Raw genomic sequence first — 57671 nt, 5'->3', positions numbered from 1 at the left:
GGGAATGACCGTCAACCCTGCGCGATGTAGGCCTCGAGCTGCTCCTGGCTCTGCTCGAGCTGCTCGATCCGGGACTTGACCACGTCGCCGATGCTGACGATGCCGGCGAGGCGGCCGTCTTCGAGCACGGGCACGTGCCGGATCCGGCGTTCGGTCATCAGCACGCTCAGCTCGTCGACCGAGTCGTCGGGACCGGCGCTGGCCACCAGTTTCGTCATGATGTCCGCGACCGGACCGTCGAGGACCGTCGGGCCGTGGTCGTTGAGCCGGCGCACGACGTCGCGTTCGGACACGATCCCCGCGATGGCGCCTTCGGGTGTCACCACCACCATGGCACCGACGTTGTGGCGGGCGAGCCCGGCGAGCAGTTCGGTCACCGTGGTCCCCGGAGCCACCGTGGCGACAGCGGCGCCTTTGGTCCGGAGCAGATCCGAGATCCGCATGGTGTTCCCCTCTCCTCGTCGAGTTGGGTCACACCAGGTTAGGGCCCGGGTGCCGAGTGCGAAAGTCCGGCGAGCCGCGTTCACCCGTGGTATGGAGTGCTCACCCCAGCCGCTCGGCCAGGCCTTCCAGCGCGGCGCGAATACCGGCTGCGTAGTCGTCCTCGCCCAGCGCGTCGAGCTTTTCTCGGGCCGCCGCGAGATGCCGGCGCGCGGCGTCGAGGTCGCCGAGCTTGCGGTAGTCCTCACCGAGGTTGAGGTGCAGCGACGGGTAGAAGCCGCGCACGGCGAGCGTCGAGTGGTACTGCTGCGCGCGTTCGTCGGTGAGGGAGTCGGCGGCGGCGAGGGCACGGAGGTCCCACTCCAGCTCTTCGGCGGGCTCGTCGCAGACGTCGGCGAGGTGGTGGGCCAGCGCGCAGCGGTGCAGCGGGTCGCCGTCCTCGCCGATCTCCTGCCACAGCGCGAGGAACGTCTCGCGCGCGCCCGCGCGGTCGCCCGCGATGTGCTTGCGCAGGCCCGCGTCGATCGCCACCATCACGTCGTCGGTCATCGCACTCCCTCGTCGAACACCCGGCGCAGCCGGGCCAGTCCCGGTTCGATGGCCTCGGCCGCGATCGCACCGTAGCCGAACAGCAATCCGTGGCAGGGCCGGGTCATCGAGAAGTCGCCGAGGGACATCAGGCGCACGCCGGCGTCGCGCGCGGAGCGGGCCACCAGCCGCAGATCGCGGTCGGCCGAAGCGCCCAGATGCAGCCCGGCGGCCGCGGGGACCGGGTCGAGCACGTCGCCGAACTCGCTGCGCAGACCGTCGACGAGCAGGTCGTGGCGTGCGCGGTAGATCTTGCGCATCCGCCGGATGTGGCGCGCGAAGCCGCCTTCGTCGATGAAGTCGGCCAGCACGGCCTGTTCGAGCGCGGGCGTGTGCCAGTCGGCGAGGTACTTCGCCTTCGCGAGCGCGCCGACGAGGGATGGCGGTGCGGCCAGGAACCCGACCCGCAACGCCGGTGAGAGCACCTTCGACATCGAGCCCACGTACACCACGCGGCCGCGGGAATCCAGGCTGTGCAATGGTTCCAGCGGGCGTCCGGTGTAGCGGAACTCGCTGTCGTAGTCGTCCTCGATGATCACCGCACCCGTGCGCTCGGCCCAGTCGAGCAGTTCCTGCCGCCGCGCCAACGACATCGCGACGCCGAGCGGGCACTGGTGCGAAGGCGTCACGTAGACAACCCGCGTGCCGGCCGGGATCGCCTCGACGACGATCCCCTCGGCGTCCACCGGCACGCCCGCGACGCGCATGCCGAGGGTGTCGAGCAGCAATCGCGGCGGCGGGTAGCCGGGATCCTCCACGGCCACGAGGTCGCCGGCCTGCAGCAGGACGCGCGCGACGAGGTCCACGGTCTGCTGGACTCCCGTCGTGACAACGATGTCCTCCGGCCGCACGCGCACGTTGCGCGAGACCCCGAGGTGGCGCGCGAGCCCCTCGCGCAGCCGCGGATCGCCCTGCGGCGCGCCGTACATGAGCAGATCGGCCTGCGACGCGCGCAGCCGCTGCGTCATCAGGCGGCGCCAGGTGTCGAACGGGAACAGCCGCACGTCGGGCACGCCGGCGCGGAAGTCGTACTCCGCCACGGGCCCGAAAGAACGCGGCGGGGCCGGCACCGCCGTCCATTCCGGACGCGGGCGCACCCCGTCCCGTGACGGCTCGGCCGCCGGCTCGGCCGGCCACGGCGCGGCACCCGACCGGACGAACGTGCCCGCGCCGGGGCGGGCGTTGAGGAACCCCTCGGCGGCGAGGCGTTCGTAGGCCGCGCTGACGGTGGTGCGCGAGACGGTGAGCCGCTGGGCCAGCTCGCGCGTCGGCGGCAGGGCGTCGCCGTCGCGGATCCGGCCGTCGAGCACGGCCTCGCGGATCTGGCGGTAGATCTCGTCGCGGTGGCCTCGGCGGCCGGTCAGGTCGATGTGCAGGTCCACGTCGCCAGCCTAGATTGGTCCACCGGAGTTCGGCTGGTTTTGGACCTTCAACTGGTCCGCTGCGGCGGTTAGCGTCCGGGTATGACCACGTTCGAACTCGACCGCCAGTCTCTGCTCGTCCTCGACAAAATCGTGGCCGGAGCCACTGACCAGGACCTTTCCCGGCCCACCCCCTGCGCCGGCTGGACGCTCGCCGACCTGCTGCGTCACCAGGTCAGTGAAAACCACGCCTTCGCCGAAGCCCTGCGCCGCGGCGAGGCAGCCGACTGGGACGCCGGCCGCCTCGGCGAGGACGCGTACGCCTCCTACGCCGCTTCGGTCGACGACTTCCTCGCCGCGTACGGCGAGGAGGGCGCGATGCGCCGCCAGGTGAAGATCCACGAAATCGGCCCGTTCGCCGCCGAGATCGCCGCGGCCATGCACCTCGTCGACACCGTCGTGCACGGCTGGGACCTCGCGAAGACCTTCGGCGTGGCCTACGAGCCCGTGCCCGAAGCGGTGGCCGCCGCCCTCGGTTTCGCCGCCATGGTGCCCACCGACCCGGCCGAACGCGCGGTGAGCGGCGCGTTCGGCGCGCTGGTCGAGGTGCCCGAGGGTGCCGGCGAGCTCGACCGGCTGATCGGGCTGCTCGGCCGTGACCCCGGGTGGAAGCTCAGCTGACCTCGTCGGCCGGCGCCGACCACGTGTTGCAGGAGGCCGTGTTCTGGCCCGTGAACCCGGCCTTCGCCCAGGCCAGCTGGTTCACGCGGCTGCCGTGGTCTTCGCTGTCGTCGGCGCGGCCGTAGTCGGCGACGGCGGCGTTGGCCGTGGCCCGGCTGATCGAGCCGCGCCCCTCCGCGGCGGCGATGAACAGCGCGCCGAAGCAGTTGGCCTGCAGCTCGATGCGCCGCACCAGCGCGAGGTCGGCGGGGCTGTTCTGGTCCGGCGAGCTCATGCGGTCGGCCGCCGCGGTCAGGATGCCGCTCTCGCTCTGCACGTGGTGGCCGTACTCGTGCGCGATGGTCGCGAGGTGGCGCGAGCGGTTCTGGCCGGCGTCCGCGAGCATCCAGTCGGTCGGGGCGTAGATCGTGGTGTCGCCGCCGCAGTAGTAGGCCACGGCCTGGTCCTTCGACGGCGCCGCGCCGCACGCGCTCACCTTCGGCAGCGTCACGGACACGGCGACCTTCACGCTCGGCTCGTCCGCACGGTCGAGGGCCGGGCGCCACGCCTGTTCCAGGCAGCCGGTGAGCGCCTCGTAGAACGCCGACAGCTCGGGCCCAGTGTCCCCCAGCTGCGGCAGCTCGCACGACACCGCGCCGAGCTTGACGCCGTTCGCCAGGATGGGGTTGTTCTCCAGCTCGGGCACCGAGTGGGGGGCGGAGCGGGCTCCGTCGCCCGGTGACGCGTCGGAGCGGTGCACGGAGGTCGGCACGGCGATCGCGTGACCGGACAGCTCGTGCGGGACCACGGCCACGACCCCGGCCGTGGCGACCAGGATCACGAGCGCGATGACTCCGCCGACGACCCCGCCGTAGCGGCGGCGCGGCGGACCATACGAAACCGGTGCCCACGGATTCACGGCGGGTGGCCGGGCCGCCATCGGCGGCGGTGGCGGCGGCCCGGCCGGCTCCCTCGGCGGCACCCCGCCCGCGTTTTCGCTCAACTACGTTCCCCCTGTCACCAGCGCGCTCCAGCATACGGAGCACCCGGCCGGACGGGATCACGAAACGGGAACGCCGGACGGGTGGCCGGAACCCCCGCCCGGCGGCGAGACTGGGGCCATGAGTGTCGAAGATCCGTACCTGTGGCTGGAAGACGTGACCGGCGACGAGGCACTGGACTGGGTCCGCACGCGCAACGCCGAGACGCTGGACGTGCTCACGTCCGGCGAACGCTTCGCCGCGCTGCGGGACGAGGTCCGCGAAGTGCTCGACGCCGGCGGGCGCATCCCCTACGTGACGCGCCGGGGGCCGAAGCTCTACAACTTCTGGCAGGACGCCGAGCACCCGCGCGGGTTGTGGCGGCGCACCACCCTGGAGGAGTACCGCAAGGCCGAGCCCGGCTGGGAGGTGCTGCTCGACGTCGACGCGCTGGCCGAGGCCGAGCACGAGAACTGGGTGTGGAAAGGCGCCGCGGTGCTGCGGCCCGGCCACCGGCTGGGGCTCGTGCAGCTCTCGCGCGGCGGCGCCGACGCGACGGTGGTGCGCGAGTTCGACCTGGACGCGCACGAGTTCGTCGAGGGCGGCTACTTCCTGGCCGAGGCGAAGAACCGCGTCGGCTGGATCGACGAGGACCGCGTGTACGTGGGCACCGACTTCGGGCCGGACACGCTCACCACGTCCGGCTACCCGCGGCTGACGAAGGAGTGGCGCCGCGGCACGCCGCTCGAGTCGGCCGAGCTGGTGTTCGAGGGCAAGCCCGACGACGTCGCCGTGGCCGCGTTCCACGACCCCACCGAGGGCTTCGAGCGCGACTTCGTGCACCGCTCGATCGACTTCTACCGCACCGAGGTGTTCCTGCGGACGCCGTCCGGGCTGGAGAAGCTCGACCTGCCCGACGACGTGGAGCTGTCGGTGGAGCGCGAGTGGCTCTACGTGCAGCCGCGCACGCCGTGGACCGTCGGTGCCACGGTGCACCCGGCCGGCGCGCTGCTGGTGATCGGGTTCGACGCGTTCCTGGCGGGCGAGCGGGACTTCACCGCGCTGTTCACGCCGGACGCGCACACCTCACTGGAGTACTACACGTTCACCCGCAACCACGTGCTGCTCGCGAAGCTGCGGGACGTGAAGACGGAGCTGGTCGCCCTCACGCCCGGCCCCGACGGCTGGACGGAGGCGCCGCTGGGCGGGGCGCCGGAGTTCGGCAGCGCGGACATCGTGGGCACCGACCCGGACGAGAGCGACGAGTACCTCGTGGACTCCTCCAGCTACCTCCAGCCCTCGACCCTGAGCCGGGGCGAGGTGGGCGGCGAGGTCGAGGTGCTCAAGCAGGCGCCCGGGTTCTTCGACGCGGCCGGGATCGAGGTCGCGCAGTACTTCGCAACGTCGGAGGACGGCACGAAGATCCCGTACTTCGTGGTGCGCCCGCCCGGCGCCGAGAACGGCCCGACGCTGCTCAACGGCTACGGCGGCTTCGAGGTGTCGCTGACGCCCGCGTACAGCGGCGTGATCGGCCGCGGCTGGGTCGCGCGCGGCGGCACGTACGTGGTTGCGAACATCCGCGGCGGCGGCGAGTACGGGCCGGAGTGGCACGCGCAGGCCGTGAAGGAAAACCGGCACAAGGTGTACGAGGACTTCTCCGCGGTCGCCCGCGACCTCGTCACCCGCGGCATCACCACGGCCGAGCGGCTCGGCATCCTCGGCGGCAGCAACGGCGGGCTGCTGATGGGCGTGATGCTCACGCGGTACCCGGAGCTGTTCGGCGCCGTCGTCAGCCAGGTGCCACTGCTCGACATGAAGCGCTACCACCTGCTGCTGGCGGGCGCGTCGTGGATGGCCGAGTGGGGCGACCCGGACGTGCCCGAGGAGTGGGAGTACATCGCGAAGTACTCGCCGTACCACAACGTCCACAAGGGACGGACGTACCCGCCGACCCTGTTCGCCACGTCCACAAGGGACGACCGCGTGCACCCGGGCCACGCCCGCAAGATGATGGCGCGGATGCAGGAACAGGGCCACGACGTGCGCTACTACGAGAACATCGAGGGCGGCCACGGCGGCGCGGCGGACAACGCGCAGCTGGCGTTCAAGTGGGCGCTGGTGTTCGAGTTCCTGTGGTCGCGGCTGTCCTGACGTGATGGGGGCGCCTTCACCGGCGCCCCCTTCACCTCCCCACCTTGCGCCAGATCACGACGGCGCCGATCACCAGCACCACCACCGCGCCGAGGCCGATCACGCCTTTGACCAGCAGGTCCATCAGCAGGTGGTGCAGCAGCTCGTCGCCGTTCACCGGTCGTCGAACCGGTTGAGCGCTTCCCTGGCCACACGGCTGCTTCGGCTGGTCCCCCGCTCTTGAAGCACGCGCGCGGCGAACCGCGCGGCCGTCGCCACGTGGTGGCCCTTTCCTTGGCGCCGCAGCGTGACCACCACCGCGAACACCACCAGGCCGAGCACCACCAGCCCGGCCGCGATCAGGCCGAACCGGATCAGCAACAGGTCGAGCACCGTCTCCATCGTCTCCCACCTCGTTTTCTATCACACCTGTGACATAAACATTGGTATCACAGGTGTGATAGAAAGGTCCAGTGCCCAAGGTCATCGACGGTGAACAACGCCGCGCGGACATCGCGGACGCCGTCCTGCGCCTCGCCGCGCGCGACGGCTTGCCGGCCGTGTCGCTGCGCTCGGTGGCCGCGGAGTCCGGCCTGAACATCGGGTCCGTCCGGCATTACTTCGACGGCCAGCGCGACCTCATGCGCTTCGCGATGCGCTCGACGATCGACCGCGTCTCCGCCCGCCTGGAACGCCGCCGCGCCTCGCTGCGACCCCTCTCGGAGCTGACGCCCGACGAGGCGGCCGCACAACTGACCGACTTCCTCGCCGAACTGCTCCCCCTCGATGCCCCCCGCCGCGCCGAAGCCACGGTGCTGGTCGAGTTCCTCGTCGCGGCCCGCGTGGACACCGACCTGACCGAACTGGCTCACGAAGCCCTGGACGGGACTTTGGCGTTGGCCCGCCGGATCGTCTCGGCACTGTCCCTGCCGCCCGCCGCGGCCGACCTGGAGGCCGAGCGGCTGGCCGCTTTGCTGGACGGCCTCACGTTCCGCTCGGCCCTGCACCCGGAGGCCACCCCGCCCGAGGTCTGCCGCGACGTCCTGCGGGCGCACCTCACCTCGCTCAGCGCAGAGTCCGCGGCCGCGCCCTGAACGGCCTCGTCGCGACCGGAGCCGTCCGTCCACCGTGGACATCGGCGACCACTTCTTCGAACCTGCCCAGCACCTCGGCCGCGAACCTCAGACGCGTGACTCCCAGCGTGCGCAACGCCCGCCCGTGATCCATGGTGACGGCCACCAACGCCCCGGCCATCACCACCCGCCACCCGCCGGCGACGAGTTTTCCTTTCACCCCGGGAAAACTCCCTCTGAGCTGATCACACTGGAACGGCACATGCCGCTCCTCATCCGCCAGAATCCGCGCCGCGACCTCCCTCGCGAGGGGATCGCCCGAGTTCTTCAGCGCCTTGTAGTAGCTCAGCGCCACGACTTCGGCGATCAGCAGCACCATCAGTTCCAGCCTCAGCCCCAACGCCCGCCTGAGCCAGACGAACACGGTGTCGGACCAGTGCTTGTGGATCGTCGCACTCCCGGCGGCTTTGAGCAGCTCCGCCAGCAACCGCGCGTGATTCTGCTCCTCGGCAACGAACAATTCCACCGCTTGCCGGTAGCGCGGGTCGGCCTTGGCGATCAGGTTGACCCCGGCCCCCGACTCCCCCACCTGGAACCGCTGCACACTCTTGATCACCGCCGGCTCCAGCTGTGCGCCTCTTCCCCACTCGGGCTCGGGGCGCACACTGCGCCGCTGTGCTTCTTCCCTGAACTCCTTCAGCCACTCCACGCGCCCGATGCTGGCGCACCGATGTGCGCACCCAACGGAGGCCGTGTGGAGATCCTGTGCGGAATCACGCGTGACCAACGGGCTAGTTGTAGTCGACCATGCCGAGGAATGCCCAAAGGCCCAGCCGTGGACCGACTTCGGTGGCCAGCCAGCGCAGGTAATCCGGATGCAGGTCGTCGTCTCCGCTGTCGAGGGCGGCGCGGCGCATCGCGCCGGACCAGTCGTCGCGGTCGAGCACCGTAGGCGTCACGCAACCGCCCGAGTCTGGCCGGAGGCAGTCGGAGGCGATCCGCCGCGGGGCTGTGGATTTGGTCGGCGAGCATCGTGGCGACCGCGAACCGGCGAGCAGTGGGCGGTTGAGTACCGAGGTGTCGAACGTGCTGTTCGAGAACGTCGGCCGCGTGGGCGTACTCCTCGATCCGCGTGCTCATTTCCCCATAATCGGCAAGCACGTGCATCAGCCGACCGGCGTGGTCGATCAGCTCGTCGTCGGCCGCCGGATCCGCGATCGCCTCGTGCAGTGCGGTTTTCACCGCGACCTCGCCGGCGACGTAGCCGTTGAGGAATTCCCCGTTGACGGCCCGTCGCAACAACCACGGCTTCGCGGCCGGATCGTCGAGCCGGCACAGCGCCTCGACCACGTAGACGCGGCCCCATCCCTCGACGCGCTCGGCCAGCCACAGCAGCGCCGTCGTGCCGCCGTCCAGCCGCTCCAGCGCCCGCGCGACGACGGCGGAAATGTATTCGTTGAGGTAGAAGGAGACGGACGTGCTGTGGAAGGAGTCCAGGAGATTGCCGGGTACAGCCGAAGGATCCGCGAAGTGGTCCGCGAGAATCCTTGCCGCGGCTATGCCGACCAGGCTCCTGTCCTCGGGTGGCCTGGGGCGGTTTCGGCCGCGGTGGAGCGCGTCGTCGGGGTAGGGCTCGCCGTCGCGGGGCAACGGTGAACCGGGTGACAACGAGTGCAGCCGCTGCGCATGGTTGAGCAAGGTCTGCCGGGGTCCGAGCGGCATCGGCTCGGGCTGGACCCTCACCGGCGTGCGGAGGTCTCGATTCTTTCGGTCATGGACCGAGCGTGGCAGCGAAACCCTCGGGCGGCAAACCATTACTCCACGAAGCCGGTAGCGGAAAAGCGAAGCGGGGAGCCGGAATCCCGGCTCCCCGCTTCACCACGATCAGCTACAACCCGACGTAGCCCCACACCCTTCACACGCGTAGCACGACCCCGCGGGACGCATCTTCGTGCCGCACGTCATGCACAAAGGCGCGTCGGCGGCTTTGCCCAGGTGGAGTTCCATCAGTTCGGCCGTGGAGTGCGCGTCCGGGGTGGACGGTTCCTGAGCGGGGGCCGAAGGGGCCGACGCCGGGGAGGAGTCGACGCTGGTGCGCAGGGCCTCGAGGTCCATGCCGCCGTAGTTGGATTCCACTTCGGCGGAGCGTTCGTCGGCGGTGAAGATGCCGAGTTGCGAGCGCTTCTCGTAGGGCAGGTAGTCGAGGGCCAGCCGGCGGAACAGGTAGTCCATCACGCTGGTGGCGATGCGGATGTCCGGGTCGTCCGTCATGCCGGCGGGTTCGAAGCGCAGGTTGGAGAACTTCGAGACGTAGAACTCCAGCGGGATGCCGTGCTGGAGGCCGACGGAGATGGACATCGAGAAGGCGTCCATGACGCCCGCCAGCGTCGAGCCCTGCTTGCCGAGCTTGACGAAGATCTCGCCGAGGCCGTCGTCCGGGTAGGAGCCGGCGTGGAGGTAGCCCTCGGCGCCGCCGACGGTGAAGGAGACGGTCTGGCTCGGGCGCTTCTTCGGCAGGCGGCGGCGCACCGGGCGGTACTCCACGACCTTCTCCGGCTCCGGCTCGGCTTCCTTCTTCTTCGCCGTGGACAGCGGCTGGCCGACCTTGCAGTTGTCGCGGTAGATCGCGAGCGCCTTGAGGCCCAGCTTCCAGCCCTGGAAGTAGATCTCCTCGACCTCTTCGACGGTCGCCGTCTCCGGCATGTTCACCGTCTTCGAGATCGCGCCCGACAGGAACGGCTGCACCGCGGCCATCATCCGCACGTGGCCCATCGGCGCGATGGAGCGCTCGCCCACCGCGCAGTCGAACACCTCGTAGTGCTCCGGACGCAGGCCCGGCGCGTCGACGACGTGGCCGTGCTGCGCCACGTACTCGACGATCGCCTCCACCTGCTCGTCCTGGTAGCCCAGCACCTTCAGCGCGCGCGGCACGGTCTGGTTCACGATCTGCATCGACCCGCCGCCGACGAGCTTCTTGAACTTCACCAGCGAGAAGTCCGGCTCGATGCCCGTGGTGTCGCAGTCCATCATGAAGCCGATGGTGCCGGTCGGCGCGAGCACCGAGGCCTGCGCGTTGCGCCAGCCGTGGCGCGTGCCGAGCTCGATGCCGCGCTGCCACTCCTCGGTGGCCAGCGCGCGGACGGCCGCGTCGTTGGAGTGGTACGTGCGGACCAGCTCGTTGGCCGCGGCGTGCTTGCGCATCACGCGCTGGTGCGCCTCGGCATTGCGCGCGTAGCCCTCGTACGCGCCGACGACCTTCGCCATCTCCGCCGAACGCCGGTACGACACCCCGGTCATCAGCGACGTGATCGCGCCGGCGAGCGCGCGGCCGCCTTCGGAGTCGTACGCGTGGCCCAGCGCCATCAGCAGTGCGCCCAGGTTGGCGTACCCGATGCCCAGCTGGCGGAACTTGCGCGTGGTGTCGGCGATCGGCTCGGTCGGGAAGTCGGCGAAGCAGATGGAGATGTCCATCGCCGTGATCACGAACTCCACGGCCTTCGCGAACAGCGGCGCGTCGAACGTGCCGTCCTCCGACACGAACTTCAGCAGGTTCAGCGACGCGAGGTTGCAGCTGGAGTTGTCGAGGTGCATGTACTCGCTGCACGGGTTCGACGCGCTGATGCGGCCGGACTCCGGGCAGGTGTGCCAGTCGTTGATCGTGCCGTCGTACTGCACGCCCGGGTCGGCGCACTCCCACGCGGCCTGCGCCATGGTGCGGAACAGCTTCTTCGCGTCGGTGCGCTCGATGACCTCGCCCGTGAGGCGGGCGCGCAGCCCGAACTCCGTGCCGTTCTCCACGGCCTGCATGAACTCGTCGGACACGCGCACGGAGTTGTTGGCGTTCTGGTACTGCACCGACGCGATGTCCGCGCCGGAGAGGTCCATGTCGAACCCGGCGTCGCGGAGGACCTTGATCTTCTCCTCTTCACGCGCCTTCGTCTGGATGAACTCCTCGATGTCGGGGTGGTCGACGTCGAGCACGACCATCTTCGCCGCGCGCCGCGTGGCGCCGCCGGACTTGATGGTGCCCGCGGACGCGTCGGCGCCGCGCATGAACGAGACCGGGCCGGACGCCGTGCCGCCAGAGGTGAGCAGCTCCTTCGAGGAGCGGATGCGGGAGAGGTTGAGGCCCGCGCCGGAGCCGCCCTTGAAGATCAGGCCCTCCTCGCGGTACCAGTTCAGGATCGACTCCATCGTGTCGTCGACCGACAGGATGAAGCACGCCGAGACCTGCTGCTTCGAGGACGTGCCGACGTTGAACCAGACCGGGGAGTTGAAGCTGAAGACCTGGTGCAGCAGCATCCAGGTGAGCTCGTGCTCGAAGATCTCCAGGTCGCCCGCGCCGGCGAAGTAACCGTGGTCCGCGGCGGCCTTCACGTACGTCTTCACCACGCGGTCGATGAGCTGCTTGAGGCTGCTCTCGCGCTGCGGGGAGCCGACGGCGCCGCGGAAGTACTTGCTGGTGACGATGTTGGTGGCGTTCACCGACCAGAACCCGGGGAACTCGACGCCCCGCTGCTCGAAGTTCACGCTGCCGTCGCGCCAGTTGGTCATCACGACGTCGCGCTGCTCCCACGCGACCTCGTCGTACGGGTGCACGCCTTCGGTCGTGAAGACCCGCTTGACGGACAGACCGCCACTGGCCTTTTTCTTGCTCCGGCCGGCGGCCGCCGCGCCGGTTCCCACGGTTTCGGTCATCGGGTCTCGTCCCTCGCTCCCGCGCGGCGCAGGCGACACTCAGTCATCTCCGGCGCGCTCGCTTCCTTCTTCCGCGGCAGTCCCCGCCATGGCTTCCCGCAGGTCCGCGATCTCCTTCTCGAAGTCCTCGACCGAGGAGAACGAGCGGTAGACGCTGGCGAACCGGAGGTAGGCGACCCCGTCGAGCTCCCGCAAGGGACCGAGGATGGCCAGGCCGACCTCGTGGCTCGGGATCTCCGCCAGACCGGCGGAGCGGATCGACTCCTCCACGCGCTGCGCGAGCTTCTGCAGCGCGTCGTCGTCGACCGGCCGGCCCTGACAGGCCCGCCGCACGCCGTTGACGACCTTGTCCCGGCTGAACTGCTCGGTGACGCCGGACCGCTTGACGACGGCGAGCACCATCGTCTCCGACGTGGTGAAGCGCCGGCCGCACTGGGCGCACGAGCGCCGCCGCCGGATCGCCTGTCCTTCATCCACCTCTCGGGAGTCGACGACCCGAGAGTCCGCATGCCGGCAGAACGGGCACCTCATCCGCCGATCACCTTCCCCTCAACGCCGGCCGAGTCCATCCACGCCGGCCCCTGCCGCCACGCTACGGCCTGGACCACGACCACCCCGCACGGACCCGCGCCTGGTGATCGACTTGTGGACAACCGGTGGGTGAACACCGCCCAGCTGTGGACAACTGGTCTCCAGTCTACCCCTACCTGTGGACCAACTACAGCGGTGTAACTACCAGATGTAGGGGTTGACCATAGATCGCCCGGACGGCCCACGCAAGCGACACAAGCGGGTGAAGAAGGCACCGATTCGGGGTGCGATCGCGCACATCCCGACGGTCACGAACCGAACCCGGCCACCTCCGACGCGACCGGCACGGTGAGCGGCAGACCCGGCACGAGGACGGCGTCGTCGAGGTGGTTGAGCTGTTTGATGCGCTCGACCACGGCGGCCTGGTCCGAGTCGGGGGCGAACCGGGCGGCGATCGCGGTCAGCGTGTCGCCCTGCTGCACGGACACCGACGCCGTGCGCGCGGGCACCGCGCCACCCGGCGTGCCGGACCCGAAAACACCCAGAACGGTGACCACCAGGCAGGCGGCGACGGCGATCGCGGCGAGCCACGGCCACCGCACGGCGGGCCGGCGCGGCTCGGCACACGTGGCCGGCACGACGCGATGCCCCGCGACCACCCGGGCGCGTGTCGGCGGCCGCAGCGGCTCGCCCCGGCGCTCGCGCGTGCCGCGAACGGGTGTCGTGGGACCGATCGGGGGACCCGAGGGAACCCGAGCCGGAGCGGCGGCCTGCCGGGCGGGCCGGAGCGGGCGGACGATCCCGCGGTCTGCCAGAATCGACATGGCGAACCTCCTTCTGACCTGCTGATCGGTTCGATCCGAGCCCGGTCCGGTGCTCTCACCGGCGACAATGCGGTTCAGGTCGAACAGGCGTTCTATCGAACGTCCGTGCGAAGGTCTACCACCCCGCACCGACAAAATCGAGAGGACACGGCGTGTCGATCGAACAGATGTTTGAAATCGTCACGCTCGGTGGGCTAACGTCGGTGACCAGGACATCTGCCGGGCAGATGTCGCCGGCGAGGGCACCCGCGTCCGCGGGAGCCGGCCGGCGCACGCGTTACCCGCGGGCCGCCGGCGAGGCGACCGTGAAACATCTGGGAGGCGACGCCCAGTGGGGAGAGGACACACAGTGGCGAAGGAGAGCAAGGCGGGCACCACGCCCGGTGGCTCGGGCAAGGTGACGGCCCTGCCCGAGGTCTACGACGTGGACGAGACGCTGACTGTGCGGCAACAGCAAGTGCTCGACGTGATCCGCACCTGGGTGGCCCGGTTCGGCTACCCGCCGAGCGTCCGCGAGATCGGCGAGGCCGTGGGGCTCACGTCGACCTCGTCGGTGTCCCACCAGCTGCGGGCGTTGCAGCGCAAGGGATACCTGCGCCGCGACGCGAACCGGCCGCGGGCCGTGGGCGTGCTCTCGACGACGGACGACAACCCGATGGGCATCGACATCGACCAGCAGCCGTCCATGCCGAAGGCGGCGTACGTGCCGCTGGTCGGCCGGATCGCGGCCGGTGGCCCGGTGCTGGCGGAGCAGGCGATCGAGGACGTGTTCCCGCTGCCGCGCGAGATCGTCGGCGAAGGTGAGCTCTTCCTGCTCAGCGTCACCGGCGACTCGATGGTCGACGCCGCCATCACCGACGGCGACTGGGTCGTGGTCCGCCAGCAGCCCGCCGCCGAGAACGGCGACATCGTGGCCGCCATGATCGACGGCGAGGCCACGGTGAAGACGTTCAAGCGCAAGGACGGCCACGTCTGGCTGATGCCGCACAACGAGGCCTACGAACCGATCCCCGGCGACGACGCCACCATCCTCGGCAAGGTCGTCGCGGTCCTCCGGCGCCTCTAGACCAGGAACCCCACCCACGCGGCCGCGGGCCGGCGACGAGGATGCCCGGCCTCGATCGTCCCCGCGCCGCGGGCGGGAGCTTCCCGGTGTCCGGTGTGGACGGTGCCGCGCGGCCCGCCGGGTGCTGAGTGGCCCGTTGAGTGGTCTTGGCTTGTGGTCTCGCCGTGTGTGTGCCACGCCCCGGTCGCCTCCCCGGAGCGGACCTCGGCGGCCAGGACGCAGCCAGCCAGGCCCAGCGACCAGGACTCACCGGCGTGGGTTCACCGCTGAAGCGTGCGGCCGTTCACCCGCGCGAGTTCCGGCGGCCCGGGTGCATCAGCGTGGATTCGCCACCACGGGTTTCCTCAGCGCGAGTCGACCGGAGTCAGCCCGACGGGCCGCGGGGAACGCAGCTGAGCCGACCCGCATTCAGCGGCTCGGACCCACCCGGACGGGCCTCCGCAGCGCGGAGGTCACCGAAGCCGGTTCACCGCCGCAGCGTGCACCCGCTCACCCGCGCGAGTTCGGCGGCGCATGTTCATCAGCGTGGGTTTGCCACTGCGGGTTCTTCAGCGCTCGCCGACCTGAGTCAGCGCGGCAGCGCCCGGCGAACGCAGCCGAGCCGGCTCGCAGCGTCCAGACCCAGCCGGGCAAACCCAGCGAGCGGCCAGAACTCACCGGCGCGGGCGGCGCCGAACCCGGCTCAGCAAAAACCAGCCGATCAGCACCACGACCACCGCGATGCCCACCACCGGCAGCAGTGGCAGGCCGGACGAGTCGTCCGAGCCGCCGGTCGCTCCGGAGGCGGGGGGCTTGGCCGCCTCGCGTTGGGGTGCGGCGGCGCCCGCCACCAGGGCCGTCGCGTTTTTCACCGCGCGGATGGGCTGGCCGACGCCTTCGCTGCCCGACAGCAGGGTGCCGTCGGGTTCGAAGGCGAGGGCTTCGCCCTGCTTCTCGTTCGGCAGGGGGATCCGTACGGGGTTGCGTTTGAGCGCCTCCAGCACGTCGCCGTCCGGGGCGGGGTACAGGTAAGCGTCGGTGTAGGTGCGCAGGGCCACGATGTGGCCGTCGGCGCTGGTGGCGCCGCCCGTGACCAGCACGGAGCCGAAGGCGCCCACCGGGCCGCCCACCGTGTCGGTGTCGTGGATGGTCAGCGAACCGACCTTCTCCAACGCGGTCGGCCCGGGCGTGGCCAAGGGGCCGGTCGGCCGGTAGACGGCCGCGTCGCCCAGCACTTCCTTGGTGATCAGGTACGGCGTGCCCGAGCGGTCGAGCAGCAGGGCCTCGGTGTCGTGCGGCCCGTCGGGGTAGGTCAGGCGGTGCAGCGTCACGCTGCCGCCCGAAGGTTTCATCGCCATGAGCGCCACGGTCGTGCGCTTGTGGCTGTTGTCGCCGGTGTCCGAGAGCCACAGGGTGCCGTCGGCCGCGCGTGCGAGGTCCTCGACGTCGTACGGGTCGGTGCTCGCGGAGAGCACCTTCTGCACCTTGCACGAGTGGTCGAGGACGAAGACCTGCACCTTCGTGCCGCCGTCGTTGATCGCGTACCAGTGCTCGCCGTCGGAGACGAGGCCGGAGAGCTCCCCCAGCCGCGAGTCGGTGACCTTGCACAGCGATGAGGGCGCGGGTGGTGGCGCCGCCGCGGCAGCGGGCACAGCGCCCAGCACCAGCAAACCCGCCGTCACCGCGAGGACGACCCGCACCAGCTCACCTCCGTAGTGTGCGGCCCGGTCCGGCCGCACACTACGGAAGACGTTCAGAGCGCCGAGGAGTTGGTTTCGTACCGGCGCAAAGCCGCCGCGAGGTCCGGGTGGACCCGCACGAGCAGCCGCGTGCCGTCGGCCACGTGCTCCTCCTCGAGCACCTCGCCGTCCGCGTGGGCGCGGGCCACGAGCTCGCCACGCGAGTACGGGACCAGCGCCTCGACCACGACCTGCGGCCGCGGCAGGCGGTCGGCGAGCACCTCGGCCAGCTCCGGGATGCCCGCGCCGGTCCGGGCGGACACCAGCACGGAACCCGCCAGCTGGTGCCGCAGCCGGGCGAGCGTGACCTGGTCGGCCGCGTCGGCCTTGTTGATCACGAGCAGCTCGGGCGGCAGCGGCTCCTTGCGGGTGCGGGTGATCTCGCCGAGCACTTCGCGCACGGCGTTCACCTGCTCCTCGGGCGCCGGGTCGGCTCCGTCGACGACGTGCAGCAGCAGGTCGGCGTCGGCCGCCTCCTCCAGCGTCGAGCGGAACGCGTCCACCAGCTGGTGCGGCAGGTGCCGCACGAACCCGACGGTGTCGGTGAGGGTGAACGTGCGCCCGTCGGCCGTCTGGGCCCGGCGCGTGGTCGGGTCCAGGGTGGCGAACAGCGCGTCCTCCACCAGCACCCCCGCGCCGGTCAGCGCGTTGAGCAGGCTCGACTTGCCGGCGTTGGTGTAGCCGACGATCGCCACGCTGGGCACCTCGTTGGCCACGCGCCGGCCGCGCTTGGTCTCGCGGATCGTGTCCATCGACGCGATCTCGCGGCGCAGCTTCGCCACGCGCTTGTTGATCCGCCGCCGGTCGGTTTCCAGCTTCGTCTCACCGGGACCGCGCAGGCCCACACCGCCGTTGGCGCCACCGGCACGGCCACCGGCCTGCCGGGACAGCGACGCACCCCAACCACGAAGCCGCGGGATGAGGTACTGCAGCTGGGCCAGCTCGACCTGCGCCTTGCCCTCCTTGGAGCGGGCGTGCTGCGCGAAGATGTCGAGGATCAGGGCGGTCCGGTCGATCACCTTGACCTTGACCTTCTCCTCCAGCTGGCGCAGCTGGCCGGGCGAGAGCTCGCCGTCGCAGATCACCGTGTCCGCGCCGGTCGCCACCACCACGTCACGCAGCTCCCGCACCTTGCCGGAGCCGACGTAGGTGGCCGGGTCGGGCTTGGTGCGCCGCTGGACGAGGCCCTCGAGCACCTCGGAACCGGCGGTCTCGGCCAGCCTCGCCAGCTCGGCGAGGGAGGCTTCCGACTGCTCGGCGGTGCCTTCGGTCCACACGCCGACCAGCACGACGCGCTCCAGCCGCAGCTGGCGGTATTCGACCTCGGTGACGTCTGTGAGTTCGGTCGACAGGCCTGCGACGCGGCGGAGCGAGGCGCGGTCCTCGAGCTCCATCTCACCGGTCGACGGGTCGTCGTCGTACAGGTCTTCGTGTGTCAGTTCTGTCATCGTGCCTCCATGCTCCCACGATTCGGCGCGGGAGCCGAGTGATTACCTGCTGGGATAGACGGACAAATAGATCGCGGTCCGGTCGGCGCCGGGCCGGGCGGGCCGTTCACGGAACTCCTCGAGCAGCTGCGTGAGCCGGTCCTTGAACTCGGCGACCTCGGCGGGCGAGACCTGGAACACGAGCCGGCTGGCGTCGACCTCGGCGGGGTCGGCCTCCCCGATCTCGGCGAGGTAGGCCTCGAGCATGGCCTGGCCGACGGACGCGCCGGCCTCGCCGTTGTCGAGCTGCCAGGACAGGCCGGTGGACAGGTACGGGATCTCCTTGGCACCACGAGCACCGCGGCGCTCCTCCTGCGGGGCGAGAAAACCCGTTTCCACCAGGCGCCGCACGTGGTGCAACGTGGTCGCCGGGTCGCGGCCGAGCCGCTCGGCCAGCTCCTTGTTGGTCATGGCCTCGAAGGAGGTCAACCGGATGATGCGCAGGCGTATTCCGGACGCGAGCGCGGCGGCCTCGGCCTCCGTCGAAGGGCGTCGTGGGGTCGGCACCCGCACAGCCTAGGCACGAGTAAGTGATTGACACTTTCCAATCACTCGTCGACACTCGATCGAGTGAACCGGGACTCCCTCTTCTTCCACGCCGACTTCCGGCGGCTCTTCACCGGCGACACGGCGAGCCAGCTCGGCACGTTCGTCGGCATCACGGCGATCCCGCTGCTGGCAGCGGTCACGCTGGCGGCGACGCCGTTCGAGATGGGCCTGCTGACGACGGCCGAGACGCTGGGGTTCCTGCTCATCGGCCTGCCGGCGGGCGTGTGGGTGGACCGGATGCGCAAGCGGCCCGTGATGCTCGCGGCCGACCTCACCCGGGCCCTGCTGATCCTGAGCATCCCGGTCGCGTGGTGGACCGGTGTGCTCACGATGCCGCAGCTGATCGGCGTCGTGCTGTTCGTGGGCATCGGCACGGTGTTCTTCGACGTGTCCTACCAGGCCTACCTGCCCGCGCTCGTGGGCCGCGACCGCCTGCTGGAGGGCAACGCGAAGCTGCAGGGCGTGCAGTCCTCGGCCCAGATCGCCGGGCCGAGCGCGGCGGGTGTGCTGGTGCAGTTCGTGGGCGCGGCCAGCACGGTGCTGGTCACCGGCCTCGGTTACCTCGCCTCCGCACTGTGCCTGTGGCGGATCCGCACGGTCGAGACGCTGCCCGAGAAGACCGGCCACGAACGCCTGCTGCCACAGATGCTCGAGGGCCTGAGGTTCGTGTTCACCGACAAGCCGCTGCGCGCCATCGTCGCGTGCACCGCCACCGCGAACCTCTTCGGCGCCGCCGCGCAGGCCGTGGAGGTGCTGTTCCTGACACGCACGGCCGGGCTGCCACCGGCGGCGGTCGGCGGGCTGCTGGCCGTCGGCGGCATCGGCGGGATCCTCGGCGCACTGTTCTCGGGCCCGATCATCCGCCGCGTCGGGCAGGCGCGGTCGATCTGGCTGCTGCCGATGCTCGTGTGGCCCGGCAACCTGCTCGTGCCGCTGGCGGGACCCGGCTGGCGCGTGCCCCTCGCCGGCTTCGGCCTCGCGCTGGCCGGGTTCGGCGTGATCCTCTACAACGTCGCGCAGGTCTCCTACCGCCAGGCGATCACACCCGACCGCCTGCTCGGCCGGATGAACGCGAGCGTGCGGTTCATCGTGTGGGGCACGATGCCGCTCGGGGGCCTGCTGGGCGGCGCGCTCGGCGAAGGGCTCGGGCTGACCGGTGCCCTGTGGACGGCGGTGATCGGCCAGCTGGCCGCCGCGCTGTGGGTCGTGTGCTCGCCGCTGCGGCGCATGCGTGACCTGCCGGTGGGCGAGAAAGCGGTGGAGGCGCCCGCCTAGAGTTGGTTCATGAACGCATCCCCCCAGCCCAGCCCTCGTGTCCCGGACAAGGTCGGTGTCGACGGTCTGGAGGCCAAGTGGGTAGCGGTATGGGAGCGCGACGGCGTCCACCGCTTCGACCGCACGAAGCCGCGCGAGGCCGTCTACTCGATCGACACCCCGCCGCTCACGGCGAGTGGTTCGCTCCACATCGGCCACGTGTTCTCCTACACGCACACCGACGTCCTCGCGCGCTACCAGCGCATGCGCGGGCGTGAGGTGTTCTACCCGGTCGGCTGGGACGACAACGGCCTGCCCACCGAGCGCCGCGTGCAGAACCACTACGGCGTGCGCTGCGAGCCGGCCCTGCCCTACGACCCGTCGTTCACGCCGCCGGCCAAGCCCGGCAAGGACGTGATCCCGGTGTCGCGCCGCAACTTCGTGGAGCTGTGCCGCACGCTGTCCGAACAGGACGAGAAGGTCTTCGAGGACGTCTGGCGGCGCGTGGGCCTGTCGGTGGACTGGACGCTGGCGTACCAGACCATCGACCCGGCCACCACGGAGATCTCGCAGCGCGCCTTCCTGCGCAACCTCTCCCGAGAGGAGGCCTACCAGGCCGAGGCGCCGACGTTGTGGGACACCACTTTCCGCACCGCCGTCGCGCAGGCCGAGCTGGAGGACCGCGAGCGGCCCGGCGCGTACCACGACCTCGTGTTCCGCACCGGCGAAGGCGCCGAGGTGCTCATCTCCACCACGCGGCCCGAGCTGCTGCCCGCGTGCGTCGCGCTCGTGGCGCACCCGGACGACGAACGCTATCGCGACCTCGTCGGGAAAACGGTGCGCACGCCCGTGTTCGGCGTCGAGGTGCCGGTGCACGCGCACCACCTCGCCGATCCCGAGAAGGGCACCGGCATCGCGATGGTCTGCACCTTCGGCGACACCACCGACGTCACGTGGTGGCGCGCGCTGCGGCTGGAGACGCGCCCGGTGCTCGGGCGCGACGGCCGGTTCCTGCCCGAGCCGCCGCGGGGGGTGCCCGCCGAGGCGTACGCGCCGCTGGCCGGCAAGACCGTCCACACGGGACGCCAGCTGCTCGTCGAGGCGCTGCGGGCCGAGGGGTCGCTGCGCGGTGAGCCGCGGACGATCACGCACGCGGTGAAGTTCTACGAGAAGGGCGACCGGCCGCTCGAGATCGTCACCAGCCGCCAGTGGTACCTCACCAACGGCGGGCGCGACGAGAAGCTGCGCGCGAAGCTGATCGAGCGCGGCGGCGAGCTCAACTGGGTGCCGCCGCACATGGAGGTGCGCTACCGCGCCTGGGCCGAGGGCCTCACGAGCGACTGGCTGGTGAGCCGCCAGCGGTTCTTCGGCGTGCCCATCCCCGTCTGGTACCCCCTCGACGAGCACGGCGAGCCCGACCACGACGCGGTGCTGGTGCCGCCGGATTCGGCCTTGCCCGTGGACCCGACCACCGACGTGCCGCCCGGCTACACCGAGGACCAGCGCGGGAAACCGGGCGGGTTCGCCGGCGAGGTGGACGTGATGGACACGTGGGCCACGTCGTCGCTCACGCCGCAGATCGCCGGGCGCTGGAGCCTCGACGACGACCTGTTCCGCCGCGTCTACCCGTACTCGCTGCGGCCGCAGGCGCACGAGATCATCCGCACCTGGCTGTTCTCCACGGCCGTGCGCTCGGAGCTGGAAGAGCACGTGCTGCCCTGGCGCGACGCGGTGATCTCCGGCTGGGTGCTCGACCCGGACCGCAAGAAGATGTCGAAGTCGAAGGACAACGTCGTCACGCCGGCCGCGCTGCTGGACCAGTTCGGGCCCGACGCCGTGCGCTACTGGGCGGCGAGCGCGCGGCCCGGCGTCGACACGGCCGAGGACCAGGGCCAGATGAAGGTCGGACGCCGGCTGGCCACGAAGCTGCTCAACGTGAGCCGGTTCGTGCTCGGCCTCGGCCTGCCCTCGGCGGACGCGGTGGTGACGGAACCGCTGGACCGGTCAGTGCTCGCCGCGCTCGGGCGCGTGGTCGGCGAGGCGACGGCGGCGTTCGAAGGCCTGGACCAGGCACGGGCGCTGCAGGTGACGGAGACGTTCTTCTGGACCTTCTGCGACGACTACGTCGAGCTGGTCAAGGCTCGCGCGTACGGCGACCGCGGCGAGGCGGCGGCCGACTCGGCGCGCGCGGCGCTGACGACCGCGCTTTCGGTGCTGGTGCGGCTGTTCGCGCCGGTGCTGCCTTACACGGCCGAGGAGGTCTGGTCGTGGTGGCAGGAGGGTTCGGTGCACCGCGCGCCGTGGCCTTCGGCGCCGTCGATCGAGGGTGACCCCGCGCTGCTGCCGCTGGCCGGCTCGGTGATCGCGGCCGTGCGGCGGGCCAAGACGGACGCGAAGGTGTCGATGCGCTCGGCCGTGGAGACGCTCACGGTGAGCGCCTCCGACGACCTGCTGACCGGGTTCGCCGCGGTGTCGGACGACGTGCGCGCGGCCGGGGTGATCTCCGCGGTGACCACTCGTCCCGGTGACGGTGAGCTGGCCGTCGAGGTGACGGTGGGCTGAGCGCTCCCCCAATGTGGCGTTCGGTGCGTTGAGCGCAACCAACGCCACATTGGCTGCGCTCAGCGCAACCAACGCCGCATGGGGGCGCGTTACGCCCCGGCGGCGGCCCACCAGGCTTCGTCGAGCTCGCCGCGCGCGACGATCTCCGCCGGGCCGGTGAGGGTGGCCGCACCGCGTTCGACGGTGACGACCACACGGCCGCCAGGGATGTCCACAGTGGACTCGCCCGTGTCGGTGCCGGCCAGGTGCAGCGCGGCGGCGACCGCGGCCACCGTGCCGGTGCCGCACGAGCGCGTCTCCCCCACGCCCCGCTCGTGGACGCGCATGCGCAGCGCGCCCTGGCCGAGCAGGTTCACGAACTCGAGGTTCACGCCGGTCGGGAACACGTCGTGGTCGAAGTCGGGCTGCTCACGCAGGTCGAGGTCGGCGACGTCGTCGTCGAGCACCGACACCAGGTGCGGGTTGCCGACGTCCACGGCCACGCCCGAGAACGGGCTGCCCGCCACCACCGTGACCGAGGTGCCGGTGATCGTGGCCGGGCCCATGCCGACGGTCACGGAGCGGTCGGGGTGGACCACCACCGGCCGGTCGCCCGCGCGGGTGCCGACGGTGAAGTGGCCGTCGCCCGCCAGGCCGGCGTCGACGAGGTAGCGGGCGAACACGCGCACGCCGTTGCCGCACATCTCGGCGATGGAACCGTCGGCGTTGCGGTAGTCCATGAACCACTCGCCCTCGGACGCCTCACCCGCCGCGTTGGCGCGCACCACGCGCAGCACGCCGTCGGCGCCCAAGCCGCGCCGGCGGTCGCACAGGGCCGCCACGCGCTCCGCCGTGAGGTCGAGGCGGCCGGACGCGTCGGGCAGCAGCACGAAGTCGTTCTGCGTGCCGTGCCCCTTGAGAAACTCGATGCCGCCCATGGGGACAAGATTACTGGGCCAGGGCGTCGAGCACGCGCGCGGCCAGGTCGGGGGAAGCGCCGTCGAACCACCGGATCCGCTTGTCGCGGCGGAACCAGGAGCGCTGCCGCCGGACGAAGCGGCGGGTGGCCTGTGCGGTCGCGGCGGCGGCCGCGGCGAAGTCGCCTTCGCCGTCGAGCTCGGCGAGCACCTGCTGGTAGCCCAGCGCCCGCGACGCCGTTTTGCCGTCGCGCAGGCCGCGGGCTTCGAGCCGCCGCACCTCGTCGACGAGCCCGGCCTCGAACATCCGCTCCACCCGCAGGTCGACGCGCTCGTCGAGCTCGCCGGCGTCGCGGTCGATGCCGATCAGCACCGTGCCGTAGCGCGCGGGGCCGGGCTTGGGCAGGTTCGCGGAGAAGGGCTCTCCGGTCAGCTCCATGACCTCGAGGGCGCGCACGATCCGGCGGGTGTTCGTCGGCAGGATGGCGGCGGCTGCGGCCGGGTCTTGTTCGGTCAGGCGCGCGTAGAGGACCGCCGTGCCGCGTTCGGTCGCTTCTTCGTCGAGCCGGGCCCGGACGCCCGCGTCGGTGCCGGGAAACTTCAGGTCGTCGAGCACAGCCTGCACGTAGAGGCCGGAGCCGCCGGTCAGGACGGGCACGCGGCCGGCGGCGAGGAGGTCTTCGATCACGCGGCGAGCGTCGCGCTGGTAGGCCGCGACGGACGCGGTCTCGGTGACGTCGAGGACATCGAGCAGGTGGTGGGGCACGCCGCGCCGCTCGGCTTCGGTGGCCTTGGCCGTGCCGAGGTCCATGCCGCGGTAGAGCTGGAGCGCGTCGGCGTTCACGACCTCGCCGCCGAGAGCGAGGGCCAGCTCCACGGCCAGCGCCGTCTTCCCGGTGGCCGTGGGACCGACGACAGCGACCGGACGAGGCGGCTGAGCAGGGCTGATCACGCTGGCCGAGGGTACCTGGACGGGGAGGACCGCCGACACGGAGCGTCAAGGAGAAGTAGGATCACTGGCTTCAGGTGGCTCATCCAGTACCACAGCAGGCGCTGAGCTGCTTGAATGCCGCTGGGGCCCCATGCCCCCGGAAGCACCACAGCGTAACCCGGCCCCGCAGCACGCGGGGCGCCCGCACCAGCGGGCGTACAGGCGATAAGGAGCCTGCGATGGCCCAGGAGAACACGTCCAGCGGCACCCCGGCACCGCACCCCGTGCCCCACGCGCCCGGCGGCGCCCAGACCGCACCCCCGGTTCCGGCCGCCGAGCCCAGCCCGTCCACCTGGGGCCGGGTCGACGCCGAGGGCACAGTTTTCGTCTTCACGGCCGACGGCGAACGCGCGGTCGGGGTCTGGCAGGCGGGCACACCCGACGAAGGACTGGTGCACTACGCCCGCCGCTTCGACGACGTGCGCACCGAGGTCGAGCTGCTGGAGACCCGGCTGAGCTCGGGCGTCGGCGACCCGAAGCACGCGCTGTCGAACGCCACGCAGATCCGCGACGGGCTGGCCGAGTCGGCGGTGGTCGGTGACCTCGCCGCGCTGGCCGCGCGCGTCGAGTACGTGATCGCCGCCGCCGAGAAGGCGCTGGGCAAGGTCAAGCAGGAGCGCGAGGAGGCCCGCGCGGCCGCCGTTTCGCGCAAGCAGGAGCTGGCCGAGGAAGCCGAGAAGATCGCCGCCGACTCGACCCAGTGGAAGGTCGCGGGCGACCGGCTGCGCACGATCCTGGACGAGTGGAAGACGGTCAAGGGCGTCGACCGCAAGACCGACGACGAGTTGTGGAAGCGGTTCTCCAAGGCCCGCGAGGCGTTCAACCGCCGCCGCGGCTCGCACTTCGCGGAGCTGGACAAGCAGCGCGCGAGCGCCAAGCACCGCAAGGAAGAGCTCATCGCCGAGGCCGAGTCGCTCGCCGAGTCCGACGACTGGGGCGCCACCGCCGGCCGCTACAAGGAGCTGATGGCCGAGTGGCGCGCCGCGGGCCGCGCGCCCAAGGACAGCGACGAGGCCCTGTGGCAGCGCTTCCGCGCGGCCCAGGACGCCTTCTTCGCCCGCCGCTCGGCCGTGTTCACCGAACGCGACGCCGAGTTCGCCGGCAACGCCGCCCGCAAGGAAGAGCTGCTGGTCGAGGCGGAGAAGATCGACGTCGCCGCCAACCTCGACGCCGCCAAGTCCGCGCTGCGCCGCATCCAGGAACAGTGGGACGAGATCGGCAAGGTCCCCCGCGAACGCATCCGCGAGCTCGACGGCCGCCTCAAGGCCGTCCAGGACGCCGTCAAGTCCGCCGAGGACAGCCGCTGGCGCCGCACCGACCCCGAGGCCCAGGCCCGCGCCGCCCAGTTCCGCGAGCGCGTCGAGCAGTTCGAGTCGCAGGCCGCCAAGGCCCGCGCCGCGGGCGACGAGCGCCGCGCTCGCAAGGCCGACGAGCAGGCGGCTCAGTGGCGCGAGTGGATGGAAGCGGCGGAGGCCGCGGTGGCGGATCGCTGATTGTTTCCGGAGAGGGCCGCTCCTCGGGTTTCGCCCGGGGAGCGGCCTTTTTCGATCGTTCGGGTTGTTGGTGGTCGCGACGGGTGATCAGCTGACAGGCTCGGTACTCGCGGTGGCGTGGGTGGCGCGCGCGAAACACTCGCGGTGGGCTGGCCTGCTCGCTACGCGTGTGGCGTGGGTGCTCGCGTCGGCTGAAGGAATGAAGGGTCCCTTCACGACCGCCCAGGGGGACCCCCGGTTTCCATTCTCTCACTCCGGCACGACAAAAATCGCACCACGAGCAGCGCGACCGGGACCGCCGCGCCGTCGGATCAAGGCGCGGCGAGGCTTCCCCCGGTTCTCAAGCGCGCGAGAAAGCCGTCCGCATCCACATCGTCGCCAGGACGATCGTGGCGATCCACGCGACGATCATGCCGATTCCCGGGCCGCCGCCGGTGGCGCCGTTGGCGTGGGCCGACTGTTGGGACCACACGGACAGCAGGCCGTCCACCGAGGCGAACCAGCCGCCGGCGGCGCAGCACCAGGCGACCCACCAGCGGCGCGTCGCCACGCCCACCGCGCCGGCGAGGACGCCGATGCCCGTGGACGTCGCGGCGAACAGTTGCGGGATGCCGCCGCCGGCGCCCTGCAGCACCTGGTAGCCCGCGTGGTCGCCGACCCAGGGCAGGAACTGCGCCACGAGCAGCACGACGATGAACACGGCGATGTAGAAGCCGCGACGGCCCAGCTCCACCGTGCGAGACGCGCGCGCTCCCGCCTGGTCGATCTGGTCGGTCAGCTCCTCGTCGACCTCGGCCGGCGTTCCTGGCTCGCTCACAGCGCACACCCACTCACCGGGGCCGGCTCGACGGCCGGGGCTCCGAAGCCCGGCAGTCCCAGCGTGACCCCGCTCGTCTTGGGCCGAAGACCCGCTTCGGCGTTGTCGCCCGCTCGCGTGCGGCGGTGCGTCAGGAGGTCGCCGTCGGCGACCAGGTGGTGCGGGGCGCCGTAGGTGATCACCGTCTCGACGACGTCGCCCGGGCGCACCCCACGGTCCACAACGGACCCGGCGGGCGTGAAGTGCACGAGCCGGCCGTCGCGGGCGCGGCCGCTCATGCGGTGCGTCTCGGCGTCCTTGCGGCCCTCGCCCGCGGCCACGAGCAGCTCGACCTTGGTCCCGACCAGCTTCTTGTTCTCCGCCCAGGAGATCTCGTTCTGCAGCTCGACCAGCCGGTCGTAACGCTCCTGCACGACCTCCTTCGGCAGCTGGCCGTCCATCGTCGCGGCCGGCGTGCCGGGGCGCTTCGAGTACTGGAACGTGAACGCGCTGGAGAACCGCGCCTCGCGCACCACGTCGAGCGTCGCCTGGAAGTCCTCTTCGGTCTCGCCGGGGAAGCCGACGATGATGTCCGTGGTGATCGCCGCGTCGGGCATCGCCGAGCGGACCTCGTCGAGGATCTTCAGGTAACGCCCGGAGCGGTACGAGCGCCGCATCTCGCGCAGCACCCGGTCCGAACCCGACTGCAGCGGCATGTGCAGCTGGTGGCACACGTTCGCGGTGTCGGCCATGGCGTCGATCACGTCGGACGTGAACGCCGCGGGGTGCGGCGAGGTGAACCGCACACGCTCGAGACCACTGATCCCGCCGGTCGCGCGCAGCAGCTTGCCGAACGCCAGGCGGTCGCCGAACTCGACGCCGTAGGAGTTCACGTTCTGCCCCAGCAGCGTCACCTCGAGCACGCCCTCGGCCACGAGCGCCTCGACCTCGGCGAGGATCTCGCCCGGGCGGCGGTCGCGTTCCTTGCCCCGCAACGACGGCACGATGCAGAACGTGCAGGTGTTGTTGCACCCCACCGAAACCGACACCCAGCTCGCGTACGACGACTCGCGGCGCGCGGGCAGCGTGGAGGGGAACGTCTCGAGCGACTCGAGGATCTCCACCTCGGCCTCGGCGTTGTGCCGCGCGCGCTCCAGCAGCGTCGGCAGCGCGCCGATGTTGTGCGTCCCGAACACGACGTCGACCCACGGGGCGCGCTTGACGATCTCCCCGCGGTCCTTCTGCGCCAGGCAGCCGCCCACGGCGATCTGCATGTCCGGGTTGGCGACCTTGTCCGGGCGCAGGTGGCCCAAGGTGCCGTACAGCTTGTTGTCCGCGTTCTCCCGCACGGCGCAGGTGTTGAACACGACCAGGTCCGGCTTCGCCTCCGCGCTCGCGGGGACGTACCCGGCCTCCTCGAGCTGACCGGCGAGCCGTTCCGAGTCGTGCACGTTCATCTGGCAGCCGAAGGTGCGGATCTGGAAGGTCTTGCGATTCTCGGTCATCAGGTAGCCAGGGTAACCCCCGCCGACCTCGGCTAAGCCGCCGCCCACCTGGTTGAACGCGGTCCCGGCCGGATCTCGCTCGGCTCGTCCCGCGCGCGGTTTTTGTCGGTGTGCGCTGCGATGATCCTCTCTGTGACCGCATGGAGACAACGACTCACGGCCCTCGCCCAGGAGCACCTGCCCGCCGAGGCCGTCGGCGCGTGGCTGGGGCTGGTGCGTCCCGGGGTGCACCTCGTTCCGGAGGGCGACGGGGCGCCGGTGGGGCAGCTGGGTGGTGACCCGGCGCTGCCCGCCGGCGTGGAGTGGCCGACGTGGGGCGAGCGCGGGCCGCTCACGTTCGTCGCGTCGGTGGACTGCGGTGCGTTGCCGCGCGAGCTCGAAACGTTGCCGGAGGCCGGCACGTTGCTGTTCTTCTCCTTCGACGGCCGCTACGACGAGGAGGACGACGAACCCGCGTACGGCGAGGACCTCGACGGCCACCGGGTGATCTTCGTCCCGGCCGGCACGCCGGTCGCCGAGCGGGCCGCGCTCGTCGAGCACCTCGCGTACCCGCGCCGCGACCTGCACGCGCGGGTGGTGGGCTCGGCGCCGGACGTCGGTCACGTGCTGCTCGACAGCACCACCACGCCGGAGGGAGTGCCGCTGGTGAAGGCGGTCCGCCCTGGGCTGCTGGGCGAGCTCGCCTGGGCAGAAACCGAGCAGACCGCGCGGCACCAGGTCGGCGGGTACGCCACGGCGATCCAGGACGCCCCGGAGACGGAGGTCGCCGTGATGGCCCTAGGCGGCGGCTACCGCGACCCCGCCCTGGCCGGGGAAGGCGCGCGCTGGGTGCTGCTCGCCCAGTTCGACAGCGACGACGAGGCCGACATGATGTGGGGCGACGTCGGCACGATCTACTGGGTCATCCGGTCCGACGACCTCGCGGCGGGGAGGTTCGACGCGGCCCGGTTCACGATGCAGTGCACCTGAGCCGCGAACGCGGGGGCGCGCGTCTGGCACGATCCACCCCATGGGGTGGCAGCGGAGGCTCACGGCGGTGCTCGTCGCGGTGCTCGTGGCGGGGCTCACGGCCGCCTGTGGGCCGAGCTTCGAGGGCCTGCGCCTGCGGATCGCGACCGGCGCGGTCGGCGGCGTGTACAACGACCTCGCCCGGCCGCTCGCCGACGCGTGGGCCAAGGACCTGGGCATCACCCGGCCGGAGGTCCTGGCGACGCAGGGCTCGCGCGACAACCTCAACCGCGTGCTCTCCGGGAGCGCCGACGTCGCGTTCGTGGCGGCCGACCTCGCCGCCGAGTCCGCCGCGCAGCACCCAGGCCGGCTGACCGCGCTGGCGCGCATCCACGACGACTACCTGCACATCGTCGTGCGCGCCGACTCGCCCTACACGTCGGTGTCGATGCTCAAGGGCCGCCACATCGCGGTCGGCTCGCCCGAGTCCGGCGTGGAGTACATCGCCAACCGGGTGCTGGCCGTCGCCGGCCTGACCGATTCCGTGACCGTGCAGCAGCTGGGCCTCGGAGACTCCCTCAAAGCCCTCGAAAACCACCAGCTCGACGCCCTGTTCTGGTCCGGCGGCCTGCCGACCCCGCTGATCACGACGTACACGCAGAAGGTCGGCCTGCGGCTGCTCGACATGGCCAGCTTGCAGGAGGGCATGCAGGCCTACAGCCCCGTCTACAGCACCGCCACCATCCCCGGCAGCACCTACAACCAGGCCGGCCCCGTGACCACGCTCGTGGTGCCCAACTTCCTCGTCGTCCCCGCGAACATGGCTGGCGACGTCGCCGAAGCCCTCACCCGCGGCCTCTACGACGCCCGCCCCGCCCTCGCGGACGCCAACCGCGCGGCCCTGTCGATCGACGTCCACCCTGGTATCGAGACCGAGCCGCTCCCCCTGCACCCGGGCGCGCTCGCCTACTACCGCAGCCTCAAGGTCTAGGGCGCGACCCGCAGGTCCAGCTCGATCCGCAGCCCGCCGCCGTCCGGCAGGGACAGGCGCATGTCGCCGCCGGAGTGGCGGACGATCTCGCGCACGATCGCGAGCCCCAGGCCCGAGCCGGGCACGTTCTGGTGCGCGCTGCTGCGCCAGAAGCGGTCCACGGCGCGCTCCAGCTCGTCCTCGCGCAGGCCCGGCCCGTGGTCCCGCACCGCCAGGGTCACCCGGTCGCCGCCGTTCACGGCCGAAACGTGCACCGAAGTGCCCTGGCCGGTGAACTTCAGCGCGTTGTCGATCAGCGCGTCCAGGATCACCTCCAGCCCCCTCGGTGGCAGCAGCACCCGCGCGCCGTTGACGTCCGCGTCGGTTTCCAGCGCGACGTCACGCGCCGCACCCACCACGCTCCAGTCGGCGACGCGGTCGGACACCACCGCGCCGAGGTCCTCCGCCACGAGCTCACCGCCGGCCGACTCGGCGCGGGCCATCGACAGCAGCTCGTCGAGGATCTGGTTGAGCCGGCCGGCGTCCACGCGGGCGGCGTCGAGGTCGGCGGCCGCGGCGTCGTCGTCCACGTGGCCTTCGAGGTTGCCCAGCCGCAGCTTCAACGCGGTCAGCGGGTTGCGCAGCTGGTGCGACGCGTCGGCGACGAACGCCCGTTGCGCGGCCAGCGCCTCCGACACGCTCGCCGCCATCCGGTCGAAGGACCGGCCGAGTTTCCGCAGCTCAGGCGGCCCGCCGCTCTCGCCGACCGGCTCCGCCTCACGCCCGCTCACGACGGCCGCCACCAGCGCGCCCGTCGCTTCGTCGAGCCGGCGCACGGGCCGCAGCGTCCAGCGCACCACCGGGATCGCGACCAGCAGTGCGAGCCCGAACGCGACCACCGCGCCCGCCGCGAGCACGAGCCACTGCCACAGCAGCCGCGTGCGCACGTGGTCGGTCGAGGACTCCGTGACGACGACGCCGCGCACCTCACCGTCGATCAGGATCGGCTCGGCCAGCACCAGCGGGGCCGTCGACCACGGCATCAGCAGCGGACCGGGCTCCGGGTGGCGGCCGGCGAGCGCCTCGTTCACCGGCGCCGCGATGGCCGAGCGGTCGATGCGGGCCGCGTCGGTGCCGCCCAGCGAGCTGAGCACCGCGACGCCGTCCTGGTTCACCACCACGACCTTCACGCCGTAGACCTCGGTGTAGCGGCGCAGCTCCGGCTCCAGCAGCGCGGGCCGGTTGTCGATCAGCGGCCGTTGCGCGAGCGAGGCGAACCGCGCGGTGTCGGTGAGCCGGTCGAGAAAGAGGTTCTGCTGCAGGCTGCCCGCCATCGTCAGCGCCAGGGGGATACCGAGGCCGAACACGAGCAGCGCGACGAGCGTGACCACGATCCCCTGGAGGCGGACGCGCACGGCTCAGCCCCGCCCGCCGCCGAGGCGGTACCCGACCCCGCGGACGGTCTCGATCAGCGCCGGGCGCCCCAGTTTCGTGCGCAGCGTGGCCACGTGGACGTCGAGCGAACGGCTCTCCGCCGCGCCCCGATGACCCCACACCTCGGTGAGCACGTGCTCGCGCGAGCACACCGAGCCACGCGCGCCCGCGACGAGCGCGAGGACCTGGAACTCCTTGCGGGACAAGGCGATCGGCTGCCCGGCGACGAGCACCTCGTGGCGCGCGAGGTCGATGCTCACGTCGCCGACCTCGATCACCGGCGCGGGCCCGTCGGTGCGCTCGCCACGACGGCGTCGCACGGCTTCGACGCGCGCGAGCAGCTCCTCCACGTCGTAGGGCTTCACGAGGTAGTCGTCGGCGCCCGCGCGCAGCCCCTGCACCCGGTCGTCCACCTCGCCGCGCGCCGACACCACGATCACGGCGACGTCGCTGACCGCGCGGATGCGGCGGCACAGCACCACGCCGTCGACGTCGGGCAGCCCGAGGTCGAGCAGCACCACGTCCACGTCGTGCACGCGGTCCAGCACGCCGGCGCCCGAGGCCAGCCGTTGCATCTCCAGGCCGCGCCGCGTCAGCGCGGGCACGAGGGCGCCCGCGACCCGGTCGTCGTCCTCCACCAGCAGCACCCGCACCGCTCGCCTCCCCGGTGATCCAGCCCACGGTAGCGAGGAACTCTAGGGGGCACCCGCCCGCGACCACGACAGGGCACAAAGGATGACTCTCCGTCACCCTTCCGACCCGCAACGCGTGATGCCGGGATGCGCGCGTGGCTAGGCTGAGCAGCGCGGAAGGCCGCCGACCAGGTCGGACGGCGCCGGAAGTCGATACGTACTTGAAACCCTAAGTATTGCTCAAGCCGCCTTTACAAAGGGTCCGACGGGAGTAGGTTTCCGCCATCGACGGGGGATCCGGTCCCGCGGATGCCGGTGGTGAAGGAGCTCTGGAGGCCAAGATGACCGCGGAGGTGGCGGCGCCGATGATCAAGGCGACCGCCGTGAACAAGTTCTTCGGCGACCTGCACGTGCTGAAGGAGATCAACCTCGAGGTGCCTCGCGGCCAGGTCGTGGTGGTGCTCGGGCCGTCCGGGTCCGGCAAGTCGACGTTGTGCCGCGCCATCAACCGGCTGGAGCCCATCAACGACGGCGAGATCGCCGTCGACGGAGTGCCCCTGCCGGCCGAGGGCAAGGCGCTCGCGGCGCTGCGCGCGGACGTCGGCATGGTCTTCCAGTCGTTCAACCTGTTCGCGCACAAGACGATCCTCGAGAACGTGATGCTCGCGCCGGTGAAGGTCCGCAAGGTCTCCTCCGCCGACGCCCGCAAGACCGCCATGGAGCTGCTGGAGCGGGTCGGCATCGCGAACCAGGCGGACAAGTACCCGGCCCAGCTCTCGGGCGGCCAGCAGCAGCGCGTGGCCATCGCCCGGGCGCTCGCGATGCGCCCCAAGGTGATGCTGTTCGACGAGCCGACCTCGGCACTGGACCCGGAGATGGTCCAGGAGGTGCTCGACGTGATGACCGGCCTGGCCAAGGACGGCATGACCATGCTCGTGGTCACCCACGAAATGGGCTTCGCCCGCCGGGCAGCCGATCGGGTGATCTTCATGGCCGACGGCGAGATCGTCGAGGACACCAAGCCGGACGAGTTCTTCACCCAGCCGAAGAGCGACCGGGCGAAGGACTTCCTCGGCAAGATCCTCACCCACTGACGATTACCGGATTTCCCCGGCACCTGCCGTACCCGGTGGCCGCACCGGCCATACCGACGACAGATACAGGAGACACGTTATGAGGATCCGCACCCTCGCGGCAGGGCTGCTCGCCGGCGGCCTGCTGCTGACCGCTTGCGGCAAGGAAGGCACGCCCGCGGCCCCCGGTGGCGACGCCAGCGGCACGAACACCGCCGCCCTGCCGACCTACACCGTGGCGCAGAACGTCGACCTCCCGGGCTCGGCCACGTTCGCCAAGATCAAGTCGGCCGGCACGGTCACCGTCGGCGTCAAGGACGACCAGCCGGGCCTCGGCCTGAAGGACCCGACCACCGGCAAGTTCGAAGGCTTCGACATCGAGATCGCCCGGATGATCGCCGCCGGACTGGGCGTCAGCCCGGACAAGATCAAGTTCACCACGGTCGACTCCGCCGCGCGTGAACAGGCCATCTCCAACGGCCAGGTCGACTACTACGTCGGCACCTACACGATCACCGACAAGCGCAAGACCCAGGTTTCGTTCGCCGGCCCGTACTTCCAGGCCGGTCAGGACCTGCTGGTGCGCAAGGACGACACGTCGATCACCGGCCCGGAGACGTTGAAGGGCAAGAAGGTCTGCTCGGTGACGGGGTCGACCCCGATCCAGCGCGTGCGTGACCAGGGCCTGACGGAGCCCGGCAACATCGTCGAGTTCCAGAAGTACTCGCAGTGCGTGGACAAGCTGAGCACCAAGGAGGTCGACGCCGTCACCACCGACGACGCGATCCTCAAGGGCTTCGCCGCCCAGGACCCCGACTCGTTCAAGGTCGTCGGCAAGCCGTTCTCGCAGGAGCCCTACGGCATCGGCCTGAACAAGGACGACAAGGTGCTACGCACGAAGATGGACGACCTGCTGCAGGCCAGCCTCGACGACGGCACCTGGCAGAAGATCTACGACGCCACTCTCGGCAAGTCCAACGCGACCGCGACGAAGCCGACGATCCAGCGCTACTGATCCAGCTCGGCGGCCGGTGGACGGAGTCTCCGTCCGCCGGCCGCTCCACGTAAACTTCCGTCCCACGGACGCGGGGAAGGCTCCATGGACGTCCTGCTCGACAATCTGGACCTGTTCGGTCCGTTCTTCCTTCGCACGATCGAACTGTTCCTGATCGCCGGCGTCGGCAGCCTGGTGTTCGGCACGATCCTGGCGATGCTGCGGGTGAGCCCGGTCCCGGTGCTCCGGTCGATCGGCACGGTCTACGTCACCGTCGTGCGCAACACACCGCTCACGCTGGTGTTCGCGTTCTTCGTGTTCGCCTACCCGCGGCTCGGCATCGTCGACCTCGACTACTTCACCTACGCGGTGATCGCGCTGACGGTGTACACGTCGGCGTTCATCTGCGAGGTCGTGCGCTCGGGCATCAACACCGTGCCGGTCGGCCAGGCCGAGGCGGCCCGCGCGCTCGGCCTCACGTTCGGCCAGATCCTCGGCCAGATCGTGTTGCCGCAGTCGCTGCGCTCGGTCGTCCCGCCGCTGATCAGCACCCTGATCGCGCTGCTCAAGAACAGCACGATCGCCAGCGGGTTCTCGGTCGCCGAAGCGGGCGCGATCCGCCAGTACATCTCCGAGCGCGGCGACAGCCAGCTGGTCGCCCTCCTCTGGGTGGCGCTCGGTTTCATCATCCTGGTCGCCGTGCTGTCCCTGGTTCAGCGCAGCCTGGAGAAGCGCTGGAGTGTGGCCCGATGAGCAGCGTCCTGTTCGACCTTCCCGGCCCGAAGTCGCGGGTCCGGCACCGGATCTACGCGGTGATCGGCATCCTCGCGGTCGTCGCCCTGATCGCGTTCGTGGTCTACAAGTTCTACGAGAGCGGCCAGTTCACCGCGCAGAAGTGGGCCTGGCTGCAGTACTCGCAGGTGCAGGCGGACCTCGCCAACGCCGTGCTGGCCACGCTCGAAGCGTTCGCCCTCGGTGCGGTGTTCGCCCTGATCTTCGGCGCGGTGTTCGCGGCCGGCCGGCTGTCCGAACGCGCGTGGCTCCGCGGGATCTCCACGTTCATCGTGGAGTTCTTCCGCGCGATCCCACTGCTGATCCTGATGTTCCTCTTCTACTACGGTCTGCCGGCAGTGGGCGTCGAGACCTCACCGCTGTTCGCCGTGGTGCTGGGCTTGACGCTGTACAACGGTTCGGTGCTCGCGGAGGTGTTCCGCGCCGGCATCAACTCGCTGCCGAAGGGCCAGTCGGAAGCGGCGTACGCGCTGGGCATGCGCAAGACGCAGGTCATGTTCACGGTGCTGCTGCCGCAGGCGATCCGGGCGATGCTGCCGACGATCATCAGCCAGCTCGTGGTGCTGCTCAAGGACACCGCGCTCGGCTTCCTGGTCACCTACCCCGAACTGCTCTACTACGCCCGCTACATCGGGTCGCAGGGCGTGTTCGGGCGGCCGATCGTGCCCTCGACCCTCGTGGCGGCCGGCATCTACATCGTGCTGTGCCTGCTGCTCACCGCCCTCGCGACGTGGGTCGAGAAGCGCAACCGGCGGAGCAAGAAGCACATCGAGACCACGGACAACAAGGCGGAGCAGGTCGTGCTCGGCAACGCCGCGGGCGCTGGTGCGTTCGGCGGCGGTGGCAACTGACGCTCCGGTCGTTCGAAAAAGGCCCCCGCACCCGCGGGGGCCTTTTTCGTGCGCTGCTCCGGATGCACCTGTCGGGTCGCCGGGCCGCGGATTAGCGTCGGGGGCACAGCCGTCAGGCAGGAGCCCGTCCGTGCCGGATCTCCCCGAACGCCACGAACTGGTCCACCACAGCCCCGTCGGCATCGCCGAGACCGCGACCGTCATGGCGGCCGCCGGTCCCGTGGCGGGACGCTGGGTGCTGGTCGTCGGCGCCGGCACGGGCTTTTACCCTCGGCAGTTCCGCGCGGCGGGCGCGTCGCGGGTCGTCGGGGTCGACGGGGACCGCTCTTTGATCGCGTATGCGCAACGGCACGAGGAACGGGATCCGGTGGGGATCTCCTGCGAGGTGCACTCACCGCTGAAGCTGCCGGTGATCGGTGACTTCGACGTGGTCACGGCTCTCGGCGTCGGCGGGCCGCTCGACGTGGTGGTCGCGAGGCTGGCGGCGAACGTCCGGCCGGGCGGGCTGCTCGTCTTCGCGCACCTGACGCCGGCCGCACTCTCCGGCGCCGTGCCGGGTTTCACCGTGACGCCGCTGGACGAGGACGCGCGGGTTTCCGTCCGCGTGGAGGCCGAACCGCCGGTGTCGTTCGAGTCGGTCGTCCGGGCACCGGAGACGGTCGAGGCGGCCCTTGCTGCTGCGGGGTTGCGCTCGATCGAGCTGCGGCCGGTGACGGTGCCGGCTGACGACGAGTCCTGGCGGCCGCTCGTCGCGAACCCGCCGTTCGCGGTGCTGACCGCGCGGCGGCCCTGAGGTTTCCGTCCCGGGATCACGCGAGGCCGCGGCCGGCCGCGCGGGTCCGTTCGTGGCGGCCGAGGACGTCGGTGCTGTCCACCCACTGGTCGATCGCCCCGATCGCGCCCGGGTGGAGCGCGGCGACAAAGCGGTCGGCGCCGAGAACGCGGTAAGGGCGGTCGTGGAAGCCGCGGGTGCGTGGGTCGATCGACTCGGTCAGCCCGAGGCGGTTGTGTTGTGCCGCAACGGTTTCGTAGGCACAGGCCAGGTGCGTTTCCCGCTCCTGCCACGAGGTGGCGGCCAGGGCGCCGGCGAGGTGTGGCGTCAGCTCCGGTGCGAGGGCCAGCCGAGCGAACGCGCTGCCGAGCCACTTCGAGTACGGCGGGTACCGGCGCGCCATCAGCAGGCACAGGCGCATGAGGTCCCGCACGAGCCGCGCGGCGACGACGGCGGACCCGAGCTCGTCGCCGACCTCGCCGCAGCGGCCGACGAATGCCTCTTCCTGGGCGATGCGCCGCCACTGCCCGGCGAGGACCTCGCGCCACACGTCGTCGGGGTACCAGGCCAGCGCGGCCCGGAGAGCGCCGAGGCGGCCGAGGCCGTCGTGAAAGACCGCGCCGCCGGTGAGCTCGGCGAGGGTCTGCGTCGGGGTGGTGAGCCAGTCGTCCCGGGACTCGGCCTCGCCGGGCAGGAAGCCCAGCCGCGCGGTGAACCAGGTGTCGACGTCGGCGATCTCCACGGCGTGGCGGACCGGGCCGTCGGCCGGGGCCATGCGCTTCGTCGGATCGCCTTCGTTGTCGGCGAAGTGGGTGGAGTAGCCCAGGAATTCGCGCGGCAGCTCGTGGGCGAGCAGGTCGTCGAGGCCGCCGGGCTCTCGGACGAACAGTTGCAGGCGCGGACCCCAGTCGTGGTCGGTGGAGCGTTCGGTGTCGAAGCCGAGGACTTCGGAGCCGGCGCCGATCAACGCGGCGGAGTACGTGAGGCCGCGGCGTTCGAGGATCGGGCGTACGGCGTCAGAGTGGAAGCGGCGGGCGAGCTCGAGACCGGGCAGGAAGTCCACGCCGGCGAGTGTGTCGCGCCCGGCCGCCGCTTCGCGAGCGGTTTTAGCCGCGCACCCGATGCCCGGCTTGCCAGACCGCGCGAATGCGACCGGCGAGATCGGCGACGTCCAAGGCGGGCCCGTCGAGCAGCACGAGGTCGGCGCGAAGCCCTGGGGCGACGCGGCCGCGGTCGTCGAGGCGCAGGAGCCGGGCCGCGTCGCTCGTGGCGGCGCGCAGAGCGCCCGCGGGGCCGAGGCGGGCGGCGGCGAGCAGCCGCAGCTCGGTCAGCAAGTCGACGTGGGGCCGCGGCGCGAGGTCCGAGCCGGCGGCGATCGGAAGGCCCGCTTCGATGGCGAGGGCGAGGGAGCGGCGGTGGGTTTCGCCGTGTTCGGCCGGAATCGGGGCGAGGGTGGGCACGAACCAGCAGCCGCGCTCACGCATCGCGGCGACGGCGTGTTCGTCGAGGAACACCCCGTGTTCGACACTGCGCACACCCGCGCGGGCGGCGGCTGTTGCGGCCGCGGCCGTGTGCGCGTGGGCCATCACGTCCCGGCCGGCGCGGCAGGCTTCGTCGGTGACGGCGTGGAGCTCTTCGTCGGTGGGGCGGACGTCGCGCCCTTCGGCCAGAGCGGCCAGCGCGCCGCCGGCACCGAGCTTCACCCAGTCGGCGCCCGCCCGCACCATGCGCCGCACGGCCGCGCGCGCCTGGTCCGGGCCGTCGAACACGGCGTCGGGCAGGGCCGGGTCGTCGATGCGATCGAGGCGGCCGGTGTCCGCGTCCCACGAGTCGCCGAGCCCACCCGTGGGCGACAGCTGGCGCAGGCTGACAAGCAGGTCGGGGCCTTCGATCCAGCCCTTGGCGAGGGCGTGCTTGAACCCGGCATCGGCACCCCAGGCGTCGCGGACGGTCGTGACACCTCTCGCTCGCAGTCGGCGCAGCGTGGCGACGGCTTCGAGGATCCGCGTGCTGCGCGGAAGTCCTTCGCGGCCGGGAAAAGCGACGTGGGCGTGCAGTCGATCAGGCCGGGGATGAGGAGACCGCCGTTGCCGTCACAGGGGTCCGGGCCGTCCACATCGGGCCCTACCGCGATGATCCACCGGCCCTCGACGAGCACGTTCGCCGCGTCGGTGGTGCCGCATTCGGGGTCGAAAACCCGGACGTTCTTGATGAGCACGCCACCGGCCTCAAGCACCGAGTTCCGCCGCAGCCAACGCGATCGTCTCCTCTGCCAACGGCAAGAGCTCCGCTTCCCGAGCAGCAGCCGCACGGGAGAGCCGCGTGACGTCGTCGACCCACCGCCGCGTGGCGGCGTCCGGTTCGCCGATCCGCGCGAAACCCCGGTCCAGTAAGCCGGTCGCATCGGCCAGGCGGCCGCGGGCGACGGCCTTGATCGCGCCGAGGGCGTTGGCCAGTGCGCTCGCCGGGCGGGACCACTCGCCGTCGCGGGCGTGCGCCGCGGGGTCGCCGGGACCGGGATCGGGAGCCGCCGAAGTCTCTCGCACCGCCAAGTCCAGGCGCCAGAACAGGGGCACCCCCGCGAAGCGGACGAACAGCAGCCGGCGTTGCGCTGAGTGGAAGAAGTCGGGCGAAGTGCGTACGGCGGCGACCGGGCGTACGCGGTCCAACACCTCCCGGACGTCGGCCAAGCAAGCGGGCACGAGCCCATCGGGGACGAGCCACTCCACGTCGATGTCGCTGAAGGCGTCGGCGGTGCCGGCGGCGAGTGAGCCTCGCAGCCGGGCCACCGACGAAGGGCACGCAGCGGTCAGCGCGGTGGCGACGGCGTCGGCCAGCTGCGCGCGCGTCACCTGCGGAAGAGCTTGTTGCCCAGCCACACGATCGGGTCGTACTTGCGGTCGGCGACCCGTTCCTTCATCGGGATCAGGGCGTTGTCGGTGATGTGGATGCCTTCCGGGCAGACCTCGCTGCAGCACTTCGTGATGTTGCAGTACCCGAGGCCGTGCTCCTCCTGTGCGGCGTCACGACGGTCGGCCACGTCGAGCGGGTGCATTTCCAGCTCGGCGATGCGCATGAGGTACCGCGGGCCCGCGAACGACTCCTTGTTCTCCTCGTGATCGCGCACCACGTGGCAGGTGTTCTGGCACAGGAAGCACTCGATGCACTTGCGGAACTCCTGCGAGCGCTCGACGTCCACCTGCTGCATCCGGTACTCCCCCGGCTTCAGGTCCGGGGGCGGCGTGAACGACGGGATCTCGCGGGCCTTGGTGTAGTTGAAGGACACGTCCGTCACGAGGTCGCGGATCACGGGGAACGTGCGCATCGGCGTGACGGTGATGACCTCGTCCTCGGTGAACGTCGACATGCGCGTCATGCACATCAGGCGCGGTTTGCCGTTCACCTCGGCCGAGCAGGAGCCGCACTTGCCCGCCTTGCAGTTCCAGCGCACGGCGAGGTCGGAGGCCTGCGTGGCCTGCAAGCGGTGGATGATGTCGAGGACGACCTCGCCCTCGTTCACCTCCACCTTGAAGTCCTGCAGCTCGCCGCCGGTCTCGTCGCCGCGCCACACCCGGAAACTGGCCTTGTAGCTCACGCGTTCCTCCCGGAGTGGTTCTCCAGCTCGGCGTCGGTGAAGTACTTGCCGAGCTCGTCGAGCTCGAACAGCTCGAGCAGGTCCTCCCGGAGCGGGATCTGCTCCTTCTCCACCACGTCGACGTCCGGTACCACGGGATTGTCCCCCGCATTCGCCGAACACACCAGCAGCTTGTGCCGCCAATCGGCGTCCATGCTGGGGTAGTCGTCGCGCGTGTGGCCGCCACGGCTTTCGGTGCGCAGCAGCGCGGCGCGGGCGACGCACTCGCTCACCAGCAGCATGTTGCGCAGGTCCACGGCGAGGTGCCAGCCGGGGTTGAACTGCCGGTGGCCCTCCACGGTCACCTGCGCCATCCGCTGCCGGATCTCGCCGAGCTTCTCCAGCGCCTGGCGGATCTCGCCCGCCTTGCGGATGATGCCGACGAGGTCGTTCATCGACTGCTGCAGCTCGGTGTGCAGCGTGTACGGGTTCTCGGCCACGCCCTGAGCGGGCGGGTCGAACGGCGCCAGCGCCATCTTCGCGGCGGCGTCCACATCGGACTCCGCCACGGCCGGGCGCGCGTCGCCGAGCCCGTCCACATAGGACGCCGCGCCGAGACCCGCACGGCGGCCGAACACCAGCAGGTCGGACAGCGAGTTGCCGCCGAGGCGGTTGGAGCCGTGCATGCCACCGGAGCACTCCCCCGCCGCGAACAGGCCGGGCACGCTCGCCGCGCCCGTGTCCGGGTCGACCTCGATGCCGCCCATCACGTAGTGGCAGGTGGGCCCGACCTCCATGGCCTCCTTGGTGATGTCGACGTCGGCCAGCTCCTTGAACTGGTGGTACATCGACGGCAGCCGGCGGCGGATCTCCTCGGCAGGCAGGCGGCTCGCGATGTCGAGGTAGACGCCACCGTGCGGGGAGCCGCGGCCCTCCTTGACCTCGGAGTTGATGGCGCGGGCCACCTCGTCGCGCGGCAGCAGGTCGGGCGTGCGGCGGTTGTTGTCGGCGTCGGCGTACCAGCGGTCGGCCTCGTCCTCGCTGTCCGCGTACTGGCCCTTGAACACGTCGGGCACATACTCGAACATGAACCGCTTGTCCTCGGAGTTCTTGAGCACACCGCCGTCGCCGCGCACGCCCTCGGTGACGAGGATGCCCTTCACGCTCGGCGGCCAGACCATCCCCGTGGGGTGGAACTGCACGAACTCCATGTTGATCAGCTTCGCGCCCGCGCGCAGGGCCAGCGCGTGGCCGTCGCCGGTGTACTCCCACGAGTTCGACGTGACCTTGAACGACTTGCCGATACCGCCCGTCGCGAGCACCACGGCGGGCGCGTCGAACAGGATGAACCGCCCGCTCTCACGCCAGTAGCCGAACGCGCCGGCGATCTTGCCGTCGCTCAGGAGCAGCTCCGTGACGGTGCACTCGGCGAAGACCTTGATCCGCGCCTCGTAGTCGCCGTACTTCGCGAAATCCTCCTGCTGCAGCGAAACGATCTTCTGCTGCATCGTGCGGATCAGCTCGAGCCCCGTGCGGTCACCGACGTGCGCGAGGCGCGGGTAGGTGTGGCCGCCGAAGTTGCGCTGGCTGATGCGCCCGTCGGCCGTGCGGTCGAACAGCGCGCCGTAGGTCTCCAGCTCCCAGACGCGGTCCGGGGCCTCCTTCGCGTGCAGCTCGGCCATGCGCCAGTTGTTGAGGAACTTGCCGCCGCGCATGGTGTCGCGGAAGTGCACCTGCCAGTTGTCGTTCGGGTTCGCGTTGCCCATCGACGCCGCGCAGCCGCCCTCGGCCATCACGGTGTGAGCCTTGCCGAACAGGGACTTGCACACCACGGCGACGCTGAAACCGCGTTCGCGGGCCTCGATCACCGCGCGCAGACCGGCGCCGCCGGCACCGATCACCACCACGTCGTAGCTGTGCCGTTCGACCTCGGTCATGAATAGAGCCACCTCGGAGCTTGGACGCCGTTGTCTTACTACTGCCGGAGAGAGGGTGCCGACGCTAGCCGACGAAACGCAGATCCACGATGGCTCCGCTCGACACGAGCATCACGTAGAGGTCGGTCAGCACCAGCGTGCCGAGCGTGGTCCACGCGAGCTGCATGTGCCGGGTGTTGAGCTTCGAGACCTGCGTCCAGACCCAGTACCGGACGGGATGTTTCGAGAAGTGCTTCAGCCTGCCGCCGGTGACGTGCCGGCACGAGTGACAGGAGAGCGTGTACGCCCAGAGCAGCACCACGTTCGCGACGATGATGATGTTGCCCAGCCCGAAGCCGAACCCGCTGGGGCTCTGGAACGCGACCACGGCGTCGTAGGTGTTCACCAGCGACACGATCACCGCGACGTAGAAGAAGTAGCGGTGCACGTTCTGGATGATCAGCGGCAGCTTCGTCTCGCCGGTGTACTTCCCGTGCGGCTCGGCCACGGCGCACGCGGGCGGCGAGAACCAGACCGAGCGGTAGTACGCCTTGCGGTAGTAGTAGCAGGTCAGGCGGAAGCCGAGCAGGAACGGCAGGACCAGCGCCCCGAGCGGGATCCAGCTCGGGAAGTCGCCGAACCAGTGCCCGAAGTGGCTCGAGCCTTCGACGCAGGAAGTGGACACGCACGGCGAGTAGAACGGCGTCAGGTAGTGGTAGTCGGGCACCCAGTACGCGGTGCGCACGAAGGCGCGAACGGTCGCGTAGACGATGAAGGTCGCCAGCCCCAGCACGGTGAGCAGGGGTTGCAGCCACCACCGGTCGGTGCGCAACGTCCGGTCGGCCAGAAGCGCCCGCCCCGGGGAGCGGACGCCGGCGCCGGCCCGGCTGACGTCGTTGTCAGCGGGGGCGCTCACCGCTGGTCGCGCTTGTAGCCGCCAACGCCCTCGTCATCGGCGCCTTGCCACAACGCCGGATCGTAAGGAGTGTCCGGGACGGGCACGCGGTCCACGGGTTTCGCCTGCGCCGGCACGGCGTGCGGGTGGCCGTCCAGCTCCGCGGTGTCGATGTCGAGGCGCTCGACATCGTTGGCCAGCCGGCGCACCGCCGACGCGTCGCCGTACCGAGAGCGCAGGGCGCCCACGCACTGCCGCAACTGGCCGATGGTGCGCCGCAGTTCGGCGAGCTCTGTGGTGGACATCGGGAGCCTCCCTGTTCGGTGGGGCTGACAGGAACCGGGTGACGATCACTTTCGCCACGTACGACTCTGCCTCGCGTTGTGCTATGTGACAAGTAGCACATTCCCTAGCGTATTGCCTCTTGACCTTGGGAGTCGACCCCTCCCGGGGCGTGTCGTGGCGGACCGGCCGTGGGGGTGCTGGTCAGGCGGTGGATGCGAGGCGGGTTTCAGTCCGGACACGGCTGCGACGGAGGTGTCAGAGCGGTATCAGGGCCGTGTCAGCCGGTGCCGCCAGAGTGGTCCCCAAGACCACCACGAAAGGAAGTCCCATGAGCCAGACGGTGTCCGTCCCGCAGGGGTTGCCGATGGAGCGCGACGCGGGACCGTTCGATCCGCCGCGGGAGATCACGCGGTTGCGGGAGGCGCGGCCGGTCAGTCCGATGCTCTTCCCGGACGGGCACGAGGGCTGGCTGGTCACCGGGTACGACGAGGTGCGGCAGCTGCTGGCCGACACGCGCTTCAGCTCGCGGCAGGACCTGGGGGTCATGCACGTGCCCTACGAGACGCCCGGGATGCCGCCCGCCACGGAGCCGTCGCCGCAGGTGCCCGGGTTGTTCATCGCGATGGATCCGCCGGACCACACGCGGCTGCGGCGCAAGCTGACGGGCGCGTTCACCGTGAAGCGGATGAAGCAGCTGGAGGACCACATCGCCGAGGTCGTGGAGCGGCAGCTGGACGCGATGGCGCGGCTGACGCCGACGGTGGACCTCGTGAAGGAGTTCGCGTTGCCGGTGCCGTCGCTGGTGATCTGCGAGCTGCTGGGGGTGCCGTACGAGGACCGGGCCGACTTCCAGGCCAACTCCGCGAAGTTCCTGGTCAAGGAGCAGGAGCTCGAGGAGAAGATGGCGGCCTACGGTGCGCTGACCACGTACCTCGGCACTCTGGTGGCGGGAAAGCGCGAGAACCCGGGCGAGGACATCCTGTCCGACCTGGCCCGGCAGGAGGACCTCAGCATCGAGGAGCTCACCGGCATCGCGTTCCTGCTGCTGCTCGCCGGCCACGAGACCACGGCGAACATGCTGGCGCTCGGCACGTTCGCGCTGCTGGAACACCCCGAGCAGCTGGCCGAGCTGCGCGCCGACCCGGAGCTGCTGCCCGGGGCCGTCGAGGAGCTCATGCGGTACCTGTCGGTGGTCGACATCAACTTCCGCTACGCCACCGAAGACCTCGAGCTCGGCGGCGAGACGATCCCGGCCGGTTCGACCGTCGTCGTCTCGACGCTGGCCGCCAACCACGACCCGCGGCGCTTCGAGAACCCGGACACGCTGGACATCCGCCGCAACTCGCGCGGCCAGCTGGCGTTCGGCCACGGCGTGCACCAGTGCCTCGGCCAGCAGCTGGCCCGCATCGAGATGCGCGCCGGGTTCGCGGCGCTGCTGCGGCGCTTCCCGACCCTGGAGCTCGCGATCCCCGCTGACCAGGTGAAACTCCGGACGGACATGAACATCTACGGCGTCCACGAGCTGCCCGTCACCTGGACGACCACGGCCCCGTGAGCCCGGAACGAGCGAGCCGCACCCGACACGCGGGTGCGGCTCGCTGTTTGCCGGGATTTACTGAATCGATTTTGATAACCCGCCCGACACCGGCTACCGTGGTGGCCGTCACGTTCCTGAGACGCCAGTGCTGCCGTCCCGCGGACCCCACCACGCAGGACCCCACCACGAAGTGAGCCGGGAGCCGGACATGAGCAGCACACCCGACCCGGCGGTGCACCCCGTCGTCGCCGAGGTCACCGCCCGCATCGTCGAACGCAGCGCCGAAACGCGCGCCGCCCACCTCGCCCGCAGCGCCGCCGCCCACGAAGAAGGCCCGGTGCGCCGCGGTCTCGCGTGCAGCAACCTCGCGCACGGGTTCGCCGCGATGGACGGCGTGGACAAGGCGGCGCTGCGCGAGCTGCGCGCGCCGGGCGTGGCGATCGTGTCGTCCTACAACGACCTGCTGTCGGCCCACCAGCCGATGCAGGAGTACCCCTCGTGGCTGAAGAAGTCGGTGCGCGCGGCAGGCGGCGTCGCGCAGTTCGCGGGTGGCGTGCCCGCGATGTGCGACGGGGTCACGCAGGGCCGGCCGGGCATGGAGCTGTCGCTGTTCAGCCGCGAGGTGATCGCGATGGCGACGGCGATCGCACTGTCCCACGACCTGTTCGACGCGTCGCTGCTGCTGGGCGTGTGCGACAAGATCGTGCCCGGGCTGCTGATCGGCGCGCTGTCGTTCGGGCACCTGCCGGCGATCCTGGTGCCGGCCGGGCCGATGAACTCCGGCTTGCCCAACAAGGAAAAGGCCCGCGTGCGCCAGCTCTACGCCGAGGGTCTCGCGACGCGCGAAGACCTGCTCGACGCGGAAGCGGCGTCGTACCACTCGGCCGGCACGTGCACCTTCTACGGCACGGCCAACTCGAACCAGATGGTCGTCGAGGTGATGGGCCTGCACCTGCCGGGTGCGAGCTTCGTGCCGCCCAACACGCCGCTGCGCCAAGCGTTGACGGAGGAGGCCGGGCGGCGCGTGGTCGAGCTGTCGCGTGGCGCGTCCTACACGCCGGTTTCCCGGGTGCTGGACGAAAAAGCGTTCGTGAACGGCATCATCGCGCTGCTCGCCACGGGTGGTTCGACCAACCACACGATGCACCTCGTGGCGATCGCCGCGGCGGCGGGCATCCAGCTGACGTGGGACGACTTCTCGGACCTGTCTGCCGTCGTGCCGCTGCTGGCGCGCGTGTACCCGAACGGCAGCGCGGACATCAACCACTTCCACGCCGCCGGCGGCATCCAGTTCCTGGTCGGCACGCTGCTCGACGCCGGGTTCCTGCACGAGGACGTGCACACCGTCGCCGGGTTCGGGCTGCGCCGCTACACGCAGGAGCCGATCCTGTCCGACGGCGAGCTGGTTTGGCGCGACGTGCCCACCCGCAGCCTCGACGAAGACGTGCTGCGCCCAGTGTGGCGGCCGTTCGCGCCGGACGGCGGGCTGCGCATGGTCGCCGGCAATCTCGGCCGGGCCGTGACGAAGGTGTCGGCGGTGGCGCCGGAGCACCGCGTGGTGCAGGCGCCGGCGCGGGTGTTCACGTCGCAGGAGGCGTTCGCGGTCGCGTTCGAGGCCGGTGAGCTGGACCGTGACGTCGTGGTGGTGCTGCGGCAGCAGGGGCCGCAGGCCAACGGCATGCCGGAGCTGCACGGCCTCACGCCGGCGCTGGGTGTGCTGATGGACCGTGGTTTCCAGGTCGCGCTGCTCACCGACGGGCGCATGTCGGGCGCGTCGGGCAAGATCCCGGCGGCCATCCAGGTCACGCCGGAGGCCGCGGTGGGCGGGCCGATCGCCCGCATCGCCGACGGTGACGTCGTCCGCTTCGACGCCCGCTCCGGCACGCTCGACGTGCTGGTCGACGCCGACGAGTTCGCGCACCGTGATCTTCTGGACGCTCCGCCGTCGTTCGTGGAAGGCACCGGCCGGGAGCTGTTCGGCGCGCTGCGCCGCGCAGTGGGTCCCGCCGACCAGGGCGCGAGCGTCTTCGGCCCGCTGACGGCCGAGCTGGACCTGCTCCGCGGCGCGCCCGCCGGGCGGGGCACACTCGGACTGCCGTTGCACACCTTGGAAACCCAGGAGGTCGGTCAGTGACCACCGGTCCGGACCTGCTCGCCCTTTCGCCCGTGATGCCCGTGGTCGTGATCGACGACGTCGACGACGCCGTGCCCACCGCGCGCGCGTTGCTCGCCGGCGGGATCGGGGTGATCGAGCTGACGCTGCGGACGCCCGTGGCCCTCGCTGCGATCGAGCGCGTGGCCGCGGAGGTGCCGGACATCGTCGTGGGCGCGGGCACAGTGACGTCGCCGGCGCAGGCCGCGCAGGCCGCCGATATGGGCGCGAAGTTCCTGGTGACGCCCGGCTGCACCGACGCCGTGCTCGACGCCTGCTTCGCCACCGGGCTGCCGTTCCTGCCGGGCGCCGCGACGGTGTCCGAGGCGATGCGCCTGGCCGAACGTGGCCTGACGGCTCTGAAGTTCTTCCCGGCGGAAGCCAGCGGCGGGGTGGCTTACCTGAAGTCGCTGACGGGACCGCTGCCGGACCTGCGCTTCTGCCCGACCGGCGGGATCACCGTGGACTCGGCGCCGTCGTACCTGGCGCTGCCGAACGTCGGCTGCATCGGCGGTTCTTGGCTGACGCCGGCGAAGCTGTTGGCGGCCAAGGACTTCGGGACGGTCGAGAAGCTGGCCGCCGAGGCCGCCGCGCTGCGCAGCTGAACCGCCTTGCTCTGCCGTTCCCCGTGCGGGGTGGGGAACGGCAGGGCCGCAGTGCTTCGCCGCAGCCGTTCCTCACCGCGGCCGTTCCTCACCGCAGCCGTGCCTCACCGCAGCCGTTCCTCACCGCAGCCGTTCCTCACCGCAGCCGTGCCTCACCGCAGCCGTAGGTCGTCGCAGCCGCGCCTCGCCGCGACCAGGCCTCGCCGCGACCGTGCTTCATCGCGACCATGCTTCATTGCGGCCGTGCTTCGCCGCGGTCGTGCGCCTGGCGAACCGCCGGGTCGTTCGAAGTTCGGCTTCCGGGAACGGGTTTCGCGGCGCCGGGTGGCGAGATCAGTCGATGGTGGCGTCGTCCAGGAGGCTGGATTCGGCGCCGAACTCGCGGAGCTCGTCGCGGATGACGGTGTAGGCGAGGCCCTGCGGGTAGCCCTTGCGGCCGAGGAAGCCGAGGAGGCGGCGGATGGCCGTCTGCTCGTCGACGTTGCCGAGGGACCCCAGGCGTTTGCGAACGAGCTCACGGGCCCGCTGTTCCTCCGCCTCGCGGTCGACCTCGCCGGCGGCCTGGGTGGCGATCTCGTCGTCGACGCCTTTGCGGCGCAGCTCGGCGACGAGCGCCGTGCGAGAGAGGCCCTGACCGGCGTGCCGGGCTTTGACCCACATCTCGGCGAACTCGGCGTCGTTGACGAGGCCGGCGCGGTCGAGCTTGCCGAGCAGGGTTTCGGTGGTGTCGTCGTCGAAACCCTTGCGCCGCAACGTCTGCCGCAGCTCCTCGACAGTTCGCGGCCGCGCCGCCAGGAGATCGAAGCAGATCTCCTTGGCTTTCTTGGCCCGCTCCTCCGGCGGCAGCTCCGCCGGCTCCACCTTCGGCGCCCTCGCCACTACGCCCTTCCTCCCTCACGCACCCTCTGCACCTCCGCCCCGCCGAGCCCTCTCCGCCCGACGACGCGCCACCACTCCCCCACCCACGGGCCGACCCGGCCACGCGGGCGAACTCACCTCACCAACGCAACTACGCCAGGTTCTGCAAACTTGCCTAGCGAGGCTTGGTGCGGGTTCGCACCCCACAAGACACCGACGAGAGAAACCGGCGAGCGCCCTCAACGAGCACGCCACACCCATCCCTCCCCGGCGACTTCACCTCACCAACGCAACCCCGCCGGGGGTCCAGGGGGCTTGCCCCCTGGCGGGGGTGTGGGGGTTCGACCCCCACAAGACACCACGGAAGGGGATCGGCGAGCGCTCACCGCGAACGCACCCCACCCCTCCCCTTCCCGATCAGAAGTCGACCGGCGCCGGAACCGCAGCTTCGACGACCTCGGCGTCGACCTGCGGGCCGATGCCCAGCTTCTCCTTGATGCGCTTCTCGATCTCGTTGGCGATGTCCGGGTTGTCGCGCAGGAACTTCCGCGCGTTTTCCTTGCCCTGGCCGAGCTGGTCGCCCTCGTAGGTGTACCAGGCGCCGGACTTGCGCAGGATGCCCTGGTCGACGCCCATGTCGATGAGCGAACCCTCGCGGGAGACGCCGACGCCGTAGAGGATGTCGAACTCGGCCTGCTTGAAGGGCGGGGCCATCTTGTTCTTCACGACCTTGACGCGGGTGCGGTTGCCGACCGGCTCGCCGCCGTCCTTGAGGGTCTCGATGCGGCGCACGTCGAGGCGGATCGAGGCGTAGAACTTCAGCGCCTTACCACCGGTCGTGGTCTCCGGGGACCCGAACATGACGCCGATCTTCTCGCGCAGCTGGTTGATGAAGATCGCGGTGGTGCCGGAGTTGTTCATCGCACCTGTCATCTTGCGCAGCGCCTGGCTCATCAGCCGGGCCTGGAGGCCGACGTGCGAGTCGCCCATTTCGCCCTCGATCTCGGCGCGCGGCACGAGCGCGGCGACGGAGTCGATGACCAGGATGTCGAGCGCGCCGGAGCGGATCAGCATGTCCGCGATCTCCAGCGCCTGCTCACCGGTGTCCGGCTGGGAGACCAGCAGCGCGTCGGTGTCCACGCCGAGCTTCTTGGCGTACTCCGGGTCCAGCGCGTGCTCCGCGTCGATGAACGCCGCGATGCCGCCGTTCTTCTGCGCGTTGGCCACCGCGTGCAGGGCGACCGTGGTCTTACCGGAGGACTCCGGGCCGTACACCTCGATGACGCGGCCGCGGGGCAGCCCGCCGATGCCGAGTGCGACGTCGAGGGCGATCGCGCCGGTCGGGATCACGGCGATGGGCGCGCGGCCCTCTTCGCCGAGGCGCATCACCGAGCCCTTGCCGTACTGCTTGTCGATCTGCGCAAGGGCAAGTTCGAGCGCCTTGTCCTTGTCGGGTGCTGCTGGCATTGGGGTCCACCTCGCTGGTTGGCCTGTGTGGCTTGTTCGGTTGTCCAGATCAAGCTCTGTCCGGTCCGACGCTACGGGGAGGGACCGACAATTCCCGGCACGGCGACCGATCTGTGGATCGCCGGCCCCCGGTGTGCACAACACTGTAGACGAACAGGTGTTCGAGGATTGTGGCGACACGCCCGTCCGCTAGGATTTTTCGCCCTTCCGAGCTCCCCTTCCCCGGGACGAACCAGTGAACCGCAGGTCAGCGCCGTTCCGGCGGGATGTCGAAGGCTTCGCACACCTCACGCCAGATCTGCTTCGCCGGGATCCCCGCCGCCAGAGCCTGGTCGACGGTCCTCCCCCCGAGCCCGCTGAGCACGTGGTCCTGGGCCAGGACCTCGGCCCGTCCGGGGCCGAACTCGTCCGCCATGAGCCGCCGGAACACCGTGATACGCATCGGCCGAATGCTAACTCGCGACCTTCCCGGCGGCGCGAACGGCCCGTTCGCGCCGCGGCAGCGAACGAAAACTTCTCACTCGCCGGGCTGCACGCTCTGCTCGAAGTAGTCCGCCAGCGTCCCCGGGGTCGGTGCGGCGCCCTGACCTGCGGAATTGACCTGGTAGATGAACCCGGCGAGCGGCCGGTCGGACACCGTGAACACCAGCACCGCCGCGTTCTGCCCGGCCGCTGACGAGTAGTGGCCCTCCAGTCCGTTGCCCTTCCACGCGGCCTCCACGCGGTCGCCGCCGGCGGAGGCGAGCAGCCCGTCCGTGTACTGCTTCAGCACCGCGGCCGAGGTGCCCTGCACGTACGTCACCTGCGAGCCCGCGCGGCCCGGTGCCGCGCACGTCGAGGTGGCGCCGAGGCTCTGCGCGGGCGCGGCGGGGCCGTTGCCCATGCCTGGATGGCAGCCGCCGGTGTCGGCGATCTTCCCCGCGAGCTGGCGCAGGCACCCGGTGAGGCCCTGGGCGTCGGCCGGCCCGGGCGTGCGGCACTGGTCCGCGGTGTAGGTCTGCACCGACGAGGACGACGTCAGGAACACCGTGAGCCCCGCGGCGAGGACCACGACCACCGCCACCGCGACGCCTATCCACAGCTTCGTCCGGCTCTTCTTCGCCGGCGCGGCGGCAGCGGTGGCCGGCGAATACGTCGGGAAGTTCGACGGCGCCGGCCCCGCCGGGAAAGACGGCTGCGCGTACCCGGCCGGAGGCTGCTGCGGGGGCGGCGGCGGATACCCGCCCGGCGCGTACGCGGGCGCACCCACCGCGACCTGGCCTTCCACGTTCTGCGTCCGCATCGACAGCCCGTCGCGCGCCACGTGCTGCGCGCCGAGCGCCACGGCCGTTTCCGGCTGGTCGAGGCTCGCGGGCACCACGCCGATCTTCTCCGCGATCATCGAGCCGACCAGCGGCAGCCGGCTCGACCCGCCGACCAGGTAGATGCCCGCGAGGCGGTCCGGCGTGAGCCCGGCCGTCCGCAGTGTGCGCGCGAGCAGCTCCACGCTGCGCAGCATCGCCGGGCGCACCAGGCCTTCGAGCTCGCCGCGCGTGACCAGCACGTCCTTGAACGGCTCCGGCATCGGCACCTCGGTCTGCGGGTGCCGTGACAGCGCCTCCTTGGCCGCCTTCACGTCCTCCTGCAACGCGCGCCGCGTGCGCCGGTCCGCGGTGGACTCCGGCCGCAGAAGGCGTTGCCAGCGCTGGGGATCCGAGTGCGAGACCTCACGCCCCACGTGCACCATCAGCGCCTGGTCGACGTCGAGGCCACCGAGGTCGGGCAGGCCGTCTTCGGCGAGCACGACGTAGCCGTTCTGCGTCGCGCCGACCACGGCCACGTCGAACGTGCCCGCGCCCAGGTCGTACACCGCGAGCGCCTGACCGGGCGCGAGGCCCTTGCCCGGGAACGACGCGAAGTGCGCGGCCGCGGCGACGGGTTCGGGCACCAGGACCACGCTCGCGCCGATGCCCGCGAGCCGGGCCGAGGACAGCAGGACGTTGCGGCGCACCGGCCCCCACTGCGCGGGGTGCGTGAGGCGGACCTCGTCGGGCTGCTCGCCGCCGAGCTGGCGGGTCGTCTCGTCGAGCACGCGGCGCAGGATCGCGGCGAGGGCTTCGTTGACGGGCACGACGTCGGTGCCCAGCAGCAGCGTCTGCTCGTCGATGCGGCGTTTCGGGTTGGGCTCGAACCGGGTGGGGTCCAGGCGCGCGCGGCGCTCGGCGTCGCGGCCCACCATGATCGTGCCGTCCTCGCCGGCGAAGATCGCCGAGGGCATGTTGGCCGACCCGTCCACCTCGACGACCCGCGGCGGCCTGCCGTACGCCGAAAGGACGGCGACCGTGTTGGACGTCCCCAGGTCCACCGACAGGATCCGCACTTCCACTCCCCCTGTGTTTTCTGCCCCGGCTCCGCCGGGGCGTGCGAGATCGCCTCTGAGCCAGCTTCGGGATTGTACGGTCGGATCGGCCCGGGGGCCGATCGCACCGCACAATCCCGAAGCCGGCGCGATCTCGCTGGTGGGTCGCCTGGAGAGGACGACCGGGCGGAGGGGTTGGGGCGAGTGGTCATGGACGTGACGCAGTGCACGTCCGGATCGCCCGGTCGGGTGGTCGGCGGCGCCGTGACCTGGTCTTTCGCCGCGAAGGGACCGTTCGCGACAGCGGGAATCGGAAACTGTCGGGGGTGCCGCGCATCATGGAGGACGTGGCAGCAGACGTCCTCGACCTCTTCTCCCCCGCGACCCGCACGTGGTTCGAGGGGGCGTTCGCCGCGCCGACCGCGGCGCAGGAAGGGGCCTGGCGGGCCGCGCACGCCGGGCAGCACGCCCTGGTCGTGGCGCCCACCGGGTCCGGCAAGACGCTGTCCGCGTTCCTGTGGGCGCTCGACCGGCTGTCGGTGGAACCACCGCCGGTGGAGCCGCGCAAGCGCTGCCGGATCCTCTACGTCTCGCCGTTGAAGGCGCTGGCGGTCGACGTGCAGCGCAACCTGCGCGCGCCGCTCGCGGGGATCTCGCAGGCATCGCGGCGGCTGGGACTGCCGGTGCCGGAGATCGAGGTCGGCATGCGCACCGGCGACACCACGGCGGCCGAGCGCCGGTCGTTCGGCAAGACCCCGCCCGACGTGCTGGTGACCACGCCGGAGTCGCTGTTCCTCATCCTCACTTCGTCGGCGCGGGAGTCGCTCGCGGGTGTGGAGACGGTGATCGTCGACGAGGTCCACGCCGTGGCGGGCGGCAAGCGGGGCGCACACCTGGCGGTGTCCCTGGAGCGGCTCGATGCGCTGCTGCCGAAGCCCGCGCAGCGGATCGGACTGTCGGCCACCGTGCGGCCGGTCGACGAGGTGAGCTCCTTCCTCGCCGGCGGGCGGCCGGTCACGGTGGTGCAGCCGAAGCTCGCGAAGACCATCGAGGTCCGCGTCGAGGTGCCGGTGGAGGACATGGCGAACCTCGACGGGCCGGCGCCGTCGCCGATGGAGCGGCTGGAGAACCTCACGTCGTTGTCGCAGCTGCCTTCCGAGGGCGGCATCGGCACGCAGGAGGAGATCGCGGGCGCCGAGGTGAAGCGGCCGTCGATCTGGCCGGCGGTCGAGGAACGGGTGCTGGAGCTGATCCAGGCGCACCGGTCGACCATCGTGTTCGCCAACTCGCGGCGGCTCACCGAACGGCTCACGGCGCGGCTCAACGAGCTGGCGGCCGAGCAGACGGAGCTGCGGGCCGGCGACGCGTTCCCCGCCGAGGCGATCGGACAGTCCGGGCTCACGACCGGTGCGGTGCCGACGATCGCGCGCGCCCACCACGGGTCGATGTCGCGGGAGCAGCGCACCCACGTGGAAGAGGAACTGAAGTCCGGGCGGCTGCCGTGCGTGGTGGCGACGTCGTCGCTGGAGCTGGGCATCGACATGGGCGCGGTCGACCTCGTGGTGCAGATCGAGGCGCCGCCCACGGTCGCGTCGGGGCTGCAGCGGGTCGGGCGCGCCGGGCACCAGGTGGGGGCTGTGTCGTCCGGGGTGATGTTCCCCAAGTTCCGCGGTGACCTGGTGTCGTGCGCGGTGGTCGCGGAGCGGATGGCCGCGGGCGCGATCGAGGCCGTGCGGTACCCGCGCAACCCGCTCGACGTGCTGGCGCAGCACGTGGTGGCGATGGTGGCGCTCGAGTCGTGGACGGTGCCGGAGATCGCGGCGCTCGTGCGGCGGGCGGCACCGTTCTCCGCGTTGCCCGACGACGCGTTGCACGCGGTGCTCGACATGCTGGCCGGGCGGTACCCGAGCGAGGAGTTCGGCGAGCTGCGGGCGCGGATCACCTGGGACCGCGTGACCGGTGAGCTGCACGGGCGGCCGGGCTCGCAGCGGCTGGCGGTCACGTCGGGCGGCACGATCCCCGACCGCGGGCTGTTCACCGTGATGACACCGGGGGCCGACGACAAACCGGGCTCGCGCGTGGGCGAGTTCGACGAGGAGATGGTGTACGAGTCGCGTGTCGGCGACACCATCCTGCTGGGCACGTCGTCGTGGCGGATCACGGACATCACCCACGACCGCGTGATCGTGGTGCCTGCGCCGGGCGAGCCCGCGCGGATGCCGTTCTGGAAGGGCGACGCGGCGGGACGGCCGCTGGAGCTGGGGCGGGCGCTGGGCGCGTTCGTGCGGGAACTGTCCACTTCGGACAGCGCGGCGGCGCGGAACCGGGCCGCGGCGGCGGGCCTCGACCAGCGGGCGTGCGACAACCTGCTGGCGTACCTGGAGGAGCAGAAGGCGGCGACGCGGCATGTGCCGAACGACCGCACGATCCTGTTGGAGCGCTACCGCGACGAGCTGGGCGACTGGCGGATCGTGGTGCACTCGCCGTTCGGGGCGCAGGTCAATGCTCCGTGGGCGCTGGCGATCGCCGCGCGTTTGCGGGAGAACCGGGGTGTCGACGCGCAGGTGGCGCACTCCGACGACGGCATCGTGCTGCGGCTGCCCGACGCGCTCGACGCCGAGGGCGGCGAGGTCACCATCGGCGCCGACGACGTGCTGCTGGACCCGGAGGAGGTCGAGCAGCTGATCGTCGCAGAGGTCGGTGGGTCGGCGGTGTTCGCCGCACGGTTCCGCGAGTGCGCGGCGCGGTCGCTGCTGCTGCCGCGGCGCGACCCGCGGCGCCGGACGCCGTTGTGGCAGCAGCGGCAGCGGGCGTCACAGCTGCTGTCGGTGGCGGCGAAGTACGAGCGCTTCCCCGTGGTGCTGGAGGCGATGCGGGAGGTCCTGCAGGACGTCTACGACGTGGGCGGGCTGCGGGAGCTGATGGCCGACGTCCGGGCGCGGCGCGTGCGGCTGGTGGAGGTGGAGACGCCGGCGGCGTCGCCGTTCGCGCGGAGCCTGCTGTTCGGGTACGTCGGGATGTTCCTGTACGAGACCGACGCGCCGCTGGCCGAGCGGCGGGCGGCCGCGTTGTCGCTGGACTCCGGGTTGCTGGCCGAGCTGCTCGGCACGGAGGCGATCCGGGAGCTGCTGGATCCCGACGCCGTGCGCGAGGTGGAGCGGTCGCTGCAGCGGCTGGATCCGGAGCGGCACGCGCGTTCGGCGGAGGACGCGGCCGACCTGTTGCGGTTCCTCGGTGATCTGTCCACTGTGGAGGCTCTGGAACGGGGGATCCAGCCGGAGTGGCTGGAGGAGCTGGAAGCCGCGCGGCGGGCGATCCGGGTGCGGATCGCGGGCGAGGAACGGTTCCTGGCGATCGAGGACGCCGGGCGGGTGCGCGACGCGCTGGGGGTCGCGCTGCCGGTGGGGGTGCCCGAGGCGTTCACGGAACCGGTGGAGGACCCGCTGGGCGACCTGCTCGGGCGGTACGCGCGGATCCGCGCACCGTTCCCGGCTTCGGCGGCGGCCGCGCGGTTCGGGCTCGGCCCGGCGGTGGTCACGGGCGTGCTGGAGCGGCTGACCGGGCAGGGGCGGCTGGTCCGGGGTGAACTGAGCCCGGTCGGGCACCCGGACACCCACGGCGTGGGGCTCGAATACTGCGACGCGGCGGTGCTGCGGCGGCTGCGAAGGGCGTCGCTGGCGAAGCTGCGGGCGGAGGTCGAGCCCGTGGAGCCGGCGGCGCTGGGCCGGTTCCTGCCGTCGTGGCACGGGATCGGCGCGCGGGTGCGCTCGGCGCCGACGGCGGACGACGTGCTGTCGGTGGTCGAGCAGCTGGCGGGTGCGCCGTTGCCGGCGAGTGCCGTGGAGTCGCTGATCCTGCCGAGCCGGCTGCCGGGCTACTCCCCCGGCCTGCTCGACGAGCTCACCACGGCGGGCGAGGTCACGTGGGCGGGCTGCGGCGCGCTGTCCGGCGGGGACGGATGGCTGGCGCTCGCGCCGACGGACGTGGCCGACCTGTTGCTGCCGGAGGTCGAGGAGAACGCGCCGTCGAGCCCGGTGCACGAGGCTCTGCTGTCCACTTTGGAAGGTGGCGCACTGTTCTTCCGGCAGCTGGTGGACCGGGTTTCGCCGCAGCTGGAGTCGCCGCCGAACGACGGTGACATCGCGGGTGCGCTGTGGGATCTGGTGTGGGCCGGGCTGGTCACGGGCGACACGCTGGCACCGCTGCGCGCGCAGGTCGCGGGCCACGGCGCGCACAAACCTCGGCGGCAGGCTCCGCGCGGCCGGTACGCGCGGCTGCGGGCGGGGCGCCCGGCGATGCCGTCGCGCACCGGTCCGCCGACGGTCGCGGGACGCTGGGCCCTCACGCCGGCGCGGGAGACCGATCCGACGCGCCGGGCCCACGCGCGCACGGAGGCGTTCCTCGAACGGCACGGCGTGCTCACGCGCGGCGCCCTCGACACCGAACGGGTCACGGGCGGTTTTTCCGGGATTTACAAGGTGCTGCGCGGCATGGAGGACTCGGGGCAGGTCGTGCGCGGCTACGTGGTGGAGGGCCTCGGCGCGGCGCAGTTCGCGGCGAAGGGCGCGGTCGACCGCCTACGTGCCTTGTCGGGCCCCGCGCCCGGCACGGACGGCTGGTCCGGCTCTCCGGCCCGGGCCGGCAGCGACCGCGCGGTGGTCCTGGCCGCCGCCGACCCCGCCCAGCCCTACGGCGCGGCCCTGCCCTGGCCCGCCGCCACCGGCGACACGAAACACCGCCCCGCGCGCAAGGCCGGCGCCCTCGCGGTCCTCGTCGACGGCGTCCCCGCCCTCTACGTCGAACGCGGCGGCCGCTCCCTGCTGAGCTTCACCGAGGACCGCGCCCCCCTCCAAGCCGCGGCCGCGGGCCTCTCCACCGCCGTCCGCGAGGGCTGGCTGGGCCAACTGGCCGTCCAACGCGCCGACGGCGAACAAGCCCTCACCTCCGAACTCGCCGACGTCCTCCGCGAGGCCGGCTTCCGCGCAACCCCGAAGGGACTGCGATTGCGGGCCTGAGCGCCGCGGAGTGCCAGCGCGGCGGGCCCGGCCGCCGCAGAGTTCCCGGGCTGACGCCAAGGACCGCTGCTACACACCCGCCCGCCGCCGATCCGAAACAGCGGCGCGGCCCGCGGTCGCACTCCTGAACACCGCGGGCCCGCGCGACGGCGAAGAAAGGCCGGTGCCGGTTTGACCATCTCGGTCGACCGACGACACCGAAGCGCCAGCGGCCGCCGCCCAGATGCCACGGACTCCGGCCGTGCTCCCGAGCGCTGCGGAGTAGGCACTGAACGGAGGATCTGCGACTGAGCACCCGACCGCCGCAAGTCAGAGCGACGGCGACGAACCGCCGATGCCGGAAGGGCGGCCGGCTGCTCGCCCAGGTACCACGGGCGCCGGTGCGCTCGTGACTGCCACGGATGGGAGCCGAGGCCGAAGGCTCGGTGAGTGTGGAGCTCGCCGCCGCAGGGGTGGTTGTGGCTGGGTGGCCGCCGCGAGCGGTGGAGGGCGGCGAGGGGCGGTGGCGGCCCGGCGCAGCGCGAAGGCAGGGCGGGAGGACTGCGGCTGCGCAGCCGACCGCTGTGGGTCGTGGCCGACGGCGGAAGTCGTGCGCGGCCTGGGCGGGGTCGGCGAGGAGCTGCGGCGGGTGCGCGGCTGAGCGATGAAGAGTTCCGGGATCCGTCGAAGGACCTCGGACCGAGGGGCTGACCAGCCGTGGATGCCGGGTGGGGTGGGACGGGGTCGAGAGCGGAAGCGGTGCTCGGCCGGGGCCGGGCCGGCGAGAAGGGGCGCCGGGTGCGCGGCTAAGCGATGAAGAGTTCCGGGATCCGTCGAAGGGCTCCGGACCGAGGGGCTGACCAGCCGTGAGTGCCGGGTGGGGCTGGGTCGAGAGCGGAAGCGGTGCTCGGCCGGGGCCGGGCCGGCGAGAAGGGGCGCCGGGTGCGCGGCTAAGCGATGAAGAGTTCCGGGATCCGTCGA

At 71.4% G+C, this 57671-nt stretch carries 51 protein-coding genes (1 of these 51 only partly in view); 20 read left to right on the top strand and 31 right to left on the bottom strand.

Features of this window, described 5'->3' with window-relative positions:
- Positions 1–8 carry the 3' portion of a DUF4139 domain-containing protein gene (locus AB0878_RS31200; protein WP_366583791.1) on the top strand. It extends 1534 nt beyond the left edge of the window, so 8 of the gene's 1542 nt are visible here — the last part of the coding sequence; its start codon lies off the left edge, out of view; the stop codon is at positions 6–8.
- A gap of 3 nt (positions 9–11) precedes the next feature.
- On the opposite strand, the gene AB0878_RS31195 is transcribed toward AB0878_RS31200, so the two are convergent.
- The 3 genes from AB0878_RS31195 to AB0878_RS31185 form a co-directional block, all read right to left on the bottom strand.
- Complete coding sequence (locus tag AB0878_RS31195) at positions 12–443, bottom strand: CBS domain-containing protein (protein WP_366583790.1); 432 nt, start codon at positions 441–443, stop codon at positions 12–14.
- A 100-nt stretch (positions 444–543) separates the two neighbouring features.
- On the bottom strand, positions 544–990 hold the full coding sequence (locus AB0878_RS31190; protein ID WP_366583789.1) for a hypothetical protein: 447 nt from the start codon (positions 988–990) through the stop codon (positions 544–546).
- The gene (locus AB0878_RS31185; RefSeq protein ID WP_366583788.1) at positions 987–2411 is read right to left on the bottom strand and encodes a PLP-dependent aminotransferase family protein; all 1425 of its coding nucleotides are present in this window, start codon (positions 2409–2411) and stop codon (positions 987–989) included. The genes AB0878_RS31190 and AB0878_RS31185 overlap by 4 nt, the downstream gene beginning before the upstream one ends.
- Before the next feature lie 81 nt (positions 2412–2492).
- Here AB0878_RS31185 and AB0878_RS31180 point away from each other — a divergent pair, with 81 nt between their 5' ends.
- Positions 2493–3071 (top strand): TIGR03086 family metal-binding protein, encoded by a 579-nt coding sequence (locus AB0878_RS31180; RefSeq protein WP_366583787.1) that lies wholly within the window; start codon positions 2493–2495, stop codon positions 3069–3071.
- On the opposite strand, the gene AB0878_RS31175 is transcribed toward AB0878_RS31180, so the two are convergent.
- On the bottom strand, positions 3064–4053 hold the full coding sequence (locus AB0878_RS31175; RefSeq protein WP_366583786.1) for a neutral zinc metallopeptidase: 990 nt from the start codon (positions 4051–4053) through the stop codon (positions 3064–3066). The two genes, AB0878_RS31180 and AB0878_RS31175, sit on opposite strands and share 8 nt — an antisense overlap.
- 118 nt (positions 4054–4171) lie before the next feature.
- Here AB0878_RS31175 and AB0878_RS31170 point away from each other — a divergent pair, with 118 nt between their 5' ends.
- Entirely contained in the window at positions 4172–6181 is a 2010-nt protein-coding gene (locus AB0878_RS31170; protein WP_366583785.1) for a prolyl oligopeptidase family serine peptidase, read from the top strand.
- A gap of 31 nt (positions 6182–6212) precedes the next feature.
- Here the strand turns inward: AB0878_RS31170 and AB0878_RS31165 are convergent, their stop codons facing one another.
- Entirely contained in the window at positions 6213–6338 is a 126-nt protein-coding gene (locus tag AB0878_RS31165; protein WP_366583784.1) for a hypothetical protein, read from the bottom strand.
- On the bottom strand, positions 6335–6562 hold the full coding sequence (locus tag AB0878_RS31160) for a hypothetical protein (protein WP_366583783.1): 228 nt from the start codon (positions 6560–6562) through the stop codon (positions 6335–6337). The genes AB0878_RS31165 and AB0878_RS31160 overlap by 4 nt, the downstream gene beginning before the upstream one ends.
- A gap of 71 nt (positions 6563–6633) precedes the next feature.
- Between AB0878_RS31160 and AB0878_RS31155 the strand changes: the two genes are divergently transcribed.
- The gene (locus AB0878_RS31155) at positions 6634–7254 is read left to right on the top strand and encodes a TetR family transcriptional regulator C-terminal domain-containing protein (RefSeq protein WP_366583782.1); all 621 of its coding nucleotides are present in this window, start codon (positions 6634–6636) and stop codon (positions 7252–7254) included.
- On the opposite strand, the gene AB0878_RS31150 is transcribed toward AB0878_RS31155, so the two are convergent.
- Complete coding sequence (locus AB0878_RS31150; RefSeq protein ID WP_366583781.1) at positions 7226–7942, bottom strand: ferritin-like domain-containing protein; 717 nt, start codon at positions 7940–7942, stop codon at positions 7226–7228. The genes AB0878_RS31155 and AB0878_RS31150 overlap by 29 nt on opposite strands.
- Positions 7943–8024: 82 nt before the next feature.
- On the bottom strand, positions 8025–8192 hold the full coding sequence (locus AB0878_RS31145) for a hypothetical protein (protein ID WP_366583780.1): 168 nt from the start codon (positions 8190–8192) through the stop codon (positions 8025–8027).
- A gap of 118 nt (positions 8193–8310) precedes the next feature.
- Here AB0878_RS31145 and AB0878_RS31140 point away from each other — a divergent pair, with 118 nt between their 5' ends.
- Positions 8311–8889, top strand: a complete 579-nt coding sequence (locus AB0878_RS31140) for a hypothetical protein (RefSeq protein WP_366583779.1) — start codon at positions 8311–8313, stop codon at positions 8887–8889.
- A gap of 228 nt (positions 8890–9117) precedes the next feature.
- On the opposite strand, the gene AB0878_RS31135 is transcribed toward AB0878_RS31140, so the two are convergent.
- From AB0878_RS31135 to AB0878_RS31125, 3 genes are all read right to left on the bottom strand, one after another.
- Positions 9118–11931: a vitamin B12-dependent ribonucleotide reductase gene (locus AB0878_RS31135; protein ID WP_366583778.1), complete on the bottom strand. Its 2814-nt coding sequence runs from the start codon at positions 11929–11931 to the stop codon at positions 9118–9120.
- Positions 11932–11970: 39 nt separating this feature from the next.
- Positions 11971–12462 carry a transcriptional regulator NrdR gene (gene nrdR, locus AB0878_RS31130; protein WP_220238112.1) on the bottom strand — a complete coding sequence of 164 codons (492 nt, stop codon included), beginning with the start codon at positions 12460–12462 and terminating at the stop codon, positions 11971–11973.
- Between the two features lie 308 nt (positions 12463–12770).
- Positions 12771–13286, bottom strand: coding sequence for a LysM peptidoglycan-binding domain-containing protein (locus tag AB0878_RS31125; RefSeq protein WP_366583777.1), 516 nt, complete (start codon positions 13284–13286; stop codon positions 12771–12773).
- A gap of 349 nt (positions 13287–13635) precedes the next feature.
- On the opposite strand from AB0878_RS31125, the gene lexA reads away from it, so the two are divergent.
- A complete protein-coding gene (gene lexA, locus AB0878_RS31120; RefSeq protein ID WP_364046754.1) occupies positions 13636–14352 on the top strand; it encodes a transcriptional repressor LexA in 717 nt (238 codons plus the stop codon).
- A 653-nt stretch (positions 14353–15005) separates the two neighbouring features.
- Here the strand turns inward: lexA and AB0878_RS31115 are convergent.
- The 3 genes from AB0878_RS31115 to AB0878_RS31105 are packed head-to-tail and all read right to left on the bottom strand — an operon-like array spanning position 15006 to position 18064.
- Entirely contained in the window at positions 15006–16031 is a 1026-nt protein-coding gene (locus AB0878_RS31115; protein WP_366583776.1) for a hypothetical protein, read from the bottom strand.
- 53 nt (positions 16032–16084) lie between these two features.
- Positions 16085–17518: a GTPase HflX gene (gene hflX, locus AB0878_RS31110; protein WP_366583775.1), complete on the bottom strand. Its 1434-nt coding sequence runs from the start codon at positions 17516–17518 to the stop codon at positions 16085–16087.
- A gap of 42 nt (positions 17519–17560) precedes the next feature.
- The gene (locus AB0878_RS31105; protein ID WP_366583774.1) at positions 17561–18064 is read right to left on the bottom strand and encodes a winged helix-turn-helix domain-containing protein; all 504 of its coding nucleotides are present in this window, start codon (positions 18062–18064) and stop codon (positions 17561–17563) included.
- A gap of 63 nt (positions 18065–18127) precedes the next feature.
- Here AB0878_RS31105 and AB0878_RS31100 point away from each other — a divergent pair, with 63 nt between their 5' ends.
- Entirely contained in the window at positions 18128–19381 is a 1254-nt protein-coding gene (locus AB0878_RS31100; protein WP_366583773.1) for an MFS transporter, read from the top strand.
- 9 nt (positions 19382–19390) lie between these two features.
- Entirely contained in the window at positions 19391–21922 is a 2532-nt protein-coding gene (gene valS, locus AB0878_RS31095; RefSeq protein WP_366583772.1) for a valine--tRNA ligase, read from the top strand.
- Between the two features lie 89 nt (positions 21923–22011).
- Here valS and dapF read toward each other — a convergent pair whose 3' ends face one another.
- Positions 22012–22839: a diaminopimelate epimerase gene (dapF, locus tag AB0878_RS31090; protein WP_366583771.1), complete on the bottom strand. Its 828-nt coding sequence runs from the start codon at positions 22837–22839 to the stop codon at positions 22012–22014.
- 10 nt (positions 22840–22849) lie between these two features.
- The gene (gene miaA, locus AB0878_RS31085; RefSeq protein WP_366583770.1) at positions 22850–23770 is read right to left on the bottom strand and encodes a tRNA (adenosine(37)-N6)-dimethylallyltransferase MiaA; all 921 of its coding nucleotides are present in this window, start codon (positions 23768–23770) and stop codon (positions 22850–22852) included.
- Between the two features lie 218 nt (positions 23771–23988).
- Here miaA and AB0878_RS31080 point away from each other — a divergent pair, with 218 nt between their 5' ends.
- Positions 23989–25302, top strand: a complete 1314-nt coding sequence (locus tag AB0878_RS31080) for a DUF349 domain-containing protein (protein ID WP_366583769.1) — start codon at positions 23989–23991, stop codon at positions 25300–25302.
- A gap of 340 nt (positions 25303–25642) precedes the next feature.
- Here the strand turns inward: AB0878_RS31080 and AB0878_RS31075 are convergent, their stop codons facing one another.
- Together AB0878_RS31075 and miaB are read right to left on the bottom strand one after the other, a co-directional pair.
- The gene (locus AB0878_RS31075) at positions 25643–26119 is read right to left on the bottom strand and encodes a hypothetical protein (protein WP_366583768.1); all 477 of its coding nucleotides are present in this window, start codon (positions 26117–26119) and stop codon (positions 25643–25645) included.
- On the bottom strand, positions 26116–27603 hold the full coding sequence (miaB, locus tag AB0878_RS31070) for a tRNA (N6-isopentenyl adenosine(37)-C2)-methylthiotransferase MiaB (protein ID WP_366583767.1): 1488 nt from the start codon (positions 27601–27603) through the stop codon (positions 26116–26118). Before miaB ends, AB0878_RS31075 begins: the two co-directional genes overlap by 4 nt.
- A gap of 132 nt (positions 27604–27735) precedes the next feature.
- On the opposite strand from miaB, the gene AB0878_RS31065 reads away from it, so the two are divergent.
- On the top strand, positions 27736–28572 hold the full coding sequence (locus AB0878_RS31065; protein ID WP_366583766.1) for a YwqG family protein: 837 nt from the start codon (positions 27736–27738) through the stop codon (positions 28570–28572).
- A gap of 40 nt (positions 28573–28612) precedes the next feature.
- A complete protein-coding gene (locus tag AB0878_RS31060) occupies positions 28613–29542 on the top strand; it encodes a TAXI family TRAP transporter solute-binding subunit (RefSeq protein ID WP_366583765.1) in 930 nt (309 codons plus the stop codon).
- On the opposite strand, the gene AB0878_RS31055 is transcribed toward AB0878_RS31060, so the two are convergent.
- Positions 29539–30936, bottom strand: a complete 1398-nt coding sequence (locus AB0878_RS31055; RefSeq protein WP_366583764.1) for a HAMP domain-containing sensor histidine kinase — start codon at positions 30934–30936, stop codon at positions 29539–29541. The two genes, AB0878_RS31060 and AB0878_RS31055, sit on opposite strands and share 4 nt — an antisense overlap.
- 3 nt (positions 30937–30939) lie before the next feature.
- Positions 30940–31608, bottom strand: a complete 669-nt coding sequence (locus tag AB0878_RS31050; RefSeq protein WP_366583763.1) for a response regulator transcription factor — start codon at positions 31606–31608, stop codon at positions 30940–30942.
- Between the two features lie 344 nt (positions 31609–31952).
- Between AB0878_RS31050 and AB0878_RS31045 the strand changes: the two genes are divergently transcribed.
- The 5 genes from AB0878_RS31045 to AB0878_RS31025 all read left to right on the top strand — a co-directional run bounded on the left by AB0878_RS31045 (position 31953) and on the right by AB0878_RS31025 (position 36090).
- Positions 31953–32681, top strand: a complete 729-nt coding sequence (locus AB0878_RS31045; RefSeq protein WP_366583833.1) for an amino acid ABC transporter ATP-binding protein — start codon at positions 31953–31955, stop codon at positions 32679–32681.
- Positions 32682–32760: 79 nt separating this feature from the next.
- Positions 32761–33675, top strand: a complete 915-nt coding sequence (locus AB0878_RS31040; protein WP_366583762.1) for a glutamate ABC transporter substrate-binding protein — start codon at positions 32761–32763, stop codon at positions 33673–33675.
- Between the two features lie 84 nt (positions 33676–33759).
- Complete coding sequence (locus tag AB0878_RS31035; protein WP_366583761.1) at positions 33760–34407, top strand: amino acid ABC transporter permease; 648 nt, start codon at positions 33760–33762, stop codon at positions 34405–34407.
- Positions 34404–35297 (top strand): amino acid ABC transporter permease, encoded by an 894-nt coding sequence (locus tag AB0878_RS31030; RefSeq protein WP_366583760.1) that lies wholly within the window; start codon positions 34404–34406, stop codon positions 35295–35297. The genes AB0878_RS31035 and AB0878_RS31030 overlap by 4 nt, the downstream gene beginning before the upstream one ends.
- Positions 35298–35427: 130 nt before the next feature.
- Positions 35428–36090 carry a methyltransferase domain-containing protein gene (locus AB0878_RS31025; RefSeq protein ID WP_366583759.1) on the top strand — a complete coding sequence of 221 codons (663 nt, stop codon included), beginning with the start codon at positions 35428–35430 and terminating at the stop codon, positions 36088–36090.
- Between the two features lie 16 nt (positions 36091–36106).
- Here AB0878_RS31025 and AB0878_RS31020 read toward each other — a convergent pair whose 3' ends face one another.
- The 7 genes from AB0878_RS31020 to AB0878_RS30990 all read right to left on the bottom strand — a co-directional run bounded on the left by AB0878_RS31020 (position 36107) and on the right by AB0878_RS30990 (position 42759).
- The gene (locus tag AB0878_RS31020; RefSeq protein ID WP_366583758.1) at positions 36107–37132 is read right to left on the bottom strand and encodes a DUF4037 domain-containing protein; all 1026 of its coding nucleotides are present in this window, start codon (positions 37130–37132) and stop codon (positions 36107–36109) included.
- Positions 37133–37175: 43 nt separating this feature from the next.
- Positions 37176–38042 carry an amidohydrolase family protein gene (locus AB0878_RS31015; protein WP_366583832.1) on the bottom strand — a complete coding sequence of 289 codons (867 nt, stop codon included), beginning with the start codon at positions 38040–38042 and terminating at the stop codon, positions 37176–37178.
- A 255-nt stretch (positions 38043–38297) separates the two neighbouring features.
- Positions 38298–38921, bottom strand: a complete 624-nt coding sequence (locus AB0878_RS31010; protein ID WP_366583757.1) for a hypothetical protein — start codon at positions 38919–38921, stop codon at positions 38298–38300.
- The gene (locus AB0878_RS31005; protein WP_285969195.1) at positions 38918–39664 is read right to left on the bottom strand and encodes a succinate dehydrogenase/fumarate reductase iron-sulfur subunit; all 747 of its coding nucleotides are present in this window, start codon (positions 39662–39664) and stop codon (positions 38918–38920) included. Before AB0878_RS31005 ends, AB0878_RS31010 begins: the two co-directional genes overlap by 4 nt.
- Positions 39661–41580 carry a fumarate reductase/succinate dehydrogenase flavoprotein subunit gene (locus AB0878_RS31000; RefSeq protein WP_366583756.1) on the bottom strand — a complete coding sequence of 640 codons (1920 nt, stop codon included), beginning with the start codon at positions 41578–41580 and terminating at the stop codon, positions 39661–39663. The genes AB0878_RS31005 and AB0878_RS31000 overlap by 4 nt, the downstream gene beginning before the upstream one ends.
- A gap of 64 nt (positions 41581–41644) precedes the next feature.
- The gene (locus tag AB0878_RS30995) at positions 41645–42475 is read right to left on the bottom strand and encodes a hypothetical protein (protein WP_366583755.1); all 831 of its coding nucleotides are present in this window, start codon (positions 42473–42475) and stop codon (positions 41645–41647) included.
- A complete protein-coding gene (locus AB0878_RS30990) occupies positions 42472–42759 on the bottom strand; it encodes a hypothetical protein (protein ID WP_220238087.1) in 288 nt (95 codons plus the stop codon). Before AB0878_RS30990 ends, AB0878_RS30995 begins: the two co-directional genes overlap by 4 nt.
- Before the next feature lie 308 nt (positions 42760–43067).
- On the opposite strand from AB0878_RS30990, the gene AB0878_RS30985 reads away from it, so the two are divergent.
- The 3 genes from AB0878_RS30985 (at position 43068) to eda (ending at position 47033) form a co-directional block, all read left to right on the top strand.
- The gene (locus AB0878_RS30985; protein WP_366583754.1) at positions 43068–44294 is read left to right on the top strand and encodes a cytochrome P450; all 1227 of its coding nucleotides are present in this window, start codon (positions 43068–43070) and stop codon (positions 44292–44294) included.
- A 190-nt stretch (positions 44295–44484) separates the two neighbouring features.
- Entirely contained in the window at positions 44485–46410 is a 1926-nt protein-coding gene (edd, locus tag AB0878_RS30980; RefSeq protein ID WP_366583753.1) for a phosphogluconate dehydratase, read from the top strand.
- Complete coding sequence (gene eda / locus AB0878_RS30975; protein ID WP_366583752.1) at positions 46407–47033, top strand: bifunctional 4-hydroxy-2-oxoglutarate aldolase/2-dehydro-3-deoxy-phosphogluconate aldolase; 627 nt, start codon at positions 46407–46409, stop codon at positions 47031–47033. The genes edd and eda overlap by 4 nt, the downstream gene beginning before the upstream one ends.
- A 333-nt stretch (positions 47034–47366) precedes the next feature.
- Here the strand turns inward: eda and AB0878_RS30970 are convergent, their stop codons facing one another.
- The 4 genes from AB0878_RS30970 to AB0878_RS30955 form a co-directional block, all read right to left on the bottom strand.
- Positions 47367–47894 (bottom strand): regulatory protein RecX, encoded by a 528-nt coding sequence (locus tag AB0878_RS30970; RefSeq protein WP_366583831.1) that lies wholly within the window; start codon positions 47892–47894, stop codon positions 47367–47369.
- A gap of 414 nt (positions 47895–48308) precedes the next feature.
- On the bottom strand, positions 48309–49358 hold the full coding sequence (gene recA, locus AB0878_RS30965; RefSeq protein WP_366583751.1) for a recombinase RecA: 1050 nt from the start codon (positions 49356–49358) through the stop codon (positions 48309–48311).
- A gap of 247 nt (positions 49359–49605) precedes the next feature.
- On the bottom strand, positions 49606–49800 hold the full coding sequence (locus tag AB0878_RS30960) for a DUF3046 domain-containing protein (protein WP_360605301.1): 195 nt from the start codon (positions 49798–49800) through the stop codon (positions 49606–49608).
- 75 nt (positions 49801–49875) lie between these two features.
- Complete coding sequence (locus tag AB0878_RS30955) at positions 49876–51717, bottom strand: Hsp70 family protein (RefSeq protein ID WP_366583750.1); 1842 nt, start codon at positions 51715–51717, stop codon at positions 49876–49878.
- A gap of 317 nt (positions 51718–52034) precedes the next feature.
- Here AB0878_RS30955 and AB0878_RS30950 point away from each other — a divergent pair, with 317 nt between their 5' ends.
- Positions 52035–56711, top strand: coding sequence for an ATP-dependent helicase (locus AB0878_RS30950; protein WP_366583830.1), 4677 nt, complete (start codon positions 52035–52037; stop codon positions 56709–56711).
- Positions 56712–57671: the final 960 nt, after the last annotated feature.

This window comes from Amycolatopsis sp. NPDC047767, from assembly GCF_040704195.1.
Taxonomy (GTDB): Bacteria; Actinomycetota; Actinomycetes; order Mycobacteriales; family Pseudonocardiaceae; genus Amycolatopsis.
Note: the sequence above shows the minus strand (reverse complement) of the source record. Positions and strands in the feature narration are given on the sequence as shown.

What these genes read in the sequence shown, in the direction of transcription:
- AB0878_RS31170 (WP_366583785.1), top strand. Translation starts at nt 4,172, where the DNA reads ATGAGTGTCGAAGATCCGTACCTGTGGCTGGAAGACGTGACCGGCGAC.
- AB0878_RS31190 (WP_366583789.1), bottom strand. Translation starts at nt 990, where the DNA reads ATGACCGACGACGTGATGGTGGCGATCGACGCGGGCCTGCGCAAGCAC.
- recA (WP_366583751.1), bottom strand. Translation starts at nt 49,358, where the DNA reads ATGCCAGCAGCACCCGACAAGGACAAGGCGCTCGAACTTGCCCTTGCG.
- AB0878_RS30950 (WP_366583830.1), top strand. Translation starts at nt 52,035, where the DNA reads ATGGAGGACGTGGCAGCAGACGTCCTCGACCTCTTCTCCCCCGCGACC.
- AB0878_RS31040 (WP_366583762.1), top strand. Translation starts at nt 32,761, where the DNA reads ATGAGGATCCGCACCCTCGCGGCAGGGCTGCTCGCCGGCGGCCTGCTG.
- AB0878_RS31080 (WP_366583769.1), top strand. Translation starts at nt 23,989, where the DNA reads ATGGCCCAGGAGAACACGTCCAGCGGCACCCCGGCACCGCACCCCGTG.
- AB0878_RS30960 (WP_360605301.1), bottom strand. Translation starts at nt 49,800, where the DNA reads ATGCGTATCACGGTGTTCCGGCGGCTCATGGCGGACGAGTTCGGCCCC.
- AB0878_RS31030 (WP_366583760.1), top strand. Translation starts at nt 34,404, where the DNA reads ATGAGCAGCGTCCTGTTCGACCTTCCCGGCCCGAAGTCGCGGGTCCGG.
- AB0878_RS30985 (WP_366583754.1), top strand. Translation starts at nt 43,068, where the DNA reads ATGAGCCAGACGGTGTCCGTCCCGCAGGGGTTGCCGATGGAGCGCGAC.
- hflX (WP_366583775.1), bottom strand. Translation starts at nt 17,518, where the DNA reads ATGACAGAACTGACACACGAAGACCTGTACGACGACGACCCGTCGACC.
- AB0878_RS31125 (WP_366583777.1), bottom strand. Translation starts at nt 13,286, where the DNA reads ATGTCGATTCTGGCAGACCGCGGGATCGTCCGCCCGCTCCGGCCCGCC.
- AB0878_RS31195 (WP_366583790.1), bottom strand. Translation starts at nt 443, where the DNA reads ATGCGGATCTCGGATCTGCTCCGGACCAAAGGCGCCGCTGTCGCCACG.
- AB0878_RS31180 (WP_366583787.1), top strand. Translation starts at nt 2,493, where the DNA reads ATGACCACGTTCGAACTCGACCGCCAGTCTCTGCTCGTCCTCGACAAA.
- AB0878_RS31000 (WP_366583756.1), bottom strand. Translation starts at nt 41,580, where the DNA reads ATGACCGAGGTCGAACGGCACAGCTACGACGTGGTGGTGATCGGTGCC.
- AB0878_RS31035 (WP_366583761.1), top strand. Translation starts at nt 33,760, where the DNA reads ATGGACGTCCTGCTCGACAATCTGGACCTGTTCGGTCCGTTCTTCCTT.
- AB0878_RS31160 (WP_366583783.1), bottom strand. Translation starts at nt 6,562, where the DNA reads ATGGAGACGGTGCTCGACCTGTTGCTGATCCGGTTCGGCCTGATCGCG.
- edd (WP_366583753.1), top strand. Translation starts at nt 44,485, where the DNA reads ATGAGCAGCACACCCGACCCGGCGGTGCACCCCGTCGTCGCCGAGGTC.
- AB0878_RS31045 (WP_366583833.1), top strand. Translation starts at nt 31,953, where the DNA reads ATGATCAAGGCGACCGCCGTGAACAAGTTCTTCGGCGACCTGCACGTG.
- AB0878_RS30990 (WP_220238087.1), bottom strand. Translation starts at nt 42,759, where the DNA reads ATGTCCACCACAGAGCTCGCCGAACTGCGGCGCACCATCGGCCAGTTG.
- AB0878_RS31135 (WP_366583778.1), bottom strand. Translation starts at nt 11,931, where the DNA reads ATGACCGAAACCGTGGGAACCGGCGCGGCGGCCGCCGGCCGGAGCAAG.
- miaB (WP_366583767.1), bottom strand. Translation starts at nt 27,603, where the DNA reads ATGACCGAGAATCGCAAGACCTTCCAGATCCGCACCTTCGGCTGCCAG.
- AB0878_RS31060 (WP_366583765.1), top strand. Translation starts at nt 28,613, where the DNA reads ATGGGGTGGCAGCGGAGGCTCACGGCGGTGCTCGTCGCGGTGCTCGTG.
- nrdR (WP_220238112.1), bottom strand. Translation starts at nt 12,462, where the DNA reads ATGAGGTGCCCGTTCTGCCGGCATGCGGACTCTCGGGTCGTCGACTCC.
- dapF (WP_366583771.1), bottom strand. Translation starts at nt 22,839, where the DNA reads ATGGGCGGCATCGAGTTTCTCAAGGGGCACGGCACGCAGAACGACTTC.
- valS (WP_366583772.1), top strand. Translation starts at nt 19,391, where the DNA reads ATGAACGCATCCCCCCAGCCCAGCCCTCGTGTCCCGGACAAGGTCGGT.